A 51,516-nucleotide genomic window follows, 5' to 3' on the forward strand; every position below is an offset into this window, starting at 1 on the left:
AATTTTCAGGGTTGTTGTCTATTGTTTAATTATCAAGGTTCTTATCTGTTGTCTCATCGACAGCTATATTAGATTATCACATCTTCAAGCGTTTGTCAACAACTTTTTAAATTTATTTTGCTATTCGTTTGAACCGTTGTTCTTGCGAGTCAGCTTAGATATAATACCATTTACACAATTACATGTCAATAGTTTTAGTGATTTTTTTTACACTTTTTTACATTTTCTTTTCTAATACTACACAAAGTATTAATTTAATGCTTTTATACTATATATAGGTCTTTATATTCCCATATCATAACTGTACACTCTACATTCTTACTTCTTATTTTATATATCTTTTCACATTACATTTTTGTAACACAATTTTTTGCATTCGATTATTTATAATAATACATATAATATTATATTTTCTATACCTTTCATTTTATTTGCCATTACAATTAATGATGCTTTCTCTGTTAAATAATAAAACCGGTAAACCTGACATTAATAATTCTAAATTCTAATGCAAATCAACTTCATATGAGATATACTTTAAAAATCTTATTCTGATTAGATGGCGCAGAATGAATCTACATATATATTTTTTCCTGTTTCCATAGATAACACTTTGCGTGTTTTATTCGCTGATTAGCGGTCGACAAATGCTGTCATAAAAGCATGGCGTATTTTCCTCATCGCCATAACAAAAAATCGCAATTCAAAGAATTGCGATTTTCTTACGGAGAAAGAGGGATTTGAACCCTCGCGCCGGTCACCCGACCTACACCCTTAGCAGGGGCGCCTCTTCAGCCTCTTGAGTATTTCTCCAGCACGCATTATTATACTAGAGTTTATATTTATTGTCAATATAGTATTTCCATTTTTTTATTTTTTCTCAATTATGTCATTGTGAAACTAAATAAGCCCTTTTTACTTTCCCATTTGTAAAACCAACTTCTACTCTTTTTCTTCACTTCGTAGAAAAACAAGTTTCTTTACGTTGCACTATTTCTATTTAAAATCCAGCTTCTCTAATTGTATTCTGAATTCTTTCTCTGACTAGCGCTGCTATTTCTTTTGTATTCATATCTTTATAATCTTCATAATAAAGAGGTTTCAGAAAATGTACCTGAACTGTTACCTGGCTTGTAGTATTTGTGTCAAATGGTTTAAATGAATCTATTAAAGCTACCGGAATGATTGGGCATTTCGCTTTTGTAGCAGCTTTAAAGCTTCCACCTTTAAACTCCAGAAGCTCATTTCCATTTTTAGATCTTGTTCCTTCTGGGAAAATTAAATAGTTTCTTCCCTTTTTTACTTCATTTGTTACATTGATAATTACCTGAAGTGATTGCTTAATGTCATCTCGATCTATCATATATGCTTTCATACAGGCAAATACTTGTTTCAAAAACTGAATGTTCGCAATTTCCTTCTTAGCTACAACTGAAAATGGCTTCGGGCATACATCCAGAATAGCCAATACATCATAAAGCCCCTGATGATTCGGAAAGAACATAAATCCATTTTCATCCGGAATATTTTCCACACCGTATGCATCAATCGTAACGTTTCCACCTTTATTTGCTCTGTGAGTAATATACTTTAGTAACTCGTAATGTTGTTCTTCTTTGTATTTATCCACATGTGATGCATGATAGCACAATCTTATCCACATATAAGGAACTAGAAACAGATTCCGAAATACCATCATTATGATCCTTTTCATTGTAAACTCCTCTCCTTATTCGTTTCCCCACTGTTGGGGAATATTATCTATTTTAGTATAATGTTTTGTGGATAAAATGTAAAGTTAGTAAAAAAGGGACGGGGATTTTTTTTAAAGTGCCAGGTGCATGTCCAAAAGGGGACGGGGATTTTCTAAAAAATCCCCGTCCCCTTTTGGAAGTTTTCTACTGCTTTTTTCGCTTTATATCTTCCTAAATTCCAATTTCTTAAATTTAGATCACTCTGGTCTTTTTTCACTCCTCGGAAATATTCCGCCAGTACATCTTTTACATTATCTATGTCTTCACTGTCCATATCTTCCGATTTCAGATCTGCTAATACAGGAGCAGCATCTTCTGACCACATATCTGTCAGCTCTGCTATATCATTAAATTTCAGTTTTTTATTTTCTGCCTGTATATGAGTGATGTTATATTTTGCGATCATCCAGTCCGGTTGGCTGAATGACAAAAAAATATATAATCCAAATGCAATCACCATTGTATAGCGGAACATAGGAAAGTTTCTTTTATATATCGAAATCACGACGCCACACATAACAAACCCAAGTACCAGCAATGACCATAATACAAGTATTCTTAAAAATGTAAGATGATAAGCTCCGATATAAAGTAACATCCGGTATGCCGCTGAAATGAGCATTATAAATGTACAACTGCAGACTATGGTTAGTATAATATTTAAAATTTTATTTTCTTTGAATATATAAAGGCATAATATAACAATTATAAAATTAAGTGCACTGACAAACAATAACTGCCAGAAGCCGCCTCTTGCATATTCCGCATAGGTTGTATTTGCCGGAAGGAGACCTTTTTTCACTCCGATGAATAGAAAAAAAATCTGTATTATGCAATATAATACATAAATTGCGCTGATGATTCCTGTGAATGTGATCGCAATTACTGCATTTCCATTTTTCTTCTTTTCTTTATCCGTTTCCGCAAAATTTTTCTTGCTTGCTGTGTAGAAAAATGTGTAGCATAAATGTACACCTGCTATAAATAAAACGATATATCCAGGTACCATGCCTATTTTTATATGCTTTAATACATTTCCAAATATTCCTGCAAATATTGCATCCGAACTGAGCAGCACCGGAAATATGATGAGAAGCAACAATGCTGCAATTACTATTCCAATTAAAACTGCAATCAACATATTTTTCTTTTTTGCTTTATCTTCTCCAGTGTGATCTCTTGTTAGATATCTTACTCCTCCAACATACAGAGCTGGCGTACTTTCGATTATTCCAATTCCAAGTAAAATGATTCGTTTCAGATAACCGCCGAAATTCCAGCTTGTATCATCATAAAACTGATGTAGCATAAATACGGTTAATAAAAGTGCTGTTCCCACCCAGTTAAAAAATATAAAAAAGTACGATGTCGTACATGCAGTTGATATTCCTAAAAGCAACATTCCTGTTATGTATATCCAGGAATCCTTTTTTAATTTCAGACCCAGTTTCTTTAAAAAGATTTTTATAAAAATAATTGTGATTCCGATGCATATTGGAAATGTGATTCCAGAAATATTTTCATACAATGATACTGTGAAAATAATTCCATATAATAAACTTAATGCTGCAAAAAACGGATATTCTTCTTTTATTTTTTCAATATATCGCTCCATATTAAATGCTCCTTCAATATCCACATTCTTAATTACCAATTTTCGTAAAAATATACAATTGTATGAATTTCATCATTGGCCGCCCATCCACATACATAACCATGATTCCATTCGTATTCTTTTTCTTGTGTTCCACTACATTTTACAAAACTATATGTCCACTTTACTTTTGTTTTCGGCACATAGAATTTTTCAAAGAAAGTTGTTGGAAGATAATATTTACCTTTGGTGACAAATGCACCATCTTCCGCTGCATATCTTATCTCTTTATCTTCCACTTTACATTTTTCTGTAGTTCTCTTTTTTAATTTCTTGATCCAACTTGTATAACTATCCTTGTCAAATTGCAATAACAGGCAAAATTCCGGAGATTCAAGTAACGAACTTTCGTATACATCTGTCTTCACTGCTTCTTCTGGAATCTTCTCTGGGAAACTTTCTGATACTTCTCCGCCATATGTCTTAATAATGCTATTGTAATTTGTTTTATAAATACCCAATAGAACAGCAAAAAAGAATATTTCAATTAAAATTGCAGAAATTAATTTCTTTCGCATATTACTCCTTCGTATACTCGATAATATCTCCTGGCTGGCAGTCGAGCTCTCTGCAGATAGCTTCTAATGTTGTAAAACGAATTGCCTTTGCCTTATTATTTTTCAAAATTGACAGATTTGCCGGCGTAATTTCAATTTTATTCGCCAGTTCAACGAGTCCGATTCCTTTTTGTGCCATCATTACATCCAAATGTACTTTAATTCCCATTGTGACACCCCCTAAATCGTAAAATCATTTTCTTCTTTGTATGCGATTGCCTGATTGAATACACATGCAAGTACCTGACTGAACAGAGCTGCGATAAAGAAAACGATTATAATTACAAGTGCCGCCGGTGTCGGATTGAAAAATAGTTTTATAATCCATAAAATTGTAATTCCGAAACTTAATCTTGCCATATGTCTGAGGTTCGTTACATTAGCGGTTACAAAACACTCTTCTTCCATTACGGTTTTCATCATTCTGCGGAGTTCATATATGATCGTCACTCCAAAGATTCCTGATATTCCGAAAATAATAAGCATTGGTATATACTGATTCATAAATACCTCAATCTTGAACTTTGCAAGATATCGTAAACTGATTGGCAATGTCAGAATTACAATAATTCCACTTACAAACATTACATCCAGAATATGTTTTGTAAATTTAACTGTCTTTGTATTCATAATTAGATTGCTCCTTCTTATTTTATTTTCTATAAAATAACATATTGTTTATTGTTTTTCAATATGTATTTATTGTTTTTCAATATTTTTTTATCTTTTTTCGATATTTAAAGGGTGGATTTTTTGTAAATAGCTTTTTTATATTTTTATATTCAACAAAAAAGACCTACCTCTGCAGATAAGCCTTTTTTATACTCGCTTCTTAAATTTATCTTTGCTAAAAAGTGTAACTTTAATCTTTCCAGAATCTATGCTTCCAGTTCACGCAGAATAATTTCTGCTGTTTTCTTTACAGTTGCTGCTACAAAGTCTGTACACTGTGCCTTACGTTCCGGAGAATTTTTCTCTTTTCCTTTTGTAAGTACACGACAACAGGTTGCTCCGCAATATTCTTTGAAGAAATCATGTAATTCATTTGTCAGGGCAAAACATTTGTTGATCTTTGGATCTCCCGGTGTGGTACGTCCAAAGAAATACCCGATCATCATTGTTGCTCCGGCAAGCGCTCCGCATATACAGCCGCCTCCTCCAAGTCCCCATGGAAATCCTGAGCTCATCGCAATTGCATCATCCGACATATCCAGATCAAAATTCTTGCGGATAGCATAGATCAGCGATTCTGAACAGGCGAACCCCTGATTGAAAATCTCTACTGCATCCTTCTGTAATTGCTCCATATTAATATCCGTATTCATAATAACGACCTCCTTTATTTTCCTCTTTTCATCTTACATCATTATTGATAAAAATTCTACGAAAATAAAATGTTCTCTTCCTTTCACTCTATTTTCACAGATTTTATGTACTATTATAACAATCAGGGAATATTAAGAGGCGAAATCCCATAACAACACTGTAGTGGAATCCGGATTCCAGAGGATTTTTGCAGAATATGACAGCAGTCATAATAAAATAAATAAAACTGACGTACTTCAGATCTTCCTGAGATTCTTTCTGCAGATACGTCAGTTTTTCTATCTTACTTAATCAATATAATATTTCTATTCTTCAGATGTATCGTTTTCTGTTACATCTGCTTCTTCAGATTCGGAAGTGCTCTCCTGCTCCTCCTCAGAATCGTCCTCATCGCCTTTTCTTACTTTCGCAATACTTGCAACGACGTCTTTATCTTTAAGATTGATGAGCTTCACTCCGGATGTAATTCTTCCAAGTACGGAAATTCCTTCACACTTCATACGGATGATAATTCCTTCCGTATTGATGATCATGATCTCATCATCTTCGTTGACAGCTTTTACGCCAACTACGTTACCGGTCTTTTCTGTGATCTTATAGCATTTCACACCTTTACCGCCACGGTTCTGTGGTGTAAATTCATCCATGTCAGTACGTTTTCCCATACCTTTTTCAGATACAAACAGAAGCTCACTTCCCTGGGAATCTAACTGCATACCGATGACTTCATCTCTGTCAGAAAGATTCATTCCGCGTACTCCCATAGATGTTCTTCCGGTAGAACGTACATCTGTTTCTTTGAAACGGATACACTGACCATACTTGGTAACAAGCAGGATATCCTGATTATTGTCTGTGTATTTTACTTCAATCAGTTCATCTTCTTCACGAAGAGTGATTGCTGCAAGACCTGTCTTTCTTACATTTGCATAATCTGTAATAGGCGTCTTCTTAACAAGACCTTTCTTCGTAGCCATGAACAGATACTCACCTTCTCTGTACTCATCAATCGGAATGACCGCACTGATCTTCTCACCCGGCATCAACTGCAGCAGATTGATGATCGCAGTTCCTCTTGAAGTACGGGAAGCTTCCGGGATTTCATAGCCTTTCAGACGGTAAACTCTTCCGGTATTTGTAAAGAACATGATGTAATGATGTGTATGCGTCATAAACAGTTCTTCTACATAATCTTCATCCAGTGTCTGCATTCCCTTGATACCTTTACCACCACGGTTCTGTGCTTTGAATGTATCATTGGACATTCTCTTGATATATCCTAATTTGGTCATTGTAATAACAACATCTTCTCTTGGAATCAGATCTTCCATGGAAATATCAAATTCATCAAATCCGATGGATGTTCTTCTCTCATCACCGTATTTATCACGGATAACAAGAATCTCTTCTTTGATCACGCCAAGAAGTAACTTTCTGTCAGCAAGGATTGCTTTTAATCTGCTGATCTGCTCCATCAGTTCTTTGTATTCAGCTTCAATCTTTTCTCTTTCCAGACCTGTCAGCGCACGCAGACGCATATCTACGATTGCCTGTGCCTGTACTTCGGAAAGTCCGAACCGTTCAATCAACTCTGCTTTGGCGATCTGGACATTCTGCGAGCCTCGGATGATATTGATTACTTCATCGATATTATCAAGTGCGATCAGCAGTCCTTTTAAAATATGTGCTCTTTCTTCTGCTTTGTTTAACTCATACTGTGTACGTCTTGTCACTACTTCTTCCTGATGATTCAGGTAGTGATTTAACATCTCAAGAAGATTCATGACTTTTGGCTGGTTGCCGACAAGTGCCAGCATGATCACACCAAAAGTATCCTGTAACTGTGTATGTTTGTATAACTGATTCAGGATGACATTTGCATTGACATCTCTTCTGAGTTCAATGACAATTCTCATTCCTTCACGGCTGGACTGGTCACTCAGATCTGTAATTCCATCGATTCTCTTATCTCTGACCATCTCTGCTATTTTCTCAATCAGTCTCGCTTTATTTACCATAAACGGAAGTTCCGTTACAATAATACGGCTCTTGCCATTTGGCATAGCTTCAATATCTGTGATTGCTCTGACACGGATCTTGCCACGGCCGGTACGATATGCTTCCTCGATTCCTCTTGTTCCAAGGATCATACCGCCTGTCGGGAAATCCGGTCCTTTGATGATTTTCAAGATTTCTTCAATCGTTGTCTCTTCTCTGTCTTCGATCTGATCATCAATGATCTGAACAACTGCATTGATGACTTCTTTCAGGTTATGCGGCGGAATATTTGTTGCCATACCTACCGCAATACCGGAAGTACCATTTACCAGAAGATTTGGAAATCTTGCCGGAAGTACTGTCGGCTCCTTCTCTGTCTCATCAAAGTTCGGCGCAAAATCAACGGTATTCTTGTTGATATCTGCTGTCAGTTCCATGGAAATCTTACTTAATCTTGCCTCTGTGTATCGCATGGCGGCTGCACCGTCACCGTCTACAGAACCAAAGTTTCCATGACCGTCTACGAGTGGATATCTGGTAGACCACTCCTGTGCCATATTAACGAGTGCTCCGTAAATAGAACTGTCACCGTGCGGGTGATATTTACCCATGGTATCACCAACGATACGGGCACATTTTCTGTGTGGTTTATCCGGACCGTTGTTCAGCTCGATCATAGAGTATAAAATTCTTCTCTGTACCGGTTTCAGACCATCTCTTACATCCGGAAGTGCACGTGAAGCAATAACGCTCATCGCATAGTCAATGTAAGATGTTTCCATTGTTTTTTTCAAATCCACTTCATGGACTTTGTCAAAAATATTATCTTCCATTTATCCTTTTCCTTTCCTACACGTCCAAATTCTTCACGTATTGTGCATTTTCTTCGATAAACTCACGTCTTGGCTCTACTTTATCTCCCATCAGGGTTGTAAATGTCAGATCCAGTTCACTTGTTGTCTCTTCATCCATCTTAACTTTCAGAAGTATTCTGTGCTGCGGATCCATTGTTGTATCCCAGAGCTGTTCTGCATCCATCTCTCCAAGACCTTTGTAACGCTGAATCTTGTTGTTTCCGTCTCGTCCAACTTCCTGCAGGATACTGTCTAATTCTTCATCGCTGTATGCGTACCATACTTTTTTGTTCTTCTCCAGCTTATAAAGCGGCGGCTGCGCCAGATATACATATCCTTCTTTGATCAGATCCGGCATAAAACGATACAGGAATGTCAGAAGCAGTGTACTGATATGTGCACCGTCAACATCGGCATCTGTCATGATGATGATCTTGTGATAACGCAATTTTGAAATATCAAAATCATCATGGATACCTGTACCAAATGCAGTGATCATTGCCTTGATCTCAGCATTGCCATAAATCTTATCCAGTCTTGCTTTCTCAACATTCAGAATCTTACCACGCAGTGGAAGGATTGCCTGTGTCGCACGGTCTCTCGCTGTCTTCGCAGAACCGCCGGCAGAGTCTCCCTCTACGATATATATCTCACATTTTTTCGGATCTTTGTCAGAACAGTCAGCCAGTTTGCCGGGAAGCGACATACCGTCTAAAGCAGATTTTCTTCTCGTAAGATCTCTTGCTTTTCTTGCTGCTTCTCTTGCACGCTGCGCCATCACAGATTTCTCGACTGTCATCTTTGCCACAGATGGATTCTGCTCCAGATAAATCTCAAGCTGTTTGCTTACAACACTGTCAACGGCACCTCTTGCTTCACTGTTACCTAATTTCTGCTTTGTCTGTCCTTCAAACTGCGGATCTTCGATTTTTACACTGATGATTGCAGTCAGTCCTTCACGGATATCTTCGCCGGACAGATTCGGCTCGCTGTCTTTTAGTAATTTATTCTTTCTTGCATAATCATTAAATGTCTTTGTAAGTGCATTACGGAAACCAACTACATGGGTTCCTCCTTCCGGAGTCGTAATGTTATTTACAAATCCATACGTATTATCGCTGTAAGAATCATTGTGCTGCATTGCAACTTCCACAGATACATTGTTGACATTTCCTTCGCAGTAAATGATATCTTCATACAGCGGAGTCTTGCTCTTATTCAGATATTTTACAAATTCGCGGATACCACCTTCGTAGTGAAATGTCCGTTCTATCGTTTCTTCTTCCGGACGTTCATCTCTTAATACAATCTTCAGTCCGGCTGTTAAAAATGCCATCTCGCGGAAACGCTGTTTTAAAATATCATACTCGAAAACAGTCTCTTCAAAAATCGTATCATCCGGTAAAAATGTAACCTTTGTTCCCGTCTTTTCCGGAGCACAGGAACCGATCACTTCCAGCTTCTGAACGACTTTTCCTTTCTCATAGCGCTGTTTATAAACCTTGCCTTCTTTACAGATTTCAACTTCCAGCCAGTTGGAAAGCGCATTTACGACAGAGGCTCCTACACCATGAAGCCCACCGGATACTTTGTATCCTCCACCGCCGAATTTACCACCGGCATGCAGCACGGTAAATACAACTTCAACTGCAGGAAGACCCGCTTTATGATTGATTCCGACAGGGATTCCACGTCCATTATCTACAACGGTAATCGAATTATCTTTATTAATGCTCACAAAAATCGTGTCACAGAATCCTGCAAGTGCCTCATCTACGGCATTGTCTACAATCTCGTATACGAGATGATGTAAACCTCTCGATGATGTACTTCCGATATACATTCCGGGACGCTTTCTGACAGCTTCAAGCCCTTCCAGTATCTGGATTTCATCTGCACCATATTCGTGCTGTACTTTTTCTGTACTCATTCTATTCCTCCTAGTTTTCTTTCTTTACCTGTCCGCTCTGGACATGGAATACTTTATTTATAGAAAATCGATGATTTACAAACTCATCCATCCCCGTACAGGTAATGAGCGTCTGTATATCATGAATACTATCCAGTAAATAGTTTTGCCTATGTTTATCAAGTTCAGACAATACATCATCCAGTAAAAGAACCGGCGTATCATGAATCGACTGTTTTACCAGCTCTATTTCTGATAATTTGAGGGACAATGCCGCAGTCCGTTGCTGTCCCTGGGAACCGTATTTACGAATATCGATATCGCCGATCATAAATGCAATATCATCCCGGTGCGGACCTACAGATGTGCTTCTGATACGCAAATCTTTTTCTTTGTTCTTGTTCAGCGCCTGCTCCAGCGTCAGATAGCTATTGCTTGGCTCATATAAAATTCGGATGGATTCTTTTCCTCCGGTCAGTTTGTTATGGATTCCGGAAATGATCTCATTCATCTGTTCTACAAATTCCTGCCTTCTCTGAATGATCAGATTGCCATAATGAACAAGCTGCATATCCCAGATATCCAGTGTTTTCAGTACATCACTGTTGTATGCCGCCTCTTTCAGCAGATGATTCCGCTGATTCACAATTCTGTTATAATTTGCAAGATTGCTCAGATATACTTTATCCAGCTGAGAAAGTTCCAGATCCACAAACCTTCTTCTCTCTCCGGGACCATTTTTAATAATATTCAGATCTTCTGGCGAGAAAAATACAATATTGACAATTCCGAATAATTCACTGGCTTTTCTGATCGGCATCTTATTGATCGCAATTCCTTTTGGACTGTTCTTCTTCAGATGCATGTCGATCTGATAATTAATGCCGTTCTTCTCTACAACTGTCTCAATGTGGGATTCATTCTGTTCAAAACGAATCAGATCCTTGTCTTTGGCTCCTCTGTGGGATTTTGTTGTTCCAGAAAGATAGACAGCCTCTAAGATATTCGTCTTTCCCTGGGCATTATCACCGTAAAAGATGTTTGTTGCTTTGTCAAATTCAAGAGATAACAGCTCATAATTTCTGAAATTTTTAAGCTTTAAAGACTCAATCTTCAATTCTTATCTCTTCTCCATCAAATAATACCATATCCCCGGCATATAATTTTCTGCCGCGTCTGGTATCTGTTTCTCCATTTACTGTTACGAGTCCTTCTGTGATTACTTCCTTTGCTTCCACTCCGGACTCAACAAGACCGGCAGCTTTCAGTGCCTGTCCGAGTTTAATATATTCATCTCTCAGTCTTATAACTTCCATCTTTTCACCTCTTAACCAGCCGCATTAAAGTTTACCGGAAGAATCAGGTAAATATAAGTCTCATTGTCATCCTTGATGAAGCACGGAGCTTTCGCATTCATCAGATAAAGTGTTACTTCCTCGTCATCAATAACTCTTAATGCATCAATCAGAAACTTCGGATTAAATCCGATCAGCAGATCCTTACCTTCTTTGTTGATCATAATCTCTTCATTCATGGAGCCAATCTGTGATTTGATCTTCAGTTCCATGATCTCATCACCAATATTGATGATAATTGGCTTCTTATCACCTTCTTTGACGAGAAGGGTAGCACGGTCAATACAGTTTAACAATTCTTTTTTGTTAATTCTGACCTTAGTATCATAATCGCTGGACAGCATCTGATCAATTTTAAAATATTCTCCCTCCAGAAGTCTGGATACAACAACTGTATTATCAAACTCAAATACAATGTGATTGCTTGTGTAAGAAATATTTACTTTGCTTTCAGCTTCTCCGGATAAAATCTTACTGATCTCGATCAGTGTCTTACCTGGAACAACAAGTTTCTTGTCTGTAACATCTGCATTCAGAGCAATCTTACGGATGGAGATACGGTGCCCATCCAGAGATACAACCCGAAGCATATTATTCTTAATCTCAAAGAGTTCTCCTGTCATCAGTTTATTACTGTCAGAATCAGCTATAGAGAAAATAGTCTGTCTGATTACTTCTTTCAGCGTAAACTGTGATACTTCGATTGATTCGTCTTTTTCGATGATTGGAAGATAAGAAAATTCATCGCCCGGTTTACCGGAAATATTAAATTTTGCTTTCTCGCAGACAATCGTAGTCTGTAAAGATTCGTCTGTTTCGATAATGACATCACTGTCTGGAAGTTTTCTTACGATTTCGGAGAAAAACTTCGCGTCAATAGCGATCATACCTCTTTCGATGATCTCACCTTCTATGTCTGTCTGAATACCAAGTTCCATATCGTTGGCAGTCAGACGGATAATATCTGTTGTAGCATCGATCAATACACATTCAAGGATTGACATTGTTGTTTTTGAAGGTACCGCTTTTGAAACAATACTAACCCCTTTTACAAGATTACTTTTCGTGCAAACAATTTTCATGTGTGTAAAACTCCTTTCGCGGTGCGCAATATATATTATGTCTATGAAATGCTTCCGTATCCGTCGCCTTAGGGGGTGTGGAAAAGGGGAAAACCCCTTCAAGCCCTCTGTTTATCGGCGTTTCCGGAATTAAAAACTCTGTGGATTTCGATGAGAATTCATGGGGATTGCATTGGGATAAAAAAATTCTATCCACCGCGTTGGTTAAAAATCCACATATAATCCCATAATTATCCACAACTATATGAAAGTTATCCCAAGCCAGTCCACATAATAATTCACATAAACTAAGCCGGATTAATTTTCTTCTTAATGATATTGACAGTATTTGCCAGTGTTTCGTCGGTCTCCATCTCGGATTCTACCTTTTCAATACCGTATTTGATAGTAGAATGGTCCTTTCCACCAAAAATAGCACCAATTGCTTTTAAAGAAAGCTCTTTGGTAGACATCGTACGCATCAGATACATCGCTACCTGACGAGGATTGGCAATTTCTGCGTTTCTTTTTTTGCTCTTAAGATCAGCAATACTGATATTGAAGTGCTCTGCAACAATATCCAGTATGAGTTCCGGAGTAACTTCTCGGTTATTATCAGAAGAAATAATATCTTTCAATGCTTCGGCAGCGAGAGATATATCAATCGTTCCTTCATTATTATTCAGTCTGTAAAGAGCAATCAGTTTATTAAGAGAACCTTCCAGTTCTCGGATATTTGTCTTGATATTTGTGGCAATGTACTGGATTACATCTAATGGGATGTTGTATTTTTCAAGCTTGTCCAGTTCGATCTTCTTCTGAAGGATTGCCATACGTGTCTCATAATCCGGAGAAGAAATATCTGCAAGCATACCCATCTCAAAACGGGAGCGCAGTCTGGCTTCCAGTGTCTCGATATCCCTTGGCGGGCGGTCACTGGAGATAATGATCTGCTTTCCGGAAGTATGTAAATGATTAAAAGTATGGAAAAACTCTTCCTGCGTACTTTCTTTACCAATAATAAACTGGATGTCATCGATTAACAGTACATCAATATTCCGGTACTTTTCGCGGAACTTTGTCATAGAAGATTCGTTGCCGGATGATTTACCGTTCTTTAATGATTCAATCAGTTCATTCGTAAATGTCTCACTTGTTACATATAAAATCTTTTTCTTTGGATTCTGATCTAAAATAAAATGTGCAATGGAATGCATCAGATGAGTCTTTCCCAGTCCGACACCTCCGTAGAGAAATAGAGGATTATAAACCTGTCCCGGCGATTCCGCCACCGCAACGGAAACTGCATGGGCGAAACTGTTATTTCCGCCTACAACAAAAGTGTCAAAAGTGTACTTAGGATTCAGCCCGGCTCTTTCGGCTACGGACTTCGTACGTTTCTTTTGACTTGCTTCAACTGCCATATTCTGTATTTCATTCAACCGGTCATCATCTTCGGATATGAAAGAAACTTCGTATTCTTCTCCTGTGATTTCAGCAATGCATACCTTCAAAGGAAGAAGATATTTTTTTTCAATGTATTCAACACTTGAATTCATGTTTACCATAATAAATACAGTGTTGTTGATGACATCATATACTTTCAGCGGTTTAATCCATGTCGAGAATGATACATTGGATAATTCGTGTTCCACGCGCAAATGTTCTATTATTTGCGGCCATTTTTCCTCTACTGTGTTCATTTTATAAAACTCCTAATCTTCTATATACTCTATTATAGTTTACATCAAAATGGGGGATTAGGCAACGTTTAATCAATGTGGATAACTAATTTCCCCCTTGAAAACGGCATATTTGCGTTCGATTTGTGGAAAAAAAAGTTAAAATCCACAAGTTATCCACTGAAATCCACAAAGTTTTCCACATTTAGTGGATAATTCCATGATAAATAAGTTCTTACCTATTTATATAAGGCGAAGTGAAAAATGTGGAATACCGGCATATTTATCCCCATTAACTAAAATACAAAGAAAAAGTCTATAAACTCGCAGGTTTTGCTTGACGTAAAGGAATTTTATGAATATAATAAAAAATGATGTCTATAGAAAACTGAGGGATAACCCTTAAAAATATAAGGAGGTGGATATCAATGAAAATGACATTCCAGCCAAAAAAGAGACAAAGAGCTAAAGTTCATGGTTTCAGATCAAGAATGAGCACTGCAGGCGGAAGAAAAGTTCTTGCAGCAAGAAGAGCAAAAGGAAGAAAGAAATTATCAGCGTAGGCCGCATATATGTGGCCTTTTCTTCTCTCAAAATTAGGAGAAAATGAAAATGAAATATTCCGAATCATTAAAAAAAAACAGGGATTTCCGTTTAGTATATAAGGAAGGAAAATCCTGTGCAAACAAATATCTGGTCATGTATATTCGAGAGAATCATTCAGATGTAAACAGATTGGGAATATCTGTAAGTAAAAAAGTTGGAAATAGTATAGTACGTCATAGAATAACGAGATTAATTAGAGAGAGTTATCGACTACAAGAAGAGCACTTCAAGTGTGGATGGGATCTGGTTGTAATTGCCAGAGCCGGTGCGAAAGGAAAAACATATCGAGAAATAGAGAGCGCATTGATCCATCTTGGAACTCTTCATGAATTATATATATGAGGTAGCGTGTTATGAAAAGAATTCTGTTGGCATATATCAGATTCTATCAGAAATATTTATCGAACCTCAAAGGATCATCGACCTGTAAATATTATCCGACCTGCTCCTGTTATGCAAAAGAAGCAATTGAAAAATACGGAGCATGGAAAGGCGGAAGACTTGCGTTATGGAGAATATTGAGATGCAATCCATTTTCAAAGGGAGGCGTTGATCCAGTTCCATAAAAAATGTAGTTACGATGGAGGAAGAACGAATGACTGTAAGTTTACTGACTGCAGCAAACTGGCCGCTCGTAGGACAGTTATGCTGGCTATTAGGTAAAGTAATGAGTTTTATCTATGACTTCTTAGATAAGGCTCTGCCCTCAGATAATGGGCTTGTAGGATTATCAATTATCATCTATACGATTCTGGTATATACTTGTATGCTTCCATTGACGATCAATCAGCAGAGATCATCTAAAATGATGGCTGTGATCAACCCGGAAGTACAGAAAATTCAGAAAAAGTATAAAAACAAAAAAGATCAGGCTTCTATGATGAAGCAGCAGGAAGAAATCCAGCAGGTATATGACAAATATGGAACTTCCATGATGGGAGGATGCCTTCCGCTGTTAATCCAGATGCCGTTCCTGTTTGCATTATATCCGGTTATTTATAATATTCAGCAGTATGTACCGGCAATCAAAGGAGCTCCGGCTGCAGTAAACAGATTTATCACAATACCGGATCTTACCGTATCTCCGGCTGCTATGCTGAAGAACAGTGGAGCATACGGAATGCCGGCAATTGTGATCATGATCACGGCAATCGTGCTTCCGCTTCTTTCAGCCGGAACACAGTATGTAAGTATGAAACTGTCCCAGGCAATTTCCGGACAGCAGCAGATGGATAAAGATAATCCGATGGCAGGAACTATGAAGACAATGAATATGACAATGCCTCTGTTCTCTGTATTCATGGTATTTACATTGCCGACTGGTATCGGTATTTACTGGATCATCAGTGCGTTAGTACGTTGTGTACAGCAGGTATTTATCAACAAACACCTGCAGAAGATGTCTGTTGAAGATCTGGTAGAAAAGAATAAAGAAAAAGCAGAAAAGAAACGTGCAAAGAGAAGCGAGAAAGCAGAGAAGATCAATGCAATGGCTCAGATGAATACGAAAAACATTTCTGAGAAATCAAGTCTGGGTGTTTCTGATGCTGAAAAAGAGAAAAAGCTTGAAAAAGCAAGAAAGAATGCAGCGAATGCAAAAGAAGGAAGTCTTGCAGCGAAAGCCAATATGGTTAGAAAATTCAATGAGGACAAATAGGGGGCGCTATTATGGACGGTTACATTACTGTATCAGCTAAAACATTGGATGATGCGATTACAGAAGCATTGATCCAGCTTGGTGTGACAAGTGATCATTTAGATTACGAAGTAATTGAGAAAGGAAGTGCCGGATTTCTTGGAATCGGCATGAAGCAGGCAGTAATAAAGGCGCGCAGAAAACAAGAGGAACCTGTAGAGGAACCGGTTGTTGAAGAAGTAGAAGAAAAGCCTGTTAAAAAAGAAGTAAAAGAATTTAAAGAAGAGAAAAAAGAGTTTCATAAAAAAGAATTCCACAAAAAAGAGCATGTGAAAAAAGATAATTTCAAAAAAGAGGCTCCAAAGAAGGAATTCGTGAAAAAAGAAGTTCCGAAGAGAGAAGTTGAACTTGCTCCTGTTGAAGATGCGACAAAAGAAGCATGTGTGAAATTTGTAAAAAATGTACTCGCTGCAATGGATATGAACGATGTTGAAGTGAAAGCAGAGATTGATGAAGAAGGTGCTCTGAGCATCACGATGGACGGAAAGAATATGGGTATTCTGATTGGAAAACGTGGACAGACACTGGATTCCCTGCAGTATCTTACAAACAGAGTTGCAAACAAAATGCAGGATGGTTATGTCAGAGTAAAACTCGATACAGAAGATTACAGAAGAAGAAGAAAACAGACATTAGAAAATCTTGCAAAGAACATTGCAAGCAAAGTAAAGAGAACAAGAAGATCTGTTTCTCTTGAGCCAATGAATCCTTATGAAAGAAGAATTATTCATTCTGCTCTTCAGTCTGATTCTGCTGTATCTACACATAGCGAAGGTGAAGAACCGTACAGAAGAGTTGTAGTAACATTGGTAAGAAGATAAAGAAAGAAAAAATAGGGGTTTTGATGACCTCTATTTTTTATATAACGAAAAATGCAATTTTATGTTATTAGGAGGAATTCGATGAATTATAATGAGCAGACCACTATTGCTGCTATTTCAACGGCTATGAGTAATTCCGGAATCGGTATTGTACGAATGACAGGAGAAGATTCTGTTGAAATTGCAGATCGTATTTATCGTGGAAAAAAGAATAAAAAGCTTAGTGAGCAGATGTCACATACCATTCATTATGGCTATATATGCGATGGTGACGAGGTGATCGATGAAGTCCTTGTAATGCTGATGCGTGGTCCACATACTTATACAGGAGAAGATACTGTGGAAATCAACTGCCATGGCGGTGTGTATGTGGTGAAAAAAGTGCTAGAGACAGTGATCAAATATGGAGCAAGACCGGCGGAACCAGGTGAATTTACAAAAAGAGCATTTTTAAATGGAAAAATGGATCTTTCCCAGGCAGAGGCAGTAGGAGATCTGATTACTGCTCAGAATGAATATGCATTGAAAAGCTCTGTTAGCCAGTTGAAAGGAAATGTAAAAGAGAAGATTTCAAATATCAGACAGAAAATTATTTATCATACTGCATTTATTGAAACAGCGTTAGACGATCCGGAACATATCAGTGTGGATGGATACGGAGATAAGTTGAAAATAACAGTGGACGAACTGCTCGGTGATATCAGACATCTGTTGGACACATGTGATGATGGAAGAATTCTGAAAGAGGGTGTGAATACTGTAATTTTGGGAAAACCGAATGCCGGAAAATCATCGCTTATGAATGCATTTCTTGGGGAAGACAGAGCAATTGTAACGGATATTGCCGGTACAACAAGAGATGTACTGGAAGAACATATCAATTTGCAGGGAATTTCTCTGAATATCATGGATACTGCAGGAATCCGTGATACAGAAGACATTGTTGAGAAGATTGGTGTAGATAAAGCAATCAATTATGCAAAAGATGCGGATCTGATTTTATTTGTAATTGACGCGTCATCTGAACTTGATGAAAATGATATCGAGATTCTGAAGATGATACAGGGAAAAAAGGCAATTATCTTGCTAAATAAGTCAGATTTAGATATGATAGTTACGAAAAAAGTAATTGAAAATAAAGTGAATGAATTACAGCCTGTAAATTCGAGTGAGACAGAAAATCATAACCCAATCATTGAAGTTTCTGCGAAAGAGAAGAGTGGAATTGCGGAGTTTGAGCAGATTTTAAAAGACATGTTCTATGATGGAAAACTGACATTTAATGACGAGATTTATATTACAAATGTTCGTCAGAAAACAGCACTTCAGGAAGCGTACAGATCACTTCAGAAGGTAAATGAAAGTATTGAAATGGGAATGCCGGAAGATTTTTATTCCATTGATTTGTTAGATGCATATGAATCACTCGGCAGTATCACAGGCGAGACAATAGGAGAGGATCTTGTAAATGAAATATTCAGCAAATTCTGTATGGGAAAATAAAGATCAATATGATGTAGCAGTGATCGGGGCCGGTCATGCAGGGTGTGAGGCGGCTCTGGCGTGTGCACGACTTGGTTTTCGTACAATTGTATTTACTGTCAGCGTAGACAGTATTGCACTTATGCCGTGCAATCCGAATATTGGAGGAAGTTCTAAGGGACATCTTGTAAAAGAAGTGGATGCACTCGGTGGAGAGATGGGGAAAGTCATTGACCAGACATTTATCCAGTCCAAAATGCTAAACAAATCCAAAGGACCTGCAGTACATTCACTGCGTGCACAGGCTGATAAGAATGAATACAGCAAAACGATGCGCCAGGTTCTGGAAAATCAGGAGAATCTGGAGATTAAGCAGGCCGAGATTGTGAATATTCTTACTGAAAATGATGAAGTGACAGGAGTTCAGTTGTATTCTGGGATGATTTACCGGTGCAAAGCTGTTATTTTATGTACAGGAACTTATTTGAAATCACGCTGTGTTTACGGTGATGTGAGCATGAGTACAGGACCAAATGGATTACAGTCAGCAAATTATCTTACGGATTGTCTGAAAGAGCTTGGAATTAAGATGTATCGTTTTAAAACGGGAACACCGGCGAGAATTGACAAGAATTCCATTGATTTCAGTAAAATGGAAGAGCAGTTTGGTGATGAGAGAATTGTTCCGTTTTCATTTACAACAAATCCAAACGATGTGCAGATTGATCAGGCATCTTGCTGGCTGACTTATACAAATGAAGAGACTCATCGGATCATTCGTGAAAATCTCGATCGTTCACCACTATATTCGGGAATGATAGAGGGAACAGGACCAAGATATTGTCCTTCAATTGAAGATAAGGTTGTAAAATTTGCCGATAAAAATCGTCATCAGGTATTTATCGAGCCGGAAGGACTTGGAACAAATGAGATGTATGTAGGTGGAATGTCCAGTTCGTTGCCAGAAGATGTGCAATATGCGATGTACAGATCAGTTCCGGGACTTGAAAATGCAAAAATTGTTCGAAATGCATATGCAATTGAATATGATTGTATTGACGGAAGACAGTTAAAACCGTCTCTTGAATTCAAAAATATTCATGGGCTGTTCAGTGCCGGACAGTTTAATGGAAGTTCAGGATATGAAGAAGCAGCGGCACAGGGAATTGTTGCAGGTATTAATGCAGCGAGAATGTTACAAGGAAAAGAACCAATGATTTTGGACCGTTCAGAGGCGTATATTGGTGTGCTGATCGATGATATTGTTACAAAAGAAAGTCATGAGCCATATCGTATGATGACATCGAGAGCAGAATACAGATTACTGCTTCGTCAGGATAATGCAGATCAGAGGCTAACAAAAAAAGGTTATGAAGTCGGTCTGATCAATGAAGAAAGATATCAGCGTTTACTGAAAAAAGAAGAGTTGATTAAAAACGAAATAGAACGTGTAGAACATGCAAATGTCGGCGCAAATGAGAAAGTACAGACATTATTAAAAGAATGTGGAAGTACACCACTTTCTTCTGGTTCCACAATTGCGGAACTGATCCGAAGACCGGAGCTGACATATGATATGTTAAAGCCGATTGATGATGCAAGACCGGATTTTCCGAAAAATCTTGCAGAAGAAGTTGCAGAGCAGGTTAATATTTGCATTAAGTATGCTGGATATATTACAAGACAGATGCGACAGGTAGAGCAGTTTAAGAAGCTGGAACGTAAGAAAATACCGGATGATATTGATTATGATAATGTAAACAGTTTGCGTATCGAGGCGATTCAGAAGCTGAAAGAACACAGACCAGCATCAATCGGACAGGCATCCAGAATTTCCGGAGTATCTCCGGCAGACATATCAGTTCTGCTAGTATACCTTGGAGGGGTATATAAGTAGCATGATTGCTGTTGTTTAAAAGAGTGTTTAATGCTATATAATATATATAACATTAATAACATCCAAAGAAAAATATATGTATCATAAGTTTGGGATAATATCTCAAACATTGTATATGAGAGTTGAGAGTAAAGGTAATATATATGCATAAAGAAATATTAAATAAAAAAATGGAAGAAATAGGGATACAGTTAAGTGATATGCAAACAGAGCAATTTCTTACTTATTATGATATGTTGATCGAACGTAATAAAGTAATGAATCTCACTGCAATTACGGAATATGACGATGTAGTAGAAAAGCATTTTGTGGATAGTGTATCTCTGATCAAGGCATTGGATGAAGAAGAAGTTAAAAATGTAATTGATATAGGGACAGGAGCAGGATTTCCGGGGATTCCATTAAAAATTGTGTTTCCACACCTTAAAGTGACATTATTGGACTCACTAAATAAAAGAATAAAATTTCTGAATGACGTTATTGGAGCATTAGAATTGGAGAATATTGAAACAATTCATGGAAGAGCTGAAGATTTTGCAAAGCAGGAAATATATAGAGAACAGTATGATCTGTGCGTGTCCAGAGCAGTAGCAAATCTTGCTACTTTATCTGAATACTGCTTGCCTTATGTAAAGGTAGGGGGATATTTTATATCCTATAAGTCCGGTGAGATAGAAGAGGAATTACAGCAATCGAAACGTGCAGTAAGTATACTTGGAGGTACACTGGGTGATGTTATAAAATTTGCACTTCCGGGAACAGATATCGGTCGTTCTTTTGTGAAAATAAAGAAAGTAAAGAATACCGGTAAGAAATATCCAAGAAAAGCAGGATTGCCATCGAAGGAGCCATTGGTGTAAAAAGAATATAGGATAATAAAAAAGATGAATGTACGTAGCGCATGGGGCAGGCACATTCATCTTTTTGCTTTACCTTGTATAATACTAAATTGTCGTTTCATCTTCGTAGGAAAGTATTACAGCTAATTGCTCAATGAAAGCATCAGGTCTTTCTAATTGAGGAAGATGTTTGGTATCTTCTATTTTCATAATCTCGATAGATGGAAGAATACTTTCATATTTGCACGCAATATCAGCATTTCGGGAATCTTCATCTCCAGATATAATGAAAATACTATTTGTTAACGATTTCATACAATGATAGACATTAACAGTTGTATAATGGCCAAGCAGACTGGATAGCAAATATTTGGATGAAGAGTGGTCCAGATGAGCTGTTTCGTAGTAGTTGTTAATATATTCCTCTTTTAATTTGTAATGATCATAGAAATATTCGTTCTTGAATTTATCTGTAATAAGTCTCCTTTTTACTAATATGTTATAGAAATAAGTGCCGAATACAGGCATATTTAGAAACCATGTCAGAGATTTACTTCTCTTTGATGGCATCTTATTTAATTTATTCACATCTTCAGGATTTACAAGTATAATGCGATTTATAAGATTTTTGTTGTTCTGTACGGCTGCAATTACGAATGATCCAGAAATACCGGTTGCTATGACATCACAAGGTGAATCAATAACTTGATTAATGAAGTCTGTGATTAATTGCACATATAAATAATTAGTATAAGTGATGGATGGTTTCTCGGATCTTCCGCATCCAAGCAGATCAATTGTATAAACAAGATGGCTTTTTGCCAGTTTATCAATGATTCTGTGCCATTCATAAGATGAACTTCCGACAGAAAAATCATGAATCAGAAGAACAGGCTCACCTTCGCCATATTTCTCATAATATATATTTCCAAATTTCCAATCAAAGTAAGAACCGGCTGTGTTTTGCTCGTGATTTTCAGAAGTCGCGGAAATATCAATTATTTTATTAGCCAAATGTATAGTAAATGTTGTCAATGCAGATAATGCAGATATAGTAATAGCTTTCTTTTTCCAACTCATGAGTATTACTCCTTTTGCTTATATATTGTCACATCAAATGTTGATCTTCTGATTAATGGAATCAGTGAAAACGTTTGATACTACAATATAAATAATACCACATGCTAAAATTAAAGTAAATGTTTCACGTGAAACATAGTGATACAGATGCTTTTTGGAAAATATCGTAATATATAAATGAATAGTTGTTGTGAAACATTTGTTGCAAGAATTTAAAGAATGAAAGAAAACATTATTTCATAAATATTGCTGCAAGAATAATATAACGTTGACAGTTAGAAAATTATTTTGGTTAGTCATAAATTATTCTAATATTATAAGTAATATGTTTCACGTGAAACATATACAATATGGGACGATGAATTTTATAATTTGAAGAAAGAATATGTAATTGTAAATTATATGTAATTATAAATAAATCATCATAAAATCAGGACGTTAATTTTCTTTACTTGCTTATAAATAAATTGATATGTTTAAAATAATTACAACAGTATAAGACAAAATTAAGATAATATTAAAGATACGAATAAAAATTAATGATATAATATGATACCGGAATCAAAAGTTGCTTGTAAATTATTCTATGCTTTGTGCCGTCAAAAAGATCAGTCTTAAACGTTATATTCTAAAGACAGTCTAATTATTATAGTAAGCAGATAATATTCATTAAGATTATAAATAGACAAAAATATAAATGTTCCACGTGAAACATTTATAAAAAAGTGAAAAATTATGTTTCACGTGAAACATTTATAGAAAAGTAAAATAAAAAATGCTATACTAGAAGAAGCTCAAAATAGAAAGGTGATAAAAATGGGAAGAGTTATAGCTATTGCCAACCAAAAAGGTGGAGTGGGAAAAACAACTACAGCTATCAACTTATCGGCATGCCTTGCGGAAAAAGGACAGAAAGTTCTGGCGGTGGATATGGATCCGCAGGGAAATATGACAAGTGGATTAGGTGTTGATAAAAATAATGTTGAAAACACAGTGTATGATTTGATTATAGGAGAATCATCAATTAATGAAGTAATTGTGAGGGATGTTCTGGAAAATCTGGATATAATACCAACAAGTATTGATCTGTCCGGAGCGGAAATTGAGCTTCTTGATGTAGATGAAAAAGAGTATATTATAAGAAATGCGATTGCAAATATTAAAGAAGACTATGATTATATAGTAATTGACTGTCCACCATCTTTGAGTATGCTGACAATTAATGCAATGACTACAGCAGATTCTGTATTAGTTCCTATTCAGTGTGAATATTACGCGCTGGAAGGGTTAAGCCAGCTGATTCATACAGTCGAGTTGGTTCGTGATCGTCTGAACCCGCAACTGACAATAGAAGGTGTTGTGTTTACAATGTATGATGCAAGAACTAATCTTTCGTTGCAAGTCGTTGAAAATGTAAAAGATAATTTAGATCAGACAATATATAAAACAATTATTCCTCGCAATATTCGATTGGCAGAAGCACCGAGTTATGGTATGCCGATTAACAAATATGATCCAAAATCTGCAGGTGCAGACAGTTATATGCGCCTGGCGGATGAGGTGATGGAAAAAGAATAATACGGAAAATAATGCAGGAGGCGAATGAGAGATGGCGGTTAAGAAAAAAGGTCTTGGAAAAGGTCTTGATAGTTTGATACCGGATAATAAACCGGCTAAGAAAAATACAGAGACAGTACAAAAAGCTGAAGAGAAAAAAGAAGAAATGAAAGACGGCGTTCAGATGATGAAAATCAGCATGATCGAACCAAACCGAGAGCAGCCTAGAAAGAAGTTCGAGGAAGATGCATTACTTGAGCTTGCTGATTCTATTAAACTTCATGGGGTTTTGCAGCCGTTGCTTGTCAGAAAAATTAAAGATTATTATGAGATTATTGCAGGCGAAAGAAGATGGCGTGCAGCAAAGTTGGCCGGTATCAAAGAGGTACCTGTAATAGTAAAAGAATACAGTGAACAGGAAATTGTGGAAATTCGTTTGATTGAAAATATTCAGAGAGAAAATCTGAACCCAATCGAAGAAGCTATGGCATTTAAAAAACTTCTTGAAGAATTTCAATTGAAACAGGATGAAGTCGCAGATCGAGTTTCAAAAAGTCGTACCGCTGTAACAAACTCTATGCGCTTGTTGAAACTGGATGATAAAGTACAGCAGATGATTATTGATGAGATGATTTCTACAGGACATGCAAGAGCGCTGCTGGCAATTGACGATAAGAAATTACAGTATGAGCTTGCAAATCGTATTTTCGATGAAAAATTAAGTGTACGTGAAACAGAAAAGCTGGTTAAGGAGATTAAGAATCCAAAAAAACCAAAAGAAAAGAAAGCAGTAGAGAATGAATTTGTTTATAAAGATCTGGAAAACCGTATGAAAGAAGTTATGGGAACGAAGGTCAGTATTGCATCAAAAAGCAATGGAAAAGGTAAAATAGAAATAGAGTATTATTCAGAAAAAGAACTAGAACGTATGTTCGAAATGATTATGACAATAGGAAAGGAAGAATAAGAACTTATGGAAAGCAAAATCTTAAGTACAATAGGGATTGATCCGGGAATCATTATTATCTTAATGTTGATTTTGATTATTGTGTTGTTTATCCTTACTGTAAATGTTACAATGAACTACAATAGGCTAAAAAGCAGCTATCAGACGTTTATGAAAGGAAAAGACGGTAAAACTCTTGAAGAGAGCATGAAAGAACGCTATACAGATCTTGAATCCGTAGTAAAAGTTGTAAAACAGAACCGTCTTGACATTCGTGAACTGAACCGAAAGATGGATAGAAATTACCAGAAGATCGGTGTTGTGAAATACGATGCATTTAACGAAATGGGAGGTAAACTTAGTTTCGTACTTGCACTGTTGGATAATCGTAATAATGGATTTATCCTGAATGCAATGCATAGTAGAGAAGGCTGTTACACTTATGTAAAAGAAATTGTTAAAGGTGAGAGCTTTGTTGAACTTGCTGAGGAAGAGGCAGAAGCACTGGATAAAGCGATTTTCCAGGAATATACACCGGAAACTGTAGAAAAATAGCAGTAAATGTAAAACTATTATATAAGGTAATTATAAAACTAAAGGATAATAATAACCCTATATTAATTACAAAATGAGGAGGATACAATATGTTAGACATTAAATTTTTAAGAATGAACCCAGATGTGGTGAAGCAGAATATTAAGAATAAATTCCAGGATGAAAAACTTCCATTAGTGGACAAAGTAATCGAGCTGGATCAGAAAAACAGAGATATCAAACAGGAAGTAGAAGCTCTTCGTGCAGAGAGAAATAAAATTTCCAAAGAAATCGGTGCATGTATGGCACATGGTAAGAAAGAAGAAGCAGAAGAACTGAAGAAAAAAGTACAGGCAAATGCAGATCGTGTAGAAAGCCTGTCAGCTGAAGAAAAAGATGTAGAAGCTGAAATTAAGAAGATCATGATGGTCATCCCGAACATCATCGATCCGTCTGTTCCGATTGGAAAAGATGACAGCGAGAATGTAGAGATTGAGAAATTTGGTGAGCCGGTTGTTCCAGATTATGAAATCCCGTATCACACAGATATTATGGAAAGTTTTGATGGTATTGATCTTGAAGCAGCAGGAAAAGTAGCAGGAAACGGTTTCTACTACCTGATGGGAGATATTGCAAGACTTCATTCCGCAGTAATATCCTATGCACGTGATTTCATGATCGACCGCGGATTTACTTACTGTATCCCGCCGTTTATGATCAGAAGTAACGTTGTAACAGGTGTTATGAGTTTTGCAGAGATGGATTCCATGATGTATAAGATCGAAGGAGAGGATCTTTACCTGATCGGAACAAGTGAACACTCTATGATCGGTAAATTTATTGATACAATGACTAAAGAAGAAGAACTGCCAAAGACACTGACAAGTTACTCTCCATGCTTCCGTAAAGAAAAAGGTGCACACGGTATCGAAGAAAGAGGTGTATATCGTATTCACCAGTTTGAGAAGCAGGAAATGATTGTTGTATGTAAACCGGAAGAAAGCAAACAGTGGTATGATAAGTTATGGAAAAATACAGTAGATCTGTTCCGCTCTATGGACATCCCGGTACGTACACTGGAATGTTGCTCTGGTGACCTTGCAGACCTGAAAGTAAAATCATGTGATGTTGAAGCATGGTCTCCAAGACAGAAAAAATATTTTGAAGTAGGTAGTTGTTCAAACCTTGGAGATGCTCAGGCAAGAAGACTTGGTATCCGTGTTAAAGGAGCAGATGGAAGCAAATATTTCGCTCATACATTAAATAATACAGTTGTTGCTCCACCGAGAATGTTAATCGCGTTCTTGGAGAACAATTTACAGGCTGACGGATCTGTCAAGATTCCGGAAGTTCTCAGACCGTATATGGGTGGTAAGAGCGAGATCAGACCAAAATAATACCGGAATAAATGTGTAAATTGTGGATAAATAAGTCCACAGCGAATGACTCCGGGGATAATTAATGAGGAAGTAAAATGCATCAATATTTAACTGCAATTGGAATGGAAAGTGTAAAGTCAAAACAAGAACTGGATCGTTTATTGCAGGGGCTGGAGCAGGAGAATAATGAACGTGCTGTAATGTCTGTAACTGCAGATAAATATGACCGGTGCGAGTATAAAAAAGAATTTGCAAAAAATATTGGAATTGCAGCGGGTGGATTTCAGGACAGTAATGGAATATTTGAAAGAGAATATATATATCCTTATTTTTACGGAACCGGAATTACAACATATGCAGATGTAACGGTGGAAAGAACAAAGGATCAACAGTCCTACATCGGCATCTGTGAAGATGTGAAAATAGGTGTTACATTAATGTTCCGGATTCAGAATTATATGGAATATCTGAAAAAGAAATGGCATCCGCAGGAGCCGGGAGGTTATGACTCTATTACATTATCCGGGCTGTGCAATGAGGGAAAGATTCTCCTGCCGGTAATGAAGGACGAATCACAGAAACAGCAGCAGTCGGAAGATGTGCATAACCGGATGATGCTTGTCAGTGCTGCAAGAGCCGGAGATGCGGAAGCAATCGAGAATCTGGCGTTGGATGATATAGACATTTACACAAAAGTATCAAGAAGGCTGATTAAAGAAGATGTATTCAGTATTGTAGATACATACATCATGCCTTACAGTGTAGAGTGTGACCGGTATTCCATCCTGGGTGTGATAACAGGTGTGCGGATTGTGGAAAACATTTACACGAAAGAGGAACTCTATGTGATGAATCTGGAAGTAAATGACCTAAAATTCGATGTCTGCGTGCCGGTTCACCGAGTATTTGGAGAGCCGAAAGCCGGACGCCGGTTCAAAGGAAAAATCTGGATGCAAGGGCGGATTAATTTTTAGTTGTTTGTGGGCAATTCGGCAGGTAATTTATTTGCAATAAGATCTGTTTAGAAAGAAATGTAGATTTTTATATGCCAGAGTGTTATAATAACATTCTGGCAATAAGTCTTGTTAGTTTAACTGATAAAATAAGCGCCTCCTAAGAGAAAGCCGAGGCATTCCCCAAAGGGAAAAAATGAAAAACAACTTTCAGTTCGAATCTATTCTGAAAAATGCTAATGGTGACAACAAAGCATTCCCCAAATGGGGAAATGTTCTAATGTTACCGAATCAAAAAAATCTGTAGATTGACAACTCGAAAAAGAGTTGATAATCTTATATATGGCCGAAGGGAAAAATCCCAGAAACCCAGTAAAATCAAGGGGTTGCGGCATGTGTCGTCATAGCTCAGCTGGATAGAGCACTCGCCTCCTAAGCGAGGGGTCGGAGGTTCAAATCCTCTTGGCGACGGGCTTCAAAGCGTTCGAAAATGTTAGCTGGATTAGCTGACAACGAACGCTTTTGTTATTTTCAAATCACGTTCGTGACACAAAATTCCATTCAAAATGATCAATTTCCAGCTAACGCAATCCGATTTTTGTTAGCTGACAGCTAATCAAAATTACCGGTTTGCAAACATGGGTTTTAGAAAGTCCAGCTAACATTTGGGTTCCGCTCTGTTGTCACCCCTTATTCGGGGATGTAAATCAGAGAAAAGGCGGGAAAAGAAACAATCTCTCCCAAACCTGCAAACATGAATTAGCTGAAACAGTATTCAATTCTATTAGCTACAGCTAATGGTCAAACAGCAATGTCTGTTTGGAACTTTACTATCTATAAAAGTTCCAGGCAGGCATTTTTTATTTCCTGAATCCCGGAGGAAAGGAGTCAAGATGACTAAACCAAACAGACAATCAGAAGAAAACGAAGAAAGAATCATAGAAATTGAGATTGAGCGTCTTCGATCGTTCAAAGAGCATCCGTTTCAGGTGAAAGATGATAAGGAAATGTTTCTTCTGCAGGAAAGCATTGAGAAGTATGGAATATTAAATCCGCTGATCGTCAGACCGGTACCGGATGGCTACTATGAAATCATATCCGGTCACAGAAGAAAACATGCTGCAGAGAAACTTGGATACCGTAAAGTACCGGTGATCATCCGGGTATTAAGTGAAGATGATTCCATCTTAAGCATGGTGGATTCGAATCTTCATAGAGAACGGATCAGCTACAGTGAAAAGGCTTTTGCTTACAAATTAAAGAATGACGTATTGAAAAGAAAAAGTGGTCGAAAAAAGAGCCAAGTTGACCACAAAAAAACAAGAAAACGTTCGATAGATATTATCAGTGAGGATTGTGGTGATAGCCCAAAACAAGTGCAGCGTTATATCTCACTGACAAAACTGATACCGGAAATGTTGCAGAAACTGGATGATGAGATCATTTCTTTTTGTCCGGCTGTAGAGATAGCAGCATTAAGTGAAAAAGAGCAAAAGGAATTGCTTGTAGCAATGGAGTATGCACAGGCGATCCCATCACTCTCACAGGCACAGAGGATCCGGCAACTGAGTAAAGAAAAACAGTTGTCACTGGAAAAGATGGAAGAAATCATGTGTGAAGTGAAAAAGGGTGAGATCACAAGAGTGGCATTCACAAACGAGCAGTTACACAAGTATTTTCCAAATTCCTATACACCGGCGATGATGAAACGGGAAATACTGGCACTGTTGAAATTATGGAAAAAAGAATCATGGGAAAGTTAAAGGAGGAAGAAATCATGAGTAAAGTTATATCCGTAGTAAACCAGAAAGGTGGCGTCGGAAAGACCACCACAACCGTAAATGTAGGCATTGGACTGGCAAGAGAAGGTAAGAAAGTGTTGCTGATCGACGCGGATCCACAGGGAAGTTTAACCGCAAGTCTTGGATATGAGGAACCGGATGATCTTCGCATCACACTGGCAACGATTATGATGGATGTCATTAACGAAGAAGAAATCTCTCTGGAAGATGGTATCTTACATCACCAGGAAAATGTAGATCTACTTCCGGCAAATATTGAGCTTTCTGCCCTGGAAGTAACGATGGGAAATGTTATGAGCAGAGAAATGATCATGAAGGAATATATCGATGCGATAAGAGGCCGATACGATTATATCCTGATCGACTGTATGCCAAGTCTTGGTATGATGACAATCAATGCACTGGTCTCTTCCGATTCCGTGCTGATACCTGTACAGGCCGCATATCTGCCGGTGAAAGGACTTCAGCAGCTGATCAAGACCATTCTTACAGTAAAGAAAAGGCTGAACCGGAAACTGGCGATTGAGGGCATTCTGTTGACTATGGTTGATTTCAGAACCAATTACGCAAGGGACATTGCATCGAGAGTACATACAACATACGGAAGCCAGATAGAAGTATTTGAAAATGTGATTCCGATGTCTGTAAAAGCAGCTGAGACCAGTGCAGAGGGAAAAAGCATCTACATGCACTGCCCGAAAGGAAAAGTTGCCGAAGCATATAAGAACTTAACACAGGAGGTTTTGAAAAATGAAAAATAGAAGTGGCGAAAAGATTAAACTGGCAAGCATTGATGAACTGCTTGGTGTGGTAAATGAAGAATCTGCAATGGAGATAGAGATCAGTAAGATCCATCCGTTTAAAAATCATCCGTTCAAGGTGCTGGATGATGAAAAGATGCAGGATCTGGTTGAAAGTGTAAGGATCAATGGAGTACTGACACCGGTACTGCTTCGAATGGATGATAATGAAGAATATGAAATGGTATCCGGTCACAGAAGAATGCATGCAGCACAGCTTGCAGGACTTACAACTATTCCGGCAATCGTAAGAGAATTATCGGATGATGATGCCATTGTGGCTATGGTGGATGCTAACATTCAGCGAGAGGAATTGTTGCCGAGTGAGAAAGCATTTGCTTATAAGATGAAACTAGAGGCAATGAAAAGACAGGGAGTTAGAACAGATTTAACTTTGTCTCAAAATGAGACGAAGTTGAGATCTGATGAAGTCTTGAGCAAGCAAGTTGGGGAAAGTAGAGCTCAGGTTCAAAGATTTGTACGATTAACAGAACTTATTCCGGAACTTCTTGATCTGGTAGATAACAAGAAGCTTCAGTTTACGGTTGCTGTCAATATCTCCTACATCGATAAGGAAGTACAGGGATGGATCTACGAATATATCAGCGACACCGGATTCATCAAACCAAAACAGATTGCAGCACTCAGAAATCAGCTGAATGATGGACCAATCAATCAGATTCAGATGTTATCGATTTTCAATAACTGTGTGATGGCAAAGAAAGTATCCCGGTCTCTTACTTTCTCAGAAAAGAAACTGACAAAGTATTTTCCGGATGATTATACAGCCAAAGATATGGAGCAGGTGATTGAATCATTATTAGAAAAGTGGATGCAGGAACAGTCCTGTTAAGGAGAGAAAAAGCTAAGAAAACAATGTCAAAGAAGTTTAAAAAGAGGACTTCTTAGCAGAAAATGAAAGGAGGAAATTATGGAGAAAAAAATGACATTTAATTATTTTTACGGTACCGAAGCTGATCAGTTCAGCTTCTACCGCATACCAAAAGCATTATTTACAGACAGCTATTTTAAAGATTTATCAAGCGATGCTAAAATTTTATATGGACTGATGTTGGATCGAATGTCTCTTTCCATCAAAAATCAGTGGTTTGACGACAAAAACAGAGCATATATCTACTTTTCCATCGAAGATATCATGGAATTACTGAACTGTGGCAGAAATAAAGCCATCAAATCCATGAGAGAGCTGGATGACGAAACAGGAATTGGTCTGATTGAGAAACGCAGGCAGGGATTTGGAAAGGTGAATGTTATCTACGTAAAAACCTTTATGCCTGAGAAAACAGATGAGAAAAAATTTGGAGAGGAATTAGAGAAGTTTAAAAAACAAACTTCTGTGAAAAATGAAGAGCCTGCAGAAGTTTACAATTTAAACTTCATGAAGTCCCAAAATCAAACTTCTAGAAGTCCCGAAAACAAACTTCAAGAAGTTTACATTTCAAACCCTAATAATACTAATCTTAGTGATACTGAAATGAATGATAATAAATCTAATCCTATCATATCTGTGGATGAGAAAAGATTTGATAGCGATAACCGCTCTGAGGATTATCAGGCTTATGAAAACCTTGTCAAAGAGACCATTGATTATGAATCACTGGAAGTAACCCATCATGACGATATGCGACAGGTAGATGAAATCGTGAACCTGATCGTAGAAACTGTGATGTGTAAAAATGACAAGATATTGATTGCCAGCAACTGGTATCCGGCATCACTGGTGAAGAAAAAATTTCTGATGCTGACCTATTCACATATCGAGTATGTCTTACACTGTATGCGTGGTAACACCACCAAAGTGAAGAACATCAAGAAATATTTATTAGCATCCCTGTTTAATGCACCGTCTACGATGAACGGGTATTATCAGGCAGAGGTGAACCATGATATGCCAGGACTGGTAAGATAGGAGGTGCACATGTTTATTTTAAAACTTGCTGGGAAAATATTATTACTGCCGGTATGGCTGATCCTTTTTGTGATCGGACTGGCAGTAAAGATGACAGTACAGACTTATGCGGTTGTCAGAGGGATCCTTGGGTTTATATTCACTTTGTTGATTATAGCGACTGCATACTGTTACCATGACTGGGTACAGGTTGCATTTCTGTTTTCGCTGAGTGTAATTCTGTATCTGATCCTTTTTGCAGGAGTGTTCGTAGATACTGTACTGGACATGACAAGAGAACGCATTATTGATTTTATTATATCGTGAGGAGGATATGAAAATGAGCGAAAACAATGATTATATTCAGTTACCACCACTTAAAAAAGACACACCGTCCGATGTGGTAGCATTTATGTGGGAGTACATAAAAGTACCGGAGGATTCAAGAGAAAAAGTTAAGAATCTGCTTAAAGATGCAAATGAAAATGGCGTAAAATTAAGTCATCAGGCACCAACACTGTATGATGTTGTCCCAAAAGAAGAAATTACTGAATTTGAAGAGCTTATGCGCAAAACCATAGCTGACATTGTATCAGAAGCCAGTAGCATTGCCTGTTGGGTGTATGTGCAGAAATATGTGAAACAGAAAACTCTTGACGAAATGCTACAAGAATTGCCAGGAGCAGGCCAGTTTATCATTGTCATGGATACCTGGTTCGAAAGACTGATGGCGGAATAATGGATGCTATGATAGAATAAAGAAAACGATTTGAAGTGCAAATCGGAATTTATAAAGGAGAATATTGATGAAACTATTTTTATGTTCGCATTTTTCAAGTGTAGGAAGTCTGATAAAGGAAGAAATTGAAAATAAGAAAGTCGCATTTATTCCAACAGCTTCGCTGCGTGAAGGCTACACCGGTTATGTCGGCTCGGCTCGAAAATTATTCAAAAAGTTGGGAGCAATCGTAACTGAAATTGATATTTCAACGGAGGCTTATTCAACGATACAGTCTGTTTTTGAAGATGCAGATGTGATATATTTTACCGGCGGAAATTCTTTTTTTCTTATGGACCGGCTCCGTAAAACGGGAACTGATGGGCTGCTGAAAAAGGAATTGGCAAATGGAAAATTGATGATCGGCGAGTCGGCAGGTGCAATTATATGCGCTCCAAGCATCCAATATATCCAGCAAATGGATAAAAAGCCGGAGGACTACTCACAAGAAGATGATGCAGGGCTTGATTTGATTGATTTCTATGTTCTTCCGCATTATCTTACATCACCATTTAAGAAAGTTACCAAGAAAATAATGACTGAGTTTTCGGATTTGAATCTATGCCCAATTAACAACCGTCAGGGAATTGTAATTGATGGTGAAGGTTCAAGGGTTATTTGCAAAGACTAATTTGAAAAATCCTTTTTTTGAAACTGGCAAATCGGAAGCTGAGGAGATAGACTATTGAGAACATATGAGAATAAAGACGAGCTTAAAAACGAGATAAATAAAAGCTTTGCAAAGTATATTTCAGAATTTAATGATATTCCGGAGCATTTAAAAGATAAGAGAATTGATGAGGTCGATCGAACTCCGGCAGAAAATCTTGCTTATCAGGTTGGCTGGACAACTCTTGTTATTAAATGGGAATCAGACGAAAGAAAGGGTATTCCTGTCAATACTCCTTCGGATAATTTTAAGTGGAATCAGCTTGGCGAATTATATCAATGGTTTACAGATACATATGCTCAGCTGTCACTGCAAGAATTGAAAGACAGATTGAATGAGAATATCAACTCTATTTATGCAATGATTGATTCTCTGAGTGATGAAGAATTATTTAAACCACATATGAGAAAATGGGCTGACGAAGCAACTAAAACAGCTGTCTGGGAAGTATACAAATTCATACATGTTAATACAGTTGCTCCGTTCGGAACCTTTAGAACCAAGATTAGAAAATGGAAAAAGATTGCACTATAACTTCAAGTTTACAGAACTGAATCAAAAGAGCTCGAAGGAGCTCTTTTTCCTTTTTTATAATAGTATCTGGGACTGTTGTTCCGTTGATAAGATTTTCAAGTTGTTGTGCGACTTCGGCTTGTTTGTTTGGATACAGACGACTATAAGTATTTAAGGTTTGAAAGAATTGTAGAGCAGATGAAACAGGCACAGGGGATCACGGAACAGTTAAAGGCAGAAAATCAGATGGAATGGGTAGCGAGAATGAACAATATGTAATCGTGTGCAAGGGAGATTGTGGATACAGAGATGGTTTATCAATAATGGAAATAAAATGAAGGAGAAAAGGCGGCAGTTTAGAAAGGCTGTTGCCTTTTAGGAATTGTTGTTTATTTGTTGTTTTTTATAAGATATACTATAAAGAAAAGATAGCATTATAGCCAGAGGTGGAATTTATGAACTATAAAATTTTAATGGTTGATGATGATAGAGAATTGCTAAAAATGTTGAATCAATACTTTACATTGAAGAATTATACAGTGATTATTGCAGAAAATGGCATAGAAGCAATGGAAAAGATAAGTGTAAATCCCGATATTATTTTATTGGATGTAAATATGCCGGGAATGGACGGAATTGAAGTGTGCAGAAGAATCAGAGATATGGTTTCCTGTCCGATTATTTTTTTGACTGCAAAAGTAGAAGAACAGGATCGAGTAATGGGATTGTTGTCTGGTGGCGATGATTATGTTTTAAAACCATTCAGTTTGAAAGAATTAGATGCCAGAATTATTGCCCATTTGAAACGTGAGGAACGTTTACATAGAAAAACAGAACAACGGTTTTATGGGGAATTAGTAATTGACTATGCCAGTAAATGCGTACATATTAAAGGAAATGCTTTAGGGCTTACTAAATTAGAATATGAGATTATAGAACTTTTATCCATGAACCCTGAAATGGTGTTTGATAAGGAACGTATTTATGAAAAGATTAGTGGATACGATGCAGAAGGAGATAGCCGAGTGGTGACAGAGTTAATTCGTAGAATTCGTAAAAAAATCAATCAATATACGGAGCATGAATATATTGAAACGATATGGGGGATGGGATATAAATGGACAAAATAAGAAATCTTTCGTTGAGAAAAACTATAGTTTTGTATATGATTGTTAGTTTGATAGTTAGTTTTTATCTTTCAGCATTGATTATGCGAATGGCAGCCACTATACAAGATGACATTTGGTGGAAATATGTAGATCAAGAAAAGTATTTTGAAATGGCAGAAGGTGAAGGTAGAAAGTATTTGACAGATGTTCCGAGACCGAATTCTTATGAAATGAAAAAATTTGATTATCATGTATCAGAGATATGCGATTTCCTTCAGACGTTTACAGTACTTATCGTGTCTGTGGTAGGCAATATCATAGCAGTGTTTCTTTTTTATAAGCATAAATTGAAAAATCCCATTGAAGAATTAGAACTGGCATCACAACAAGTTGGTCGAAATAATTTGGATTTTCATATTACCTATGAAAATAAAGATGAAATGGGAAGATTGTGCAGAGAATTTGAACGGATGAAGGAGCAGCTTGCAGAAAATAACCATCAATTATGGAAAATGATTGAGGAAGAAAAGGCTTTGCGAACAGCGATTGCACATGATATACGTTCTCCACTATCTGTGCTGGAGGGGTATCAGGAAATGCTTTCAGAATATCTCCCTAAGAAAGAGATAAATATGGAGCAAGCCCTAGATATGGTAAATGAAAGCAAAAAACAGATTGAACGTATGGATATATTTGTGGAAACAATGCGAAAGATGAGCAGTTTAGATGCAAGGGAGTTGGTGGCAGAAAAAATTACAAGTAAGCAGTTAGAAACAGACATACGTGCAGAGATGAATGTGTTTGAGAAAAAATTTGGAAAGCAATACGATTTAGAATGTTCGGAAACAGCAGAAAAATTTTCGGGAGATAAGGAAGTGATTTTAGAGGTTATAGAAAATCTTTTGTCAAATGCCTTTCGTTATGCCAAAACAAAAGTGGAAATGGAAGTTCTCCTTACTTATTCTGAATTACAAATCAGAGTAAAGGATGATGGAGTGGGATTTACAGTAGACAAACAAAAGGCAACAGAGCTTTTTTATCAGCAAAATGTGAAAGATAGTTTGAAACATTCAGGAATGGGTATGTATATCAGCAGATTGTATTGTGAAAAGCATGGCGGACAGTTACTTATAGAAAACGAAAAACAGAGTGGAGCTGTAATAACAGCAGTATTTCATCGGATTGCATAAGCAGTCCGATTTTTTTATACTGTTGTCTTTTTGTTGTGATTTATATTTTATGATGTCTATAACAAGGAAAGGAGACAAACGTATGATTGCTATTTTTAAAAGAGAGATTAAGAATTATCTAAAGCGACCGTTATTTTGGGTAGGTATTCTGCTTGTGATTTATGGTGTGTTTAATACGACAAGTCCATATTTAATGACACACTATTTAGGGCAAGGAGAGAAAATTGTCAATGATTATCCTGATACAGTTCGCTTAGGAGATGTTTATGAAGGATATATTCCTGCGAATCCTGAAAAACATCGAGAAATATGGAGTGGACAGATAAAACAAGCACTAATTGATGAATTAGAAATGTCTGATTTAGAGGCACAATCCGTAATGAGCGAACTTGTTGATATGGAGTTAGAAGAAGCATTCGTATATCTGGAGGAAAAATATGATTGGTATAGTGCAAGATATATGTACGAAGATAGTGCCTATTACAAAGGAACATCAGAAGAAATCAACGCATATCTGAACGAAAAAATGAAAAATAAGACGTTTTCTTTTTATTACTCAAGAAAATTTGCTGATTTTGCAGGGTTGTTTATGTGTTTTTTTGCAACAATTATGTTAGCGGTTCTGTTTTTACAGGATACGAAAAAGCATACTTATGAATTGCTTCACACGAAACCGATCACTGCCGGAAAGTATGTATTGGGAAAAGTAAGCGCAGGATTTGCAATTTGTTTGATTGCTCTGACTATTATAAATCTATTATTTTGGGCATTGTGTGTTATTTATACAAAAGACAGTGGGTTTGAAGTGCGGTTCTGGGATTTTATAGTTTCTACTGTACTTTATATACTTCCCAATATGCTGATGATTGTAAGTGTATATACATTGATTTCACTCCTATTTAAAAATCCACTTCCGGGAGTGCCGCTTCTGATTCTTTACATGGTATATTCCAATATGGGCGGAAGAAATGCGGAAGGAGTTTATGGATATTGGGGAAGACCTTTTGCGATTATGGTTCGATTCCCTGATCAGCTTTTCGATACGACACCGCCACCAATGGCATTTTTAAATCAGAGTCTACTTATTTTAGCATCTGTAGTGATTATTCTGATTTCAATACAGATTTGGAAGAGGAGGCGGATGTAAATGAAGAAGGAAATGAAGATTGTTCTGCCGTTTTATAAGATTGCTTATGCAGTATCTTTTGTTGTGATTTTAAGCTTGATACGTGGGGTTGTATTCACAAATGAAATAGGACTTTCCATTGAGGCACCTTTTGCTATATTGACTGCTGTTTTTTGTGCGGACACTTATGTGCAGGAAATTACAAGCAAGAGATCAGAAATCCATAGGCTGTATCCAATAAGAAAGAGAATTTGCTCCATCATGCAGCGAATAATGATACAGGAAGTTTTTTTATTACTGCTTGCTGTTTTAGGTTACGGATTGTTTTTTGTGTTTCAAAAACCGGTCACACATCCGGCAACAGAAAGTGAAATACTTCAGTTTATTGCCTATTTTTTAGCGATTGTAGTAACCATTTTCTTTTGGGGAATATTGGTCAATACATTGTCTATGCTTTTTCGCAATATGTGGATGGGGATTGGAAGCTGTCTTCTGATATGGGTAGCAACAAATTCCACGGGAGGAGATAAACTTTTTGGGGCATGGAATCTGTTTTCCTATGCTTTCAGAGATATAGAAAATACTGCTGATGTTACATGGCTGCAAGGGAAAGCTTTGTGTATTGGTATTGGATTGATTTTATTGGTAGTATTGCCGAAAATAGTTAGAAAGAGAGGGTAAGTTTATGAGTATTCATATTGAGGATTTAACAGTAAGATTTAAAAATGGTGTGACAGCAATCAATCATGCGAATTTAAATATACCGAATGGAATTTTTGGATTATTGGGAGAAAATGGAGCAGGAAAGACAACTTTGATGAGGGTTTTAACTACTGTACTTAAACCTACAAGTGGAACGGTCACATTGGACAGGATTTTATATAGTGAAGGAAACTATGAAAAAATCCAGAGAAAAATAGGGTATCTGCCACAGGAAATTGATCTTTACCCGAATTTGACAGTTCAGGAGTGTTTAGAGTATATGGGGGATTTGGCAGGTGTTCCAAAAGCGGAGTGCAAGAAACGAATAGAATATTATTTGAAAAAGACCAGTCTTGCAGAACACCGGAAAAAGAAAATGAAACAGTTGTCAGGCGGGATGAAACGACGGGTAGGATTAGTGCAGGCGCTTTTAAATGAACCGGAATTTTTGATTGTGGATGAGCCGACTACCGGTTTAGATCCAGAGGAACGTATTCGCATCCGCAATTTGTTAGTAGATTTTTCTGAAAACAGAACGGTTTTGTTTTCAACTCATGTGGTGGAAGATTTGGCTGCTACCTGTAACCAACTTGCAATTATGCACAAAGGTAGTTTCTTATATGCGGGTTCTATGAAGAATTTGACAGAAGAAGCACAGGGGAAAATCTGGATTTGCAAAGTACCTGATGAGAGAAAAGCAAGAGAAGTGGAACAGAAGTATCGTATTACATCAAAACAGTATGTTGAGGGGGGATTGCAGTTAAGAGTGATTTCTGAAATACAGCCAGAATTGGAGTGTATGTCAATTCCTGCAACGTTGGAAGATGCTTATATTTATGTGACGAATCAATACGAGTAGATAAAGCACCATCTGATGCTTTACTACCAGTTGCACGTTGTTCGCTTTGAATATTTGTGGAGAAAAAGTATGTATTATTTTGGCTTTCTATAAAACCTATAAACCAGCCATTTATATCCTGCCCGTTCACTCGTCCGGTTCCGGTTTTTCCATAAATTCTCCATTTTCAGAGGCGGTAAGATGGATGGAATTTTTGACGGCATGAATATTAGCAGGAGTAAAGTTGAAGTTGTTTCGATATAAATTTTTCAAAAGTTCAACTTGTTCTACTGGTGAAATCTTTAAGGATGACTGCATCCAGTAGGAAGAGAAATCTCCGGATATATTTTCATTGCCATATCCTATTTGCTGAAAGTATGAATTTATAGTGGAAGCTCCGAGCTGCTTGTCGATTGATTCAAAATACCAGTTTGTATATATATTTTAAAAGGTATATGATTAAGAAAAACGGCAGGAGGTATCTGAATGAAAGCACATAAATATTGGTCTATCAGTGCACTGATTACAATGCTTGGAACTTTTTATACAGGTTATAAGGGATCAAAAGAAGGCCATAAGTACTTTGCAGCAAGTACTTTGCTTTGCATGATTATGGCTATTTATACAGGACACAAGATGATTTCTGGTAAAAGTAGGAAGAAAAAAGAAGTTTCAGTAGAGAGTGTTGAAGATTAAAAAACAAAATATTTTAATAAATAACGCCGGTGCGGGATTTTTGATATCCAGTACTGGCGTTATTTATTCTACAGGGGCTTGGGGGTGTAGCCACCAAATATACTATTCGTTTTCTGCTTCAGCAAGTTTGTTAAGAATCCACTCCCGATTGATAACAATATCCTCATCATCTCGGAGATCTTTGAAATCAGTGCAGTGTGAAGAAGCAAATTCATACATATCGTCAATGTCAACTGCACCAGTGGTCTCACCCTTATTAATGATTACAAGAATATTTGTTCCGTCATCGTCGACAGCAAAGCGCAGTTCATCAAATTCTTCATCAGGATTATTTTTGAGAAGAGAATCTGTCGCAAGTAATTTAACAAGTTCCATTATCCTGTCATCTTTACCTGCATCAAAAATCTGTATCTTTTCAACGAGCTGATTTGGTGACGTTACGATTCGGGATAAATATTTTTCAGTACGAAAATCAAACAAAGCATTTTCACCATAAAACATTTCATATGTCTTTTCTACTTCTGATTCAGAAACCAGATAAATCATGATAAGATCTTCCATCTGGTGATAGAGTGTAGGATAGTTTAAACGAAAGGTCTCTCCACAGCTCGGGCAAGTATAAAGGAAAATAGATTTATTAAGTACCTTCTCTTTCATTTCAGGATCCAGTGCAGTATTAATACTGTCCCAGAGCTCAAAATCCCCCTCATGATGGCAGGAAGGACAAGTTACTTTTTCAATATGATGTCTTGACATAAATGTTCCTCCTTTCAGTGAGATAAATCTATAGTTTTCTTATTGTAGAATGCGCTTATCCTTTATTATTTTGCCAGGAAATTACTCTGAATCTCCATCGGCATATGATAAGCCTGGCCTCGTTTTGTCAGGCTGTATAGTTTAAAGCTCATGAGTTCCGGAGTTGCATTCAGAGAACTGCAGAGTCCGAAGTAATCCAGGTCTTCGTTCTGAACCATATCTTCGATCTCCTCATCATCAATCAGAAGATCGGCAGCAAACAGATTGGCCTGGTATTCTGTATTATCCGTCATATTGTAGAGTGTATCATCTTGCATCGGAGCCATTTTCAGCTGGGAACGATGCAGGATGATATGCCCTAATTCATGGGCGGCAACGATCATCTTTTCTTCTTCTGAAAGGAAACTGCTGATCATGACATAGATCGTCTTGCAGCTCATAAAACAATATCCTTTCAGTGTCTTATATCTGGAAGTTTCCCCGACAACAATGTTCATCTGATCCATGATCTCAAAGGGATCCCTGGTGCCATATTTCTTGATTAATTTCTTTGTTTCTGTATATATGTAAGTGTTTCTCAAATAAATCACCTCAAAAGTAAAAAATAAAAAGGGCAGAAATATCCTTGTAACTATAAGGTAACAGATTAGGTGTACAATAATCCCGCCTTCTATTATTTTTCCTCTTGGTTTTTCAGATATTTTTTCGGTGTAAATTTCTTTGCACGTCTTTTGGAATCCAGATAAAGGCTCTGGATCTCATCCATAAAAGCTATTTTATCTTCGTCTGTCAGTGATCCACCAGCAAACATAGCTGCAGCCTGTTCCAGGATCTGCTGAGCCTGTTTGGCACCACGGTTACCAAACTGTTCGGATGCTTCTGTGATAAAAGCTTCATCCTCACTCATGAGATAAGAAACGTCACACTGTAATGCATCTGCCAGTTTCTGATACAGAACATTTTGTTTTGGAAAACGTCCTTCTACTTCCCAGGATCGAATGGTCCTATATGAAACACCAACCATACTGGCCAGTTCCTGCTGACTCATCTTTTTTTCTTTTCTTAATGATCTTACTTTTTCACCGAATGTCATAAACATACCTCTTTCTAAGCCTTGTCTTATAAGTTTCATTAGCCGCCTCAAGGCAAAACGGGAAATGTGTCTCCTGAAAATTAAAAATTAATCTTGACAAAGGGAAATATCTCTCCTATAATGTGAATCACAGATAAGGGAAACATCTTTCCTATAAGATACACAATATTTCCTCTTTTGTCAATGGATATGTGAAATGAATTTCCTGTAATTCAATGAAAACAGGAAGGATAGACAATCATTGATAGTCAAAATGGGATACATGTTACAAAAAGAGGAAAGACGTATGGGAGGTGGCAATGTGAGTCAGGATCAGACTTCTATTATCTGTATTGATCTGAAGTCCTTTTATGCTTCTGTAGAATGCGTAGAACGTGGGCTGAATCCATTTAAAACAAACCTGGTGGTTGCAGATCCGACCAGATCAAAGTCAACAATCTGCCTGGCAATCACTCCGGCTATGAAGTCTCTTGGCATCAAGAACCGGTGCCGAATCCATGAGATACCGGATTGTGTGAAGTACATTACAGCCATGCCGAGGATGCAGTTGTACATGGATTATTCCGCAAAAATCTATGGAATCTATCTACGGTATGTCTCAAAAGAAGATATCCATGTGTACAGTGTTGATGAGTGTTTTATTGATGTGACAAACTATCTGCAGCTTTATCATCTCACTGCAAAAGAAATGGCGATAAAGCTTATGCAGGCAGTCATGGAGGAAACTGGCATCACTGCAACTGCAGGTGTGGGAACCAATCTGTATCTTGCTAAGATCGCAATGGATATCGTAGCAAAGCATGTGGATGACCATATTGGAATCCTGGATGAATTCTCTTACAGAGAGCAGCTATGGGATCATAAACCATTAAGTGACTTCTGGAGGATTGGATCCCGGACTGAAAAGAAACTGGCTGGTTACGGGATCCATACGATGGGCGATATCGCAATGGCTTCTTTAAGATCCGAAGACTGGCTGTATAAGATGTTTGGGATTGATGCAGAGCTGTTGATCGATCATGCATGGGGATATGAAACGTGCCGGATGAGTGACATCAAGAACTATCATTCGGAGGAACACAGCCTTTCAAATGGTCAGGTGCTGATGCGAAATTATTCTTTTGACGAAGCACTTGTGATCGTAAGGGAAATGACAGACAATCTGGTCCTGGATCTGTTTGAAAAAGGACTGGTAACAAACTCTCTCACCTTATGGATCGCCTATGACCACAGGTATGAGCATGAGGCATCCAAAGGAACCGTAAAACTCGAAAGAGAAAGTAACAGTTCCAAAAAGATCATAGATGCAGTGGAAGATTTATATCGCAGGATTGCAGACAAATATACCGGAATCCGAAGAATCGAGGTGTGTGCGAACAGGGTTGCTCCTGAAAATTATGTGCAGTACAGCCTGTTTGATGATCCCAAACAGACCGATAAGGAACGGCATTTACAGGAAGCAGTATTGAATGTAAAGCAGCGTTATGGAAAGAATGCGATCATGCGTGGATCCAATCTGCTGGAGTGTTCTACTTATAGAGAACGCAACGAGCAAATAGGTGGTCACCGTGCTTAGAGGAGGTGCAAAAAGTGCTGGCAAGTGCATATCAACCGTATTTATATTTACCAAGACCGGTTTCCAGGAGACATCCCATGGATGTAGGACGCAGGGCAAAACAGTTTGCTCCATTTGCGGCACTTCGTGGATTGGATGAAACAATCCGGCAACAGGAAATCATTTATGAACCGAAAAGAGATTTATCTGAGGAAAAGAAAAATGAGCTGGATATGAAATTAAGAATCCTGGCATATGGAATGAAGATACAGGCAACTTATTTTCAAAAGTCATGGAAGAATCCATTAATTGGTCAGTACCATACATTATCTGGAACCGTAGAATTTTTTGATCCATCAGTCCACTTACGGATTGATGATACCGAGATCCAGATCCAGGACATCTGTGATCTGACTGGTGATGTATTTGAAACTATTGAAATATCATGTTAATGAATCACAGCGGAATTTTTTATACCGGAAAGAGTGAGTGGTAGCTGGTGAAAGGATAAAAAAGGATGCACAGATCGACAAAGCAGATCTGATCAGAATAGAAATCGTGCTGTTCGTGTAGCTTTGGCACTTACGGAATGGATGGCATGATGCTCATAAGGCGGATTTGATTTCCCTTTGGTCCGTTGAGTAATAAATGGAGAATATCTTATTGCTTAAAGGAGGAAGCCTATATGGGATCAGGTGCTATTAAATGGCATGTACACTGCTCTGTATGTGGAGCATTTATTGAAAAGAGCGCACAAAGCGATTCAGAAGTGGAGTGCAAAAAATGTCGCAGTACATTGGAGATATTTGTAAAGGATGATATGGTGTCGGTTCGTCCGATCCACATCAGAGATGAACAATTAAAGTCCAGGATGCGGACGTATTCCCGAAAGATGATGAATCAGGGATCATAACAGAATAGAATGAGCTGTCTGTAGTAAGCGTTGGATTTGGCAGGAACCATCAAGAACGCACCAGACAGCAAGAGTTTGTCAAGGAGCTGAACCTGACTGGAATCACTAAGAGCCCGGCAAAACATTTACGGATACACTGCAAGATCAGAAGTATTTTCTGGTTTTGGAGATTGTTGAAGTATTTGTTTTGTCGGGCTTTTTTGACGTATTTCGAAAAATTTTTAAATTTTTTGTCGTACCCCACTGTAAAACAGGCTCTCAGCATTTCGTTATATAGAGGTTGAATTCTTTTTTGCAAAAATAATTGTAAATAGAGATTTTGATAATATGACACAAAGGAGGAAGCAAAGATGACTGAAATCGAATACCAGGAATTTGTAAGGCGTTGTCCTTACGATGCTATGGGCGATTATTCCATGTTTCGCAAACAGCAAACAGAGAATAAATCAGAAGATGCACATAGCAACTGAATAAGCCAGGCAATCTGGCAAACTTAATCTAAACGCAGATACATGCGTTACAAAGGAGTCGCGGACTCCCGTTCAAAAAAAACGGGTGAGTTCGTGACCTCTTGTACTGCAGTTCTTTATGTCTGTGCAGGAATTTTATAAAAGATGGAATGGACCACCCGGAGCCGAAAGGCAGAAAGGTGGTCTTTATGTTGACATTAAAAGAACTGAAAAAAATCGTGAAAGTTGCTGATGTGGAGAAGAGAATCCCAAGCGTGAAATCCTTGAAGGAACACAAAGTTGTAGTAAAGGAAATGATCAATGCAGATACAACAATCTCTGTTTATGATCACGGATATGTACTTTATACAGCAGGAAATCAATCAACCGTATTTCCACTTCATAGTTGTGATGACTATGAATATGTGAGTGTAACTGGCGATAACAAGGAATTCAATAAAGAGTTCTTTGATAATGAAAACTGGTATATCCGTCTGCTGATAGAGGCTGAAGACCGTATGGCATACAGCCAGAGCAAAATCAGCACCAATCATGGTGTATTTTCTAACAGCGATGTTACAGATGATGCGGAGATTATGAGAGGATCTTCAAAAGATTTTGTTGACGATGTTATCGACAGAGAAATTCTGAATGCTTTGATCAAAGAGTTAACAGAGAGACAAAAGACGGTACTCAATCTGGTTTATTTCGAGGAAATGCGTCAGCAGGATGTTGCAGATTATCTGGGAATCAAACAGCAGAGTGTAAATGACCTCCTGAACAGGGCATTAAAAACGATGAAAAAAAAGGCGGAAAACGAAGAATTTTAAAAAAATTTCAAAAAAATTGAATTAGACCACTGTAAAACAGGCTCTGAGCGTTTCGTTATATGAAGGGTTTGCATAGAACACCTTCATGTACCTTGAAAAATGAATAGCCTGCCCGGAGTGATATTTGGTTTGAACATGCATAGAGCGAAAAGCTGCGTGTCTGCCAGAAGAAAACGTATCAGAGATGGAAACTGATATAGGAACGGATCCGGGAAAGAAAACAGGAAAACGCTTAAATCTTAAATCAAAATAAAATGTCTGAATCTAAAAAGAGGATGACAGTAGAAATCATGTGGCGGTATTTGTGACAAACAAGTACCGCCATATATTTGTGCTGTTATCTCAGCTTGTGCTGACTGTCCCAAATAGCGCAAATTTCAGGAAAGGAGGCGATCATCTTCGTATAAAAGATAATATGCAGAAACTAACAGATAACCATACACAAAAGAATCAGAAAGGAAGGATTTAAGAGAATGAACGTGAAAAAGAAAGCACGCAGGGTGATGTCCGGTTTACTGACTGCAGTAACGGTTCTATCGACGGTACTCTCTCCCGCTGTTGCCTATGCTTCTGATGATGCTGGATCTGTAAAAAAGATTCCGTATTATGAGGAGATCAAGGATCAGTTGGATGAAGATGAAGTGGTAACTGCAAAGGATTATGAGATCAAGGTTGGAGACAATTTCGATGTAAAGAGTGATTATACCGGTCTTACGATCCAGGATGACAGCAAAGTAAAAGTTACATTTCAGGAAGCAAAAGATACGGACGGGAATGATTTTTCTACCGATTATGCCAATTCCTATAAGGCAGTCTATTATGTAGAACCACAGACAACGGATCACCCAACCTACCAGATCAATCGAAAGATCGTGGTAAAAGAAGCGGATCAGCAGAAAGATTCGCAGTCAGAAAGTTCTTCTGAGCAGGATGCTGGTTCTTCCGATAAGACAGAAACAGAGGATTCTGAGGCTGACTCGTCTACAGAGGAAACTGGTGCTGCTGAAACGGAGAGCAAAACAGAACTGACAGAAAAAGAATTTGATGCAGAGATCGAAGCAACGGAGAATCAGGAGACCGTTGATCCGGAAACAGGAATCACACTCTCAGAGGTTATGCAGGAAGCTGTTGACCAGGAAGTTGCTCTTGCAGATCTTGAAGCAGGCGAAAGTATTACTTTTGATATGCCAATGATGCTTGCTTCCGGTGAAACAGGAACAAAATCAGTCACAGTTACAGCCGGCTCCTGGTACTATTACGCAGACTATGGATTAGGTTCTTACCTGACTTGTCCATATTATGTGAAATGGGGAAGCATCAATGCGACAGCATACTGTGTTGAACCATCGAAAAAAGGACCGGGAAATGGAACTTATACGATCCAGAAACTTGCCGATGGAAAGACACTTGCAAAGGTCTGCTATTACGGAACAAAAGCAAGTGATGAGAATGGTTTCTTCGATGAGAAACATCCGGATTTTCCGGCAGGAAAGAGATTCATCATTACCCATCTTGCAGCAGCTTATGCAAATGGATCCAGTGACTGGGCATCCGGAACTAATGCAACAGGAAAGAACCTGGCAATGGAGCTTTACAATTATTGTGTAAATATGCCGGACATTCCGTCTGTAGATATGAGCTTTTCCGAATCTAATGTAAAGGCCTATGTGGAAGGAAACAGCCAGCGAACAAGTGTGATCACATTCAAAGCGGATAAACTGCAGACGATCACTTTCAAGCTGCCGAAAGGTGTAAAACTTGTAAATGTGACAACCGGAAAAACAAGTGCTGCAGGGGCTAATGTGGAGATTTCCGGTGGTACAAAGTTCTATCTGACAGCACCACTTAATCAGGCAGAAAATGTCAGTGCTACTTTCTCTTCTAAGATGAAAGGAAGTATTGATAAGGAATATTCAGCCTATAAGATCACAACAGGATCTGGAACACAGGACCTGGCTCTTGTTTTCGGTGAAGGTGTCGGAAATGAGAAATATGTGGATTTTAAAGTAACCTGGACAAAAGAATGCAAAGTATCCATTGTAAAGAAAGATCAGGATACAGGAAATGCACTGGCTGGTGCAGTGTACGGGATCTATTCCGATGCTGCATGTACAAAGCTGATCGCAGAGATGCCTGCAACTGATCAGAATGGTGCTTCACAGCTCACAATGGAGAAAACACAGGAAGTTGTTTATCTGAAAGAAATCTCTGTTCCAACAGGGTATCAGATCGATACAAAGTCTTATAATGTGACTCTTGCTATCGGAAAGACAACGACCAAAAATGTAACAGACAAACGTGTAAATGCAAAGATCAACATAGCAAAACAGGATGCTGAGACAGGGAATGCAGCACAGGGTGATGCAACGCTGGAAGGTGCAGTATATGGCCTTTATGCAAGGGAAGATATTGTTCATCCGGATGGAAGAACCGGAACAATCCATAAGAAAGACAGCCTGATTACATCCCTGACAACGGATAAGAATGGCGAAGCTTCTGTATCGGATCTCTATCTTGGAAAGTATTATCTGAAAGAGCTTAGTGCTCCGGTGGGATACGTACTGGATCCGACAGAACATGAGGTGGACTGTACTTACGAAGGTGCTACTGTTCCGATAGTAGAAAGAACTTCTGTATGTAAAGAAACTGTCATCAAACAGCCATTTCAGATCATCAAGGCAGCAAACAACGGAAAGACCGATGCAGATCTTCTGCAGGGAGTTGGTTTTTCAGCATGGCTTGTCAGTGATCTGAAAGTAAAAGCAGATGGAAGTTATGATTTTGACTCAGCCAGACCAGTTGTACTGACTGCAGATGGCCAGGCAGAAATGTTTACCGATGAAAAAGGATATGCAAGATCGATTCCGCTTCCATATGGAGCTTATGTGGTAAGAGAAACCACAAGCAAACACAACTATGCACCGGTTGATGATTTTGTAGTGAAGATCACAGAGAATCATCCGGATACACCGCAGACATGGCGAGTGCTTTTGGATAAGGAATTCAAAGCAAAATTAAAGATCATCAAAAAGGATGCAGAAACACAGAAATCTGTACTCCTGGCCAATACTGAGTTCAAGGTATACGACCTGGATAATCAGAAATATGTGGAACAGACAACATCCTACCCGAAGCCAACGGTACACAAATCCTATTTCACAAATGAGGAAGGATACCTGATACTGCCAAAGAATCTGAAACCTGGTAACTACCGGATTGAGGAAGTGACGGCACCCGATGGGTACACAATATCCAAAAACTATGTGACAGTTGCAGTTGATACAGATACTGCTTATCTGACCGATCCTGTCACAGGAGATACAGTCATTGATGTGGAATATACCAATGCCCCGGTCAAAGGTCAGTTAAAGATCTATAAACAGGGTGAAGTGTTAAAGGGATTTGATAAGGACTTCCAGTATGAAATGGCTGGACTTGCAGGTGCTGAATTTGAAGTCTATGCGGCAGAAGATATTTATACTGCCGATCATCAGGTAGATGCAGATGGACAGAGAACTCTGTATTTTGCAAAGGATGCACTGGTAGCAACCGTCACAACGGATGCAGATGGTTATGCAACCGTAAAGAATCTTCCACTTGGCAGATACTATGTCAAAGAGAAGAATGCACCGGACACTTATGTGTTAAATACTGTGCCGGAAAATGTCGAATTTGCTTATGCGGATCAGGATACTGCAGTGATCGAGAAAGAAATCTCTGTCACAGATGAACGACAGAAAGTGTCGATTACGGTCGAAAAACAGGATGCCGAGACAGGCAATACAGTAGCCGGAGCAGTGTTCGGTATTTACAATGCAAAAGACATTCAGACGAAAGATGGAAAAGTGATCGTTAAAGCAGATACTCTTTTACAGGAAATGACTTCTGATGAAAAAGGTCAGGCAGCATGTACACTGGATCTTCCACTTGGAAGCTATTATGTAAAAGAACTGAAAGCACCAGATGGATTCGTATCTTCGGATGAAGTACTGAGATTTGATGCTTCTTATCAGGGGCAGGATGTACAGACAGTAACATTAAAATCCGTAAAGAAGAACCAGCCGACAACTGTTGAGATCACAAAATCAGATGCAACAACCGGTGTAGAACTGGATGGAGCTTATCTGAAAGTAACGGATAAAGATGGAAATGTAGTAGATAGCTGGACATCTTCCAAAGATGCACCGCATGTGATCAAATATCTGAAAGTGGGTGAGACTTATACCCTCCATGAAGAATTTGCACCACATGGCTATCTGGTAGCCAATGATGTGACATTCACAGTCAAAGATACCGGAGAGGTTCAGAAAGTGGAAATGAAGGACGAGGTACCGGTTGGTGAACTGATCATCAACAAAAAAGGAGAATTCCTGGATTCTGTTACACTGGCCGATAAGGTCAAAGGTGTGGTGGAACACATTTTCAACTATGTAACCGGAAAGCTGACAGATGTTACGTTTGAAGTCTATGCTGAGGAAGACATTAAGGCTGCCGATGGCGTCAGTGACGATTACTATAAAAAGGATGAACTGATTGCAACGATCAAGACAGATGAAACCGGTATTGCAAAACTGGAAAATCTTCCACTTGGGAAATACTACGTGAAGGAAACAGGAACTGCTTACGGTCATGTGCTGGATGGTGAGATCCGTCATGTAGATCTGACTTACGTGGATCAGAATACACCGGTTGTAGTCTATGACAAAGACTGGCAGAACAACCGTCAGAGAGTAGAAGTCAGTGTACTTAAGAAAGAAAAAGATTCTGACCGTACACTGGAAGGTGCTATCTTTGGATTATTTGCCAAAGATGACATTAAGTCTGAGACAACTGGTAAAGTCCTGATCGAAGCCGATGAGATCATTGAGCTGAAATCTACAGATGAAGAAGGAAAGATCACATTTGTTGCAGATCTTCCAATAGGAGCAACTTATTATGTAAAAGAGCTCTATGCACCAGACGGATTCGTAACCAACGATGAAGGAAAAGAATTTACGTTTGAGTATGCAGGTGAGGATCAGCCGACTGTAACCTATGATTTTACCTTTGAGAATCAGCCAACCATTGTAGAATTTACCAAATCCAGTCTGACAACCGGAAAAGAACTTCCAGGATGTAAGCTGAAAGTGGTAGATGCCGATGGAAATATCGTGGATGAATGGACTTCCGGTAAAGAAGCACATGTGATCCGTGAGCTGACTGTCGGAAAAGAATACACACTGGTTGAAACAAAACCTGCTGATGGTTACGTGACAGCTGAAAGCGTGAAGTTCACGATCAAAGATACTGCCGATGTGCAGAAAGTTGAGATGAAGGATGATGTAACGAAGGTGAAAATCTCCAAACAGGATATCGCCGGAAAAGAACTTCCGGGAGCGAAACTCACAATCCTTGATCAGGATGGAAAAGTTGTGGAAAGTTGGACCAGTACAGAGAAAGCACATTACATCGAAATGCTTCCGATCGGAAAATACACTCTCCGTGAAGAAACAGCACCGGATGGCTATCTGGTTGCAAAAGATGTGGAATTCGAAGTAAAGGATACCAGTGTAGTACAGCATGTAACCATGGTGGATGAGGAAAAACCGGCAGAAAAGACACCGGAAGGTGGAAAACCTGTCAGTGATTCACCAAAGACTGGGGATAACACCAATCTGTGGCTGTGGTTTATGCTTCTCGGCATTGGTGCGACTGGTACAGGAGCCCTTGCATTTATGAGAAAAAAGAAACACTAATTAAATAAGAATGAGCGTTCATGGAAACCGAAAGGAATCTGTGGACGCTTTTTTAGCCTGCAAATAAAAAGTCAAGGCTAAATTGAAAGAACATTGAAAATTTTATACAGGT

The 51,516-nt window shown here is 38.0% G+C and carries 49 protein-coding genes, 2 tRNA genes and 2 pseudogenes; 34 read left to right on the top strand and 19 right to left on the bottom strand.

Going from position 1 to position 51,516, the window contains the following annotated elements; all coding sequences use genetic code 11:
• Nucleotides 1-725 precede the first annotated feature (725 nt).
• The 13 genes from DWY31_RS12565 to dnaA all read right to left on the bottom strand — a co-directional run bounded on the left by DWY31_RS12565 (nucleotide 726) and on the right by dnaA (nucleotide 14,171).
• Nucleotides 726-813: transfer RNA gene (locus tag DWY31_RS12565), tRNA-Ser, on the bottom strand.
• Nucleotides 814-1,000: 187 nt separating this feature from the next.
• Nucleotides 1,001-1,714, bottom strand: coding sequence for a lysophospholipid acyltransferase family protein (locus tag DWY31_RS12570; RefSeq protein ID WP_118520804.1), 714 nt, complete (start codon nucleotides 1,712-1,714; stop codon nucleotides 1,001-1,003).
• Nucleotides 1,715-1,866: 152 nt separating this feature from the next.
• On the bottom strand, nucleotides 1,867-3,369 hold the full coding sequence (locus DWY31_RS12575) for a DUF4153 domain-containing protein (protein WP_118520806.1): 1,503 nt from the start codon (nucleotides 3,367-3,369) through the stop codon (nucleotides 1,867-1,869).
• 32 nt (nucleotides 3,370-3,401) lie between these two features.
• The gene (locus DWY31_RS12580) at nucleotides 3,402-3,926 is read right to left on the bottom strand and encodes a hypothetical protein (protein WP_118520808.1); all 525 of its coding nucleotides are present in this window, start codon (nucleotides 3,924-3,926) and stop codon (nucleotides 3,402-3,404) included.
• Nucleotide 3,927: 1 nt separating this feature from the next.
• The gene (locus DWY31_RS12585) at nucleotides 3,928-4,134 is read right to left on the bottom strand and encodes a helix-turn-helix domain-containing protein (protein WP_117538466.1); all 207 of its coding nucleotides are present in this window, start codon (nucleotides 4,132-4,134) and stop codon (nucleotides 3,928-3,930) included.
• Nucleotides 4,135-4,145: 11 nt separating this feature from the next.
• Nucleotides 4,146-4,595: a DUF2975 domain-containing protein gene (locus tag DWY31_RS12590; RefSeq protein WP_118520810.1), complete on the bottom strand. Its 450-nt coding sequence runs from the start codon at nucleotides 4,593-4,595 to the stop codon at nucleotides 4,146-4,148.
• A gap of 248 nt (nucleotides 4,596-4,843) precedes the next feature.
• Nucleotides 4,844-5,290: a C-GCAxxG-C-C family protein gene (locus tag DWY31_RS12595; RefSeq protein ID WP_021859830.1), complete on the bottom strand. Its 447-nt coding sequence runs from the start codon at nucleotides 5,288-5,290 to the stop codon at nucleotides 4,844-4,846.
• 306 nt (nucleotides 5,291-5,596) lie between these two features.
• A complete protein-coding gene (gyrA, locus tag DWY31_RS12600; protein WP_118520812.1) occupies nucleotides 5,597-8,122 on the bottom strand; it encodes a DNA gyrase subunit A in 2,526 nt (841 codons plus the stop codon).
• 16 nt (nucleotides 8,123-8,138) lie between these two features.
• Entirely contained in the window at nucleotides 8,139-10,073 is a 1,935-nt protein-coding gene (gyrB, locus tag DWY31_RS12605) for a DNA topoisomerase (ATP-hydrolyzing) subunit B (protein ID WP_118520814.1), read from the bottom strand.
• A 10-nt stretch (nucleotides 10,074-10,083) separates the two neighbouring features.
• Nucleotides 10,084-11,169 (bottom strand): DNA replication/repair protein RecF, encoded by a 1,086-nt coding sequence (recF, locus tag DWY31_RS12610; protein ID WP_117538469.1) that lies wholly within the window; start codon nucleotides 11,167-11,169, stop codon nucleotides 10,084-10,086.
• Entirely contained in the window at nucleotides 11,159-11,368 is a 210-nt protein-coding gene (locus DWY31_RS12615) for an RNA-binding S4 domain-containing protein (RefSeq protein WP_021859826.1), read from the bottom strand. The genes recF and DWY31_RS12615 overlap by 11 nt, the downstream gene beginning before the upstream one ends.
• Nucleotides 11,369-11,379: 11 nt before the next feature.
• On the bottom strand, nucleotides 11,380-12,489 hold the full coding sequence (gene dnaN / locus DWY31_RS12620; RefSeq protein ID WP_118520816.1) for a DNA polymerase III subunit beta: 1,110 nt from the start codon (nucleotides 12,487-12,489) through the stop codon (nucleotides 11,380-11,382).
• A 287-nt stretch (nucleotides 12,490-12,776) separates the two neighbouring features.
• Nucleotides 12,777-14,171 (bottom strand): chromosomal replication initiator protein DnaA, encoded by a 1,395-nt coding sequence (gene dnaA, locus DWY31_RS12625; RefSeq protein WP_021859824.1) that lies wholly within the window; start codon nucleotides 14,169-14,171, stop codon nucleotides 12,777-12,779.
• Nucleotides 14,172-14,578: 407 nt separating this feature from the next.
• Here dnaA and rpmH point away from each other — a divergent pair, with 407 nt between their 5' ends.
• From rpmH to rsmG, 8 genes are all read left to right on the top strand, one after another.
• Entirely contained in the window at nucleotides 14,579-14,713 is a 135-nt protein-coding gene (gene rpmH / locus DWY31_RS12630; protein WP_021859823.1) for a 50S ribosomal protein L34, read from the top strand.
• A 49-nt stretch (nucleotides 14,714-14,762) separates the two neighbouring features.
• Entirely contained in the window at nucleotides 14,763-15,098 is a 336-nt protein-coding gene (rnpA, locus tag DWY31_RS12635; RefSeq protein WP_021859822.1) for a ribonuclease P protein component, read from the top strand.
• Between the two features lie 11 nt (nucleotides 15,099-15,109).
• Nucleotides 15,110-15,322, top strand: a complete 213-nt coding sequence (gene yidD, locus DWY31_RS12640) for a membrane protein insertion efficiency factor YidD (protein ID WP_021859821.1) — start codon at nucleotides 15,110-15,112, stop codon at nucleotides 15,320-15,322.
• Nucleotides 15,323-15,351: 29 nt separating this feature from the next.
• The gene (locus DWY31_RS12645) at nucleotides 15,352-16,413 is read left to right on the top strand and encodes a YidC/Oxa1 family membrane protein insertase (RefSeq protein ID WP_118520818.1); all 1,062 of its coding nucleotides are present in this window, start codon (nucleotides 15,352-15,354) and stop codon (nucleotides 16,411-16,413) included.
• An 11-nt stretch (nucleotides 16,414-16,424) separates the two neighbouring features.
• A complete protein-coding gene (gene jag, locus DWY31_RS12650) occupies nucleotides 16,425-17,273 on the top strand; it encodes an RNA-binding cell elongation regulator Jag/EloR (RefSeq protein WP_118520820.1) in 849 nt (282 codons plus the stop codon).
• Between the two features lie 81 nt (nucleotides 17,274-17,354).
• Nucleotides 17,355-18,776: a tRNA uridine-5-carboxymethylaminomethyl(34) synthesis GTPase MnmE gene (mnmE, locus tag DWY31_RS12655; protein ID WP_118520822.1), complete on the top strand. Its 1,422-nt coding sequence runs from the start codon at nucleotides 17,355-17,357 to the stop codon at nucleotides 18,774-18,776.
• The gene (mnmG, locus tag DWY31_RS12660) at nucleotides 18,742-20,652 is read left to right on the top strand and encodes a tRNA uridine-5-carboxymethylaminomethyl(34) synthesis enzyme MnmG (RefSeq protein WP_118520824.1); all 1,911 of its coding nucleotides are present in this window, start codon (nucleotides 18,742-18,744) and stop codon (nucleotides 20,650-20,652) included. Before mnmE ends, mnmG begins: the two co-directional genes overlap by 35 nt.
• Before the next feature lie 143 nt (nucleotides 20,653-20,795).
• Nucleotides 20,796-21,512: a 16S rRNA (guanine(527)-N(7))-methyltransferase RsmG gene (rsmG, locus tag DWY31_RS12665; protein ID WP_117538473.1), complete on the top strand. Its 717-nt coding sequence runs from the start codon at nucleotides 20,796-20,798 to the stop codon at nucleotides 21,510-21,512.
• 84 nt (nucleotides 21,513-21,596) lie between these two features.
• Here rsmG and DWY31_RS12670 read toward each other — a convergent pair whose 3' ends face one another.
• A complete protein-coding gene (locus DWY31_RS12670; RefSeq protein WP_117538474.1) occupies nucleotides 21,597-22,571 on the bottom strand; it encodes an alpha/beta fold hydrolase in 975 nt (324 codons plus the stop codon).
• Nucleotides 22,572-23,387: 816 nt separating this feature from the next.
• Here DWY31_RS12670 and DWY31_RS12675 point away from each other — a divergent pair.
• The 20 genes and pseudogenes from DWY31_RS12675 (at nucleotide 23,388) to DWY31_RS12775 (ending at nucleotide 39,398) form a co-directional block, all read left to right on the top strand.
• Nucleotides 23,388-24,149: a ParA family protein gene (locus DWY31_RS12675; RefSeq protein ID WP_021859814.1), complete on the top strand. Its 762-nt coding sequence runs from the start codon at nucleotides 23,388-23,390 to the stop codon at nucleotides 24,147-24,149.
• A gap of 31 nt (nucleotides 24,150-24,180) precedes the next feature.
• Nucleotides 24,181-25,095, top strand: coding sequence for a ParB/RepB/Spo0J family partition protein (locus tag DWY31_RS12680; RefSeq protein WP_021859813.1), 915 nt, complete (start codon nucleotides 24,181-24,183; stop codon nucleotides 25,093-25,095).
• A gap of 6 nt (nucleotides 25,096-25,101) precedes the next feature.
• On the top strand, nucleotides 25,102-25,629 hold the full coding sequence (locus tag DWY31_RS12685) for a DUF4446 family protein (RefSeq protein ID WP_021859812.1): 528 nt from the start codon (nucleotides 25,102-25,104) through the stop codon (nucleotides 25,627-25,629).
• An 89-nt stretch (nucleotides 25,630-25,718) separates the two neighbouring features.
• Complete coding sequence (gene serS, locus DWY31_RS12690; RefSeq protein ID WP_021859811.1) at nucleotides 25,719-27,005, top strand: serine--tRNA ligase; 1,287 nt, start codon at nucleotides 25,719-25,721, stop codon at nucleotides 27,003-27,005.
• A gap of 77 nt (nucleotides 27,006-27,082) precedes the next feature.
• On the top strand, nucleotides 27,083-27,961 hold the full coding sequence (locus DWY31_RS12695) for a DUF3881 family protein (protein WP_117538476.1): 879 nt from the start codon (nucleotides 27,083-27,085) through the stop codon (nucleotides 27,959-27,961).
• 376 nt (nucleotides 27,962-28,337) lie between these two features.
• Nucleotides 28,338-28,411 (top strand) — tRNA-Arg (locus DWY31_RS12700).
• 326 nt (nucleotides 28,412-28,737) lie between these two features.
• Nucleotides 28,738-29,703, top strand: coding sequence for a ParB/RepB/Spo0J family partition protein (locus DWY31_RS12710; protein WP_118520826.1), 966 nt, complete (start codon nucleotides 28,738-28,740; stop codon nucleotides 29,701-29,703).
• A 14-nt stretch (nucleotides 29,704-29,717) separates the two neighbouring features.
• Nucleotides 29,718-30,503: a ParA family protein gene (locus tag DWY31_RS12715; RefSeq protein WP_118520836.1), complete on the top strand. Its 786-nt coding sequence runs from the start codon at nucleotides 29,718-29,720 to the stop codon at nucleotides 30,501-30,503.
• On the top strand, nucleotides 30,493-31,395 hold the full coding sequence (locus DWY31_RS12720) for a ParB/RepB/Spo0J family partition protein (RefSeq protein ID WP_005334867.1): 903 nt from the start codon (nucleotides 30,493-30,495) through the stop codon (nucleotides 31,393-31,395). Before DWY31_RS12715 ends, DWY31_RS12720 begins: the two co-directional genes overlap by 11 nt.
• A gap of 78 nt (nucleotides 31,396-31,473) precedes the next feature.
• Nucleotides 31,474-32,472 carry a DUF6017 domain-containing protein gene (locus DWY31_RS12725; protein WP_118520828.1) on the top strand — a complete coding sequence of 333 codons (999 nt, stop codon included), beginning with the start codon at nucleotides 31,474-31,476 and terminating at the stop codon, nucleotides 32,470-32,472.
• A 9-nt stretch (nucleotides 32,473-32,481) separates the two neighbouring features.
• Nucleotides 32,482-32,778, top strand: coding sequence for a hypothetical protein (locus tag DWY31_RS12730; protein ID WP_005334864.1), 297 nt, complete (start codon nucleotides 32,482-32,484; stop codon nucleotides 32,776-32,778).
• A 7-nt stretch (nucleotides 32,779-32,785) separates the two neighbouring features.
• Nucleotides 32,786-33,190: a hypothetical protein gene (locus DWY31_RS12735; protein WP_005334861.1), complete on the top strand. Its 405-nt coding sequence runs from the start codon at nucleotides 32,786-32,788 to the stop codon at nucleotides 33,188-33,190.
• A gap of 67 nt (nucleotides 33,191-33,257) precedes the next feature.
• Nucleotides 33,258-33,860, top strand: a complete 603-nt coding sequence (locus tag DWY31_RS12740; RefSeq protein ID WP_118520830.1) for a Type 1 glutamine amidotransferase-like domain-containing protein — start codon at nucleotides 33,258-33,260, stop codon at nucleotides 33,858-33,860.
• Nucleotides 33,861-33,914: 54 nt separating this feature from the next.
• Entirely contained in the window at nucleotides 33,915-34,433 is a 519-nt protein-coding gene (locus DWY31_RS12745) for a ClbS/DfsB family four-helix bundle protein (RefSeq protein WP_117849504.1), read from the top strand.
• Nucleotides 34,434-34,583: 150 nt separating this feature from the next.
• Nucleotides 34,584-34,691 (top strand): annotated as a pseudogene (locus tag DWY31_RS12750) (TnpV protein); the annotation flags it as partial.
• 176 nt (nucleotides 34,692-34,867) lie between these two features.
• Nucleotides 34,868-35,542, top strand: coding sequence for a response regulator transcription factor (locus DWY31_RS12755; protein WP_005334858.1), 675 nt, complete (start codon nucleotides 34,868-34,870; stop codon nucleotides 35,540-35,542).
• Nucleotides 35,530-36,711, top strand: coding sequence for a HAMP domain-containing sensor histidine kinase (locus tag DWY31_RS12760; protein ID WP_005334857.1), 1,182 nt, complete (start codon nucleotides 35,530-35,532; stop codon nucleotides 36,709-36,711). Before DWY31_RS12755 ends, DWY31_RS12760 begins: the two co-directional genes overlap by 13 nt.
• Before the next feature lie 82 nt (nucleotides 36,712-36,793).
• Nucleotides 36,794-37,858, top strand: coding sequence for an ABC transporter permease (locus DWY31_RS12765; protein ID WP_040015615.1), 1,065 nt, complete (start codon nucleotides 36,794-36,796; stop codon nucleotides 37,856-37,858).
• The gene (locus DWY31_RS12770) at nucleotides 37,859-38,518 is read left to right on the top strand and encodes a hypothetical protein (RefSeq protein ID WP_005334852.1); all 660 of its coding nucleotides are present in this window, start codon (nucleotides 37,859-37,861) and stop codon (nucleotides 38,516-38,518) included.
• 4 nt (nucleotides 38,519-38,522) lie between these two features.
• Complete coding sequence (locus DWY31_RS12775; protein ID WP_005334851.1) at nucleotides 38,523-39,398, top strand: ABC transporter ATP-binding protein; 876 nt, start codon at nucleotides 38,523-38,525, stop codon at nucleotides 39,396-39,398.
• Nucleotides 39,399-39,471: 73 nt separating this feature from the next.
• Here the strand turns inward: DWY31_RS12775 and DWY31_RS14615 are convergent.
• Nucleotides 39,472-39,528: pseudogene (locus tag DWY31_RS14615) on the bottom strand (hypothetical protein); the annotation flags it as partial.
• Complete coding sequence (locus DWY31_RS14575; protein WP_442857762.1) at nucleotides 39,525-39,818, bottom strand: penicillin-binding transpeptidase domain-containing protein; 294 nt, start codon at nucleotides 39,816-39,818, stop codon at nucleotides 39,525-39,527. The gene DWY31_RS14575 and the pseudogene DWY31_RS14615, both read right to left, overlap by 4 nt.
• A gap of 45 nt (nucleotides 39,819-39,863) precedes the next feature.
• On the opposite strand from DWY31_RS14575, the gene DWY31_RS12785 reads away from it, so the two are divergent.
• Nucleotides 39,864-40,073: a DUF6219 family protein gene (locus DWY31_RS12785; protein WP_005334849.1), complete on the top strand. Its 210-nt coding sequence runs from the start codon at nucleotides 39,864-39,866 to the stop codon at nucleotides 40,071-40,073.
• Nucleotides 40,074-40,175: 102 nt separating this feature from the next.
• Here the strand turns inward: DWY31_RS12785 and DWY31_RS12790 are convergent, their stop codons facing one another.
• The 3 genes from DWY31_RS12790 to DWY31_RS12800 form a co-directional block, all read right to left on the bottom strand.
• A complete protein-coding gene (locus DWY31_RS12790) occupies nucleotides 40,176-40,829 on the bottom strand; it encodes a CpXC domain-containing protein (RefSeq protein WP_118001312.1) in 654 nt (217 codons plus the stop codon).
• A gap of 65 nt (nucleotides 40,830-40,894) precedes the next feature.
• Nucleotides 40,895-41,410, bottom strand: a complete 516-nt coding sequence (locus tag DWY31_RS12795) for an ImmA/IrrE family metallo-endopeptidase (protein WP_225876977.1) — start codon at nucleotides 41,408-41,410, stop codon at nucleotides 40,895-40,897.
• Between the two features lie 92 nt (nucleotides 41,411-41,502).
• Entirely contained in the window at nucleotides 41,503-41,961 is a 459-nt protein-coding gene (locus DWY31_RS12800; RefSeq protein ID WP_005334845.1) for a helix-turn-helix domain-containing protein, read from the bottom strand.
• Between the two features lie 247 nt (nucleotides 41,962-42,208).
• Here DWY31_RS12800 and DWY31_RS12805 point away from each other — a divergent pair, with 247 nt between their 5' ends.
• The 5 genes from DWY31_RS12805 to DWY31_RS12825 all read left to right on the top strand — a co-directional run bounded on the left by DWY31_RS12805 (nucleotide 42,209) and on the right by DWY31_RS12825 (nucleotide 51,404).
• Nucleotides 42,209-43,498 (top strand): Y-family DNA polymerase, encoded by a 1,290-nt coding sequence (locus DWY31_RS12805; RefSeq protein WP_330425680.1) that lies wholly within the window; start codon nucleotides 42,209-42,211, stop codon nucleotides 43,496-43,498.
• A gap of 14 nt (nucleotides 43,499-43,512) precedes the next feature.
• A complete protein-coding gene (locus DWY31_RS12810) occupies nucleotides 43,513-43,929 on the top strand; it encodes a hypothetical protein (protein WP_226820972.1) in 417 nt (138 codons plus the stop codon).
• A gap of 233 nt (nucleotides 43,930-44,162) precedes the next feature.
• Nucleotides 44,163-44,390, top strand: coding sequence for a hypothetical protein (locus tag DWY31_RS12815; RefSeq protein ID WP_005334838.1), 228 nt, complete (start codon nucleotides 44,163-44,165; stop codon nucleotides 44,388-44,390).
• 619 nt (nucleotides 44,391-45,009) lie between these two features.
• Nucleotides 45,010-45,669 carry a sigma-70 family RNA polymerase sigma factor gene (locus DWY31_RS12820; protein WP_117739575.1) on the top strand — a complete coding sequence of 220 codons (660 nt, stop codon included), beginning with the start codon at nucleotides 45,010-45,012 and terminating at the stop codon, nucleotides 45,667-45,669.
• 473 nt (nucleotides 45,670-46,142) lie between these two features.
• Complete coding sequence (locus tag DWY31_RS12825) at nucleotides 46,143-51,404, top strand: SpaA isopeptide-forming pilin-related protein (protein ID WP_118520834.1); 5,262 nt, start codon at nucleotides 46,143-46,145, stop codon at nucleotides 51,402-51,404.
• Nucleotides 51,405-51,516: the final 112 nt, after the last annotated feature.

Origin of the sequence: Dorea sp. AF24-7LB (assembly GCF_003478575.1) — a bacterium.
Classification (GTDB): Bacteria; Bacillota; Clostridia; order Lachnospirales; family Lachnospiraceae; genus Dorea_D; species Dorea_D hominis.

Coding starts and splice junctions, on each gene's coding strand:
- DWY31_RS12570 (WP_118520804.1), bottom strand. CDS start 1,714: ATGAAAAGGATCATAATGATGGTATTTCGGAATCTGTTTCTAGTTCCT.
- DWY31_RS12575 (WP_118520806.1), bottom strand. CDS start 3,369: ATGGAGCGATATATTGAAAAAATAAAAGAAGAATATCCGTTTTTTGCA.
- DWY31_RS12580 (WP_118520808.1), bottom strand. CDS start 3,926: ATGCGAAAGAAATTAATTTCTGCAATTTTAATTGAAATATTCTTTTTT.
- DWY31_RS12585 (WP_117538466.1), bottom strand. CDS start 4,134: ATGGGAATTAAAGTACATTTGGATGTAATGATGGCACAAAAAGGAATC.
- DWY31_RS12590 (WP_118520810.1), bottom strand. CDS start 4,595: ATGAATACAAAGACAGTTAAATTTACAAAACATATTCTGGATGTAATG.
- DWY31_RS12595 (WP_021859830.1), bottom strand. CDS start 5,290: ATGAATACGGATATTAATATGGAGCAATTACAGAAGGATGCAGTAGAG.
- gyrA (WP_118520812.1), bottom strand. CDS start 8,122: ATGGAAGATAATATTTTTGACAAAGTCCATGAAGTGGATTTGAAAAAA.
- gyrB (WP_118520814.1), bottom strand. CDS start 10,073: ATGAGTACAGAAAAAGTACAGCACGAATATGGTGCAGATGAAATCCAG.
- DWY31_RS12615 (WP_021859826.1), bottom strand. CDS start 11,368: ATGGAAGTTATAAGACTGAGAGATGAATATATTAAACTCGGACAGGCA.
- dnaN (WP_118520816.1), bottom strand. CDS start 12,489: ATGAAAATTGTTTGCACGAAAAGTAATCTTGTAAAAGGGGTTAGTATT.
- dnaA (WP_021859824.1), bottom strand. CDS start 14,171: ATGAACACAGTAGAGGAAAAATGGCCGCAAATAATAGAACATTTGCGC.
- rpmH (WP_021859823.1), top strand. CDS start 14,579: ATGAAAATGACATTCCAGCCAAAAAAGAGACAAAGAGCTAAAGTTCAT.
- rnpA (WP_021859822.1), top strand. CDS start 14,763: ATGAAATATTCCGAATCATTAAAAAAAAACAGGGATTTCCGTTTAGTA.
- yidD (WP_021859821.1), top strand. CDS start 15,110: ATGAAAAGAATTCTGTTGGCATATATCAGATTCTATCAGAAATATTTA.
- DWY31_RS12645 (WP_118520818.1), top strand. CDS start 15,352: ATGACTGTAAGTTTACTGACTGCAGCAAACTGGCCGCTCGTAGGACAG.
- jag (WP_118520820.1), top strand. CDS start 16,425: ATGGACGGTTACATTACTGTATCAGCTAAAACATTGGATGATGCGATT.
- mnmE (WP_118520822.1), top strand. CDS start 17,355: ATGAATTATAATGAGCAGACCACTATTGCTGCTATTTCAACGGCTATG.
- mnmG (WP_118520824.1), top strand. CDS start 18,742: ATGAAATATTCAGCAAATTCTGTATGGGAAAATAAAGATCAATATGAT.
- rsmG (WP_117538473.1), top strand. CDS start 20,796: ATGCATAAAGAAATATTAAATAAAAAAATGGAAGAAATAGGGATACAG.
- DWY31_RS12670 (WP_117538474.1), bottom strand. CDS start 22,571: ATGAGTTGGAAAAAGAAAGCTATTACTATATCTGCATTATCTGCATTG.
- DWY31_RS12675 (WP_021859814.1), top strand. CDS start 23,388: ATGGGAAGAGTTATAGCTATTGCCAACCAAAAAGGTGGAGTGGGAAAA.
- DWY31_RS12680 (WP_021859813.1), top strand. CDS start 24,181: ATGGCGGTTAAGAAAAAAGGTCTTGGAAAAGGTCTTGATAGTTTGATA.
- DWY31_RS12685 (WP_021859812.1), top strand. CDS start 25,102: ATGGAAAGCAAAATCTTAAGTACAATAGGGATTGATCCGGGAATCATT.
- serS (WP_021859811.1), top strand. CDS start 25,719: ATGTTAGACATTAAATTTTTAAGAATGAACCCAGATGTGGTGAAGCAG.
- DWY31_RS12695 (WP_117538476.1), top strand. CDS start 27,083: ATGCATCAATATTTAACTGCAATTGGAATGGAAAGTGTAAAGTCAAAA.
- DWY31_RS12710 (WP_118520826.1), top strand. CDS start 28,738: ATGGTCAAACAGCAATGTCTGTTTGGAACTTTACTATCTATAAAAGTT.
- DWY31_RS12715 (WP_118520836.1), top strand. CDS start 29,718: ATGAGTAAAGTTATATCCGTAGTAAACCAGAAAGGTGGCGTCGGAAAG.
- DWY31_RS12720 (WP_005334867.1), top strand. CDS start 30,493: ATGAAAAATAGAAGTGGCGAAAAGATTAAACTGGCAAGCATTGATGAA.
- DWY31_RS12725 (WP_118520828.1), top strand. CDS start 31,474: ATGGAGAAAAAAATGACATTTAATTATTTTTACGGTACCGAAGCTGAT.
- DWY31_RS12730 (WP_005334864.1), top strand. CDS start 32,482: ATGTTTATTTTAAAACTTGCTGGGAAAATATTATTACTGCCGGTATGG.
- DWY31_RS12735 (WP_005334861.1), top strand. CDS start 32,786: ATGAAAATGAGCGAAAACAATGATTATATTCAGTTACCACCACTTAAA.
- DWY31_RS12740 (WP_118520830.1), top strand. CDS start 33,258: ATGAAACTATTTTTATGTTCGCATTTTTCAAGTGTAGGAAGTCTGATA.
- DWY31_RS12755 (WP_005334858.1), top strand. CDS start 34,868: ATGAACTATAAAATTTTAATGGTTGATGATGATAGAGAATTGCTAAAA.
- DWY31_RS12760 (WP_005334857.1), top strand. CDS start 35,530: ATGGACAAAATAAGAAATCTTTCGTTGAGAAAAACTATAGTTTTGTAT.
- DWY31_RS12765 (WP_040015615.1), top strand. CDS start 36,794: ATGATTGCTATTTTTAAAAGAGAGATTAAGAATTATCTAAAGCGACCG.
- DWY31_RS12770 (WP_005334852.1), top strand. CDS start 37,859: ATGAAGAAGGAAATGAAGATTGTTCTGCCGTTTTATAAGATTGCTTAT.
- DWY31_RS12775 (WP_005334851.1), top strand. CDS start 38,523: ATGAGTATTCATATTGAGGATTTAACAGTAAGATTTAAAAATGGTGTG.
- DWY31_RS12785 (WP_005334849.1), top strand. CDS start 39,864: ATGAAAGCACATAAATATTGGTCTATCAGTGCACTGATTACAATGCTT.
- DWY31_RS12790 (WP_118001312.1), bottom strand. CDS start 40,829: ATGTCAAGACATCATATTGAAAAAGTAACTTGTCCTTCCTGCCATCAT.
- DWY31_RS12800 (WP_005334845.1), bottom strand. CDS start 41,961: ATGAAACTTATAAGACAAGGCTTAGAAAGAGGTATGTTTATGACATTC.
- DWY31_RS12805 (WP_330425680.1), top strand. CDS start 42,209: ATGGGAGGTGGCAATGTGAGTCAGGATCAGACTTCTATTATCTGTATT.
- DWY31_RS12815 (WP_005334838.1), top strand. CDS start 44,163: ATGGGATCAGGTGCTATTAAATGGCATGTACACTGCTCTGTATGTGGA.
- DWY31_RS12820 (WP_117739575.1), top strand. CDS start 45,010: ATGGACCACCCGGAGCCGAAAGGCAGAAAGGTGGTCTTTATGTTGACA.
- DWY31_RS12825 (WP_118520834.1), top strand. CDS start 46,143: ATGAACGTGAAAAAGAAAGCACGCAGGGTGATGTCCGGTTTACTGACT.